The 57,513-nt window shown below is 73.1% G+C and carries 50 protein-coding genes (2 of these 50 only partly in view); 31 read left to right on the top strand and 19 right to left on the bottom strand.

Going from position 1 to position 57,513, the window contains the following annotated elements:
- The 3 genes from MF672_RS46610 to MF672_RS46600 all read right to left on the bottom strand — a co-directional run.
- Positions 1–56, bottom strand: partial view of a GNAT family N-acetyltransferase gene (locus MF672_RS46610; protein WP_242375586.1) — the 5' portion only. The gene continues 775 nt to the left of window position 1, outside the view; 56 of the gene's 831 nt are visible here — the first part of the coding sequence; its start codon is at positions 54–56; its stop codon lies beyond the left edge, outside the window.
- Positions 57–184: 128 nt separating this feature from the next.
- A complete protein-coding gene (locus tag MF672_RS46605) occupies positions 185–532 on the bottom strand; it encodes an STAS domain-containing protein (protein ID WP_242375585.1) in 348 nt (115 codons plus the stop codon).
- Positions 533–566: 34 nt separating this feature from the next.
- The gene (locus MF672_RS46600) at positions 567–2,015 is read right to left on the bottom strand and encodes an LCP family protein (protein ID WP_242375584.1); all 1,449 of its coding nucleotides are present in this window, start codon (positions 2,013–2,015) and stop codon (positions 567–569) included.
- Positions 2,016–2,095: 80 nt separating this feature from the next.
- Here MF672_RS46600 and MF672_RS46595 point away from each other — a divergent pair, with 80 nt between their 5' ends.
- Positions 2,096–3,115, top strand: a complete 1,020-nt coding sequence (locus MF672_RS46595) for a glycosyltransferase family 2 protein (protein WP_242375583.1) — start codon at positions 2,096–2,098, stop codon at positions 3,113–3,115.
- Between the two features lie 8 nt (positions 3,116–3,123).
- On the opposite strand, the gene MF672_RS46590 is transcribed toward MF672_RS46595, so the two are convergent.
- Together MF672_RS46590 and MF672_RS46585 are read right to left on the bottom strand one after the other, a co-directional pair.
- Entirely contained in the window at positions 3,124–4,860 is a 1,737-nt protein-coding gene (locus tag MF672_RS46590) for a CDP-glycerol glycerophosphotransferase family protein (protein WP_242375582.1), read from the bottom strand.
- Positions 4,861–4,943: 83 nt separating this feature from the next.
- Positions 4,944–5,669, bottom strand: a complete 726-nt coding sequence (locus tag MF672_RS46585) for an IspD/TarI family cytidylyltransferase (RefSeq protein ID WP_242375581.1) — start codon at positions 5,667–5,669, stop codon at positions 4,944–4,946.
- Positions 5,670–5,780: 111 nt separating this feature from the next.
- Here MF672_RS46585 and MF672_RS51165 point away from each other — a divergent pair, with 111 nt between their 5' ends.
- The 6 genes from MF672_RS51165 to MF672_RS46560 all read left to right on the top strand — a co-directional run bounded on the left by MF672_RS51165 (position 5,781) and on the right by MF672_RS46560 (position 11,529).
- Positions 5,781–7,199, top strand: coding sequence for a CDP-alcohol phosphatidyltransferase family protein (locus tag MF672_RS51165; protein ID WP_254723830.1), 1,419 nt, complete (start codon positions 5,781–5,783; stop codon positions 7,197–7,199).
- Complete coding sequence (locus MF672_RS51160) at positions 7,196–7,834, top strand: DUF5941 domain-containing protein (protein WP_254723829.1); 639 nt, start codon at positions 7,196–7,198, stop codon at positions 7,832–7,834. Before MF672_RS51165 ends, MF672_RS51160 begins: the two co-directional genes overlap by 4 nt.
- A gap of 78 nt (positions 7,835–7,912) precedes the next feature.
- Positions 7,913–8,647, top strand: coding sequence for a phosphocholine cytidylyltransferase family protein (locus tag MF672_RS46575; protein WP_242375580.1), 735 nt, complete (start codon positions 7,913–7,915; stop codon positions 8,645–8,647).
- Positions 8,648–8,675: 28 nt separating this feature from the next.
- The gene (locus MF672_RS46570; protein ID WP_242375638.1) at positions 8,676–9,716 is read left to right on the top strand and encodes an iron-containing alcohol dehydrogenase family protein; all 1,041 of its coding nucleotides are present in this window, start codon (positions 8,676–8,678) and stop codon (positions 9,714–9,716) included.
- Complete coding sequence (locus tag MF672_RS46565) at positions 9,694–10,461, top strand: CDP-alcohol phosphatidyltransferase family protein (RefSeq protein WP_242375579.1); 768 nt, start codon at positions 9,694–9,696, stop codon at positions 10,459–10,461. Before MF672_RS46570 ends, MF672_RS46565 begins: the two co-directional genes overlap by 23 nt.
- Positions 10,462–10,644: 183 nt before the next feature.
- Entirely contained in the window at positions 10,645–11,529 is an 885-nt protein-coding gene (locus MF672_RS46560; RefSeq protein ID WP_242375578.1) for a glycosyltransferase family 2 protein, read from the top strand.
- Between the two features lie 41 nt (positions 11,530–11,570).
- On the opposite strand, the gene MF672_RS46555 is transcribed toward MF672_RS46560, so the two are convergent.
- From MF672_RS46555 to MF672_RS46535, 5 genes are all read right to left on the bottom strand, one after another.
- The gene (locus tag MF672_RS46555; protein WP_242375577.1) at positions 11,571–12,284 is read right to left on the bottom strand and encodes an acetoacetate decarboxylase family protein; all 714 of its coding nucleotides are present in this window, start codon (positions 12,282–12,284) and stop codon (positions 11,571–11,573) included.
- 61 nt (positions 12,285–12,345) lie between these two features.
- On the bottom strand, positions 12,346–13,311 hold the full coding sequence (locus tag MF672_RS46550; RefSeq protein ID WP_242375576.1) for a glycosyltransferase: 966 nt from the start codon (positions 13,309–13,311) through the stop codon (positions 12,346–12,348).
- A gap of 56 nt (positions 13,312–13,367) precedes the next feature.
- A complete protein-coding gene (locus MF672_RS46545; protein WP_247815792.1) occupies positions 13,368–14,576 on the bottom strand; it encodes an acyltransferase family protein in 1,209 nt (402 codons plus the stop codon).
- Positions 14,577–15,148: 572 nt separating this feature from the next.
- Entirely contained in the window at positions 15,149–16,819 is a 1,671-nt protein-coding gene (locus MF672_RS46540; RefSeq protein ID WP_247815791.1) for an LCP family protein, read from the bottom strand.
- 168 nt (positions 16,820–16,987) lie between these two features.
- A complete protein-coding gene (locus MF672_RS46535; RefSeq protein ID WP_242374899.1) occupies positions 16,988–18,493 on the bottom strand; it encodes a hypothetical protein in 1,506 nt (501 codons plus the stop codon).
- 51 nt (positions 18,494–18,544) lie between these two features.
- On the opposite strand from MF672_RS46535, the gene MF672_RS46530 reads away from it, so the two are divergent.
- Genes MF672_RS46530 through MF672_RS46520 form a run of 3 tightly spaced genes read left to right on the top strand, consistent with a single transcriptional unit; the run spans position 18,545 to position 22,602 of the window.
- Complete coding sequence (locus MF672_RS46530) at positions 18,545–20,551, top strand: glycosyltransferase family 39 protein (RefSeq protein ID WP_242374900.1); 2,007 nt, start codon at positions 18,545–18,547, stop codon at positions 20,549–20,551.
- A gap of 42 nt (positions 20,552–20,593) precedes the next feature.
- Positions 20,594–21,532 carry a glycosyltransferase family 2 protein gene (locus tag MF672_RS46525; protein WP_242374901.1) on the top strand — a complete coding sequence of 313 codons (939 nt, stop codon included), beginning with the start codon at positions 20,594–20,596 and terminating at the stop codon, positions 21,530–21,532.
- 5 nt (positions 21,533–21,537) lie between these two features.
- Positions 21,538–22,602, top strand: coding sequence for a glycosyltransferase family 4 protein (locus MF672_RS46520; RefSeq protein ID WP_242374902.1), 1,065 nt, complete (start codon positions 21,538–21,540; stop codon positions 22,600–22,602).
- Here the strand turns inward: MF672_RS46520 and MF672_RS46515 are convergent.
- Positions 22,500–23,462 carry a lysylphosphatidylglycerol synthase transmembrane domain-containing protein gene (locus tag MF672_RS46515; RefSeq protein WP_242374903.1) on the bottom strand — a complete coding sequence of 321 codons (963 nt, stop codon included), beginning with the start codon at positions 23,460–23,462 and terminating at the stop codon, positions 22,500–22,502. The genes MF672_RS46520 and MF672_RS46515 overlap by 103 nt on opposite strands.
- An 88-nt stretch (positions 23,463–23,550) precedes the next feature.
- Here MF672_RS46515 and MF672_RS46510 point away from each other — a divergent pair, with 88 nt between their 5' ends.
- From MF672_RS46510 to MF672_RS46480, 7 genes are all read left to right on the top strand, one after another.
- Complete coding sequence (locus MF672_RS46510) at positions 23,551–24,378, top strand: class I SAM-dependent methyltransferase (RefSeq protein WP_242374904.1); 828 nt, start codon at positions 23,551–23,553, stop codon at positions 24,376–24,378.
- Positions 24,375–25,322 (top strand): lysylphosphatidylglycerol synthase domain-containing protein, encoded by a 948-nt coding sequence (locus MF672_RS46505; RefSeq protein ID WP_242374905.1) that lies wholly within the window; start codon positions 24,375–24,377, stop codon positions 25,320–25,322. The genes MF672_RS46510 and MF672_RS46505 overlap by 4 nt, the downstream gene beginning before the upstream one ends.
- A gap of 101 nt (positions 25,323–25,423) precedes the next feature.
- The gene (locus MF672_RS46500; RefSeq protein ID WP_242374906.1) at positions 25,424–26,530 is read left to right on the top strand and encodes a glycosyltransferase family 4 protein; all 1,107 of its coding nucleotides are present in this window, start codon (positions 25,424–25,426) and stop codon (positions 26,528–26,530) included.
- Positions 26,531–26,562: 32 nt separating this feature from the next.
- Positions 26,563–27,642, top strand: a complete 1,080-nt coding sequence (manB, locus tag MF672_RS46495) for a mannose-1-phosphate guanylyltransferase (protein ID WP_242374907.1) — start codon at positions 26,563–26,565, stop codon at positions 27,640–27,642.
- A gap of 41 nt (positions 27,643–27,683) precedes the next feature.
- On the top strand, positions 27,684–28,577 hold the full coding sequence (locus MF672_RS46490; RefSeq protein WP_242374959.1) for a DNA-3-methyladenine glycosylase family protein: 894 nt from the start codon (positions 27,684–27,686) through the stop codon (positions 28,575–28,577).
- A 48-nt stretch (positions 28,578–28,625) separates the two neighbouring features.
- Positions 28,626–31,181, top strand: a complete 2,556-nt coding sequence (locus MF672_RS46485) for a bifunctional FO biosynthesis protein CofGH (protein WP_242374908.1) — start codon at positions 28,626–28,628, stop codon at positions 31,179–31,181.
- A gap of 61 nt (positions 31,182–31,242) precedes the next feature.
- Positions 31,243–32,991, top strand: a complete 1,749-nt coding sequence (locus MF672_RS46480) for a substrate-binding and VWA domain-containing protein (RefSeq protein WP_242374909.1) — start codon at positions 31,243–31,245, stop codon at positions 32,989–32,991.
- 368 nt (positions 32,992–33,359) lie between these two features.
- Here MF672_RS46480 and MF672_RS46475 read toward each other — a convergent pair whose 3' ends face one another.
- The 3 genes from MF672_RS46475 to cofD all read right to left on the bottom strand — a co-directional run bounded on the left by MF672_RS46475 (position 33,360) and on the right by cofD (position 36,413).
- Positions 33,360–34,103 carry a lytic polysaccharide monooxygenase gene (locus MF672_RS46475; RefSeq protein ID WP_242374910.1) on the bottom strand — a complete coding sequence of 248 codons (744 nt, stop codon included), beginning with the start codon at positions 34,101–34,103 and terminating at the stop codon, positions 33,360–33,362.
- Positions 34,104–34,194: 91 nt separating this feature from the next.
- Complete coding sequence (locus MF672_RS46470; protein WP_242374911.1) at positions 34,195–35,478, bottom strand: coenzyme F420-0:L-glutamate ligase; 1,284 nt, start codon at positions 35,476–35,478, stop codon at positions 34,195–34,197.
- Complete coding sequence (cofD, locus tag MF672_RS46465) at positions 35,475–36,413, bottom strand: 2-phospho-L-lactate transferase (protein WP_242374912.1); 939 nt, start codon at positions 36,411–36,413, stop codon at positions 35,475–35,477. Before cofD ends, MF672_RS46470 begins: the two co-directional genes overlap by 4 nt.
- 181 nt (positions 36,414–36,594) lie before the next feature.
- Between cofD and MF672_RS46460 the strand changes: the two genes are divergently transcribed.
- The 4 genes from MF672_RS46460 (at position 36,595) to MF672_RS46445 (ending at position 43,468) form a co-directional block, all read left to right on the top strand.
- Complete coding sequence (locus MF672_RS46460; protein ID WP_242374913.1) at positions 36,595–38,652, top strand: hypothetical protein; 2,058 nt, start codon at positions 36,595–36,597, stop codon at positions 38,650–38,652.
- A 318-nt stretch (positions 38,653–38,970) separates the two neighbouring features.
- Positions 38,971–39,231 carry a WhiB family transcriptional regulator gene (locus MF672_RS46455; RefSeq protein WP_020546325.1) on the top strand — a complete coding sequence of 87 codons (261 nt, stop codon included), beginning with the start codon at positions 38,971–38,973 and terminating at the stop codon, positions 39,229–39,231.
- Positions 39,232–39,344: 113 nt separating this feature from the next.
- Complete coding sequence (locus MF672_RS46450) at positions 39,345–42,167, top strand: glycosyltransferase family 2 protein (RefSeq protein ID WP_242374914.1); 2,823 nt, start codon at positions 39,345–39,347, stop codon at positions 42,165–42,167.
- Complete coding sequence (locus MF672_RS46445; RefSeq protein WP_242374915.1) at positions 42,164–43,468, top strand: DUF5719 family protein; 1,305 nt, start codon at positions 42,164–42,166, stop codon at positions 43,466–43,468. The genes MF672_RS46450 and MF672_RS46445 overlap by 4 nt, the downstream gene beginning before the upstream one ends.
- On the opposite strand, the gene MF672_RS46440 is transcribed toward MF672_RS46445, so the two are convergent.
- Both MF672_RS46440 and MF672_RS46435 read right to left on the bottom strand, forming a co-directional pair.
- Complete coding sequence (locus MF672_RS46440) at positions 43,461–43,733, bottom strand: DUF1905 domain-containing protein (protein ID WP_242374916.1); 273 nt, start codon at positions 43,731–43,733, stop codon at positions 43,461–43,463. The genes MF672_RS46445 and MF672_RS46440 overlap by 8 nt on opposite strands.
- 60 nt (positions 43,734–43,793) lie before the next feature.
- Positions 43,794–44,234, bottom strand: a complete 441-nt coding sequence (locus MF672_RS46435; RefSeq protein WP_242374917.1) for a metallopeptidase family protein — start codon at positions 44,232–44,234, stop codon at positions 43,794–43,796.
- 276 nt (positions 44,235–44,510) lie between these two features.
- Between MF672_RS46435 and MF672_RS46430 the strand changes: the two genes are divergently transcribed.
- The 5 genes from MF672_RS46430 to MF672_RS46410 are packed head-to-tail and all read left to right on the top strand — an operon-like array spanning position 44,511 to position 48,517.
- Positions 44,511–44,879 (top strand): DUF3499 domain-containing protein, encoded by a 369-nt coding sequence (locus MF672_RS46430; protein ID WP_242374918.1) that lies wholly within the window; start codon positions 44,511–44,513, stop codon positions 44,877–44,879.
- Between the two features lie 41 nt (positions 44,880–44,920).
- Positions 44,921–46,270, top strand: a complete 1,350-nt coding sequence (locus MF672_RS46425; protein WP_242374919.1) for a phosphomannomutase/phosphoglucomutase — start codon at positions 44,921–44,923, stop codon at positions 46,268–46,270.
- Positions 46,267–46,434 (top strand): Trm112 family protein, encoded by a 168-nt coding sequence (locus MF672_RS46420; protein ID WP_242374920.1) that lies wholly within the window; start codon positions 46,267–46,269, stop codon positions 46,432–46,434. Before MF672_RS46425 ends, MF672_RS46420 begins: the two co-directional genes overlap by 4 nt.
- Positions 46,431–47,537, top strand: coding sequence for an SIS domain-containing protein (locus tag MF672_RS46415; RefSeq protein WP_242374921.1), 1,107 nt, complete (start codon positions 46,431–46,433; stop codon positions 47,535–47,537). Before MF672_RS46420 ends, MF672_RS46415 begins: the two co-directional genes overlap by 4 nt.
- 50 nt (positions 47,538–47,587) lie before the next feature.
- A complete protein-coding gene (locus MF672_RS46410; protein WP_242374922.1) occupies positions 47,588–48,517 on the top strand; it encodes a cation diffusion facilitator family transporter in 930 nt (309 codons plus the stop codon).
- A gap of 33 nt (positions 48,518–48,550) precedes the next feature.
- On the opposite strand, the gene MF672_RS46405 is transcribed toward MF672_RS46410, so the two are convergent.
- Entirely contained in the window at positions 48,551–50,293 is a 1,743-nt protein-coding gene (locus MF672_RS46405; RefSeq protein WP_242374923.1) for a phosphatidylglycerol lysyltransferase domain-containing protein, read from the bottom strand.
- 76 nt (positions 50,294–50,369) lie between these two features.
- On the opposite strand from MF672_RS46405, the gene MF672_RS46400 reads away from it, so the two are divergent.
- Complete coding sequence (locus MF672_RS46400) at positions 50,370–51,455, top strand: alpha/beta hydrolase (RefSeq protein ID WP_242374924.1); 1,086 nt, start codon at positions 50,370–50,372, stop codon at positions 51,453–51,455.
- Here MF672_RS46400 and MF672_RS46395 read toward each other — a convergent pair.
- Positions 51,444–51,791 (bottom strand): MerR family transcriptional regulator, encoded by a 348-nt coding sequence (locus MF672_RS46395; protein ID WP_242374925.1) that lies wholly within the window; start codon positions 51,789–51,791, stop codon positions 51,444–51,446. The genes MF672_RS46400 and MF672_RS46395 overlap by 12 nt on opposite strands.
- A 104-nt stretch (positions 51,792–51,895) precedes the next feature.
- Here MF672_RS46395 and ahcY point away from each other — a divergent pair, with 104 nt between their 5' ends.
- The gene (ahcY, locus tag MF672_RS46390) at positions 51,896–53,323 is read left to right on the top strand and encodes an adenosylhomocysteinase (protein ID WP_242374926.1); all 1,428 of its coding nucleotides are present in this window, start codon (positions 51,896–51,898) and stop codon (positions 53,321–53,323) included.
- Positions 53,324–53,331: 8 nt separating this feature from the next.
- Complete coding sequence (locus MF672_RS46385; protein WP_407654818.1) at positions 53,332–54,558, top strand: adenosylhomocysteinase; 1,227 nt, start codon at positions 53,332–53,334, stop codon at positions 54,556–54,558.
- Positions 54,559–54,610: 52 nt separating this feature from the next.
- Here MF672_RS46385 and MF672_RS46380 read toward each other — a convergent pair whose 3' ends face one another.
- The gene (locus MF672_RS46380; RefSeq protein ID WP_242374927.1) at positions 54,611–55,282 is read right to left on the bottom strand and encodes a DUF305 domain-containing protein; all 672 of its coding nucleotides are present in this window, start codon (positions 55,280–55,282) and stop codon (positions 54,611–54,613) included.
- 180 nt (positions 55,283–55,462) lie between these two features.
- Between MF672_RS46380 and MF672_RS46375 the strand changes: the two genes are divergently transcribed.
- Together MF672_RS46375 and MF672_RS46370 are read left to right on the top strand one after the other, a co-directional pair.
- The gene (locus MF672_RS46375) at positions 55,463–56,821 is read left to right on the top strand and encodes an LVIVD repeat-containing protein (protein WP_407654817.1); all 1,359 of its coding nucleotides are present in this window, start codon (positions 55,463–55,465) and stop codon (positions 56,819–56,821) included.
- A protein-coding gene (locus tag MF672_RS46370) for an LVIVD repeat-containing protein (RefSeq protein WP_407654816.1) crosses the window boundary here: on the top strand, positions 56,821–57,513 show its start. It continues 714 nt past the right edge of the window; the window shows 693 of its 1,407 coding nt (coding positions 1–693); the start codon lies at positions 56,821–56,823; its stop codon lies off the right edge, out of view. The genes MF672_RS46375 and MF672_RS46370 overlap by 1 nt, the downstream gene beginning before the upstream one ends.

Below are 57,513 nucleotides of genomic sequence, written 5' to 3'. Positions count from 1 at the left end.
TCGTCGCGGGCGGCGGCGAGCTGGGACCGTCCGGGTTCGGGGAACCGCTCGAACACCGTGAAGCCTCCACACCTCCGCGGGGGCCGCCCGGCAGGCGCGCCCCGCACGAACATGACGATGTCCATGCAGCGCGCGCCGGAGGCGTTTTATGCCGCGTTCGGTGCCGGCGGGTGGCGCAGTGGTGTCACGCGGCGGCGCCGAGTGCGCTCCTGGCCGCCGTCATCGAGTCCGTGGTCTCGAAGTGCCGGTCGAGGTTAGTGATCGTCAACAGGTGCTTGATCATGCCGGGCGCCAGCACCAGGATCATGCGCCCGCGCATGTGCTGGATCTGGTTGAGCGTGGCCACCAGCACGCCCAGCCCGACGGAATCGCAGAACGGCACCTCCGTCAGATCGAGAACGAGATTAGGGGGGTCCGCCTCGGCGATGGCCTGCTCCAGCTCGGCGCGGAGCCGGGGCGCGGCGGCCACATCGAGATCGCCGACGACGTGCAACACAGTGCAGGGGTCCTCCCGCCAATACCTGACCACCATGGGTGTCACCTGCCCGACATGCAGAGAGATATACCTATTTCTTACATATGTTCTGCATTGCCGTTTTGGTGGTTGGTGTAACGCCGGGTTTCGCAGTTGGAACCGTTGACGACTTCTGTTTCAGGATTTTCGGCTGGTCGCTGCCCACGATGACCTCGACGCCCTTCACGTCCGCCTTCTTCAGCTCCGCGCCCGGGATGGCGGCGGCCACCACGCGGGCGGCGGCCTCCTGGCCCTCGGCGTAGCGGACCAGCGTCTTCTTGTAGTCCTTCTTGGAGGTGTTGCCCGGCTCGTCCGGGACCTTGAAGCCGTAGTCGACCAGCGCCGTCTTCGTGCGGGCGCCGAGGCCGGTGATGAGCGTGCCGTTCTTGACCGTGACCGTGATCGCGCCGGGCGCGAGCGCGGACGGCCTGGCCGACGGCGTGGCGGCGGCGCTGGGCGTCGGCCTGGAGAGGTCCTGGTCGCCGTCGATCCTGGCGAACAGGTCCTTGGCCGCCTGCTTGTCCCACAACACCGCCGACTCGCCCGTGGGCGCGTGGAAGTTGACGTCGGCCAGCGGCACGTCGGCGAAGCTCACGTCCTGCAGCGAGACGTCGCGCATCTGCGTGGCGAGGTCGACCAGGCCGTCGTCCGGGTCGACCTTGACCGTGCTCAGGGTGGAGTTGACGAAGGAGGCCAGCTTGGCCGGGTTGCTCAGTGTGTCGGCGCTCAGCGCCCGGTTGAGCAGGGCCGAGATGACCTGCTGCTGGCGGTCGATGCGGTCGAGGTCGGAGCGGGCCGTCGCGCGGGTGCGGGCGTACATGAGGGCCTGCACGCCGTCGAGCTGGTGGGTGCCGGCCGGCAGGTTGAGCGCGATCTTCGGGTCGTTGATCGGCACCGGCGTGCACACGGTGACGCCGCCCAGGGAGTCGACCACGTCGATGAAGCCGAGGATGTTGACCTCGATGTAGCGGTTGATCCGCAGCCCGGTGGCGGCCTCGACGGTCTGCTTGGCGAGCTTGGGGCCGCCGAACTGGTACGCCGAGTTGATCTTGTGCTCGCCCTTGCCCGGGATCGTCGTCCAGGTGTCGCGCGGCAGGCTCACGACGGTGACCTTGCGGTGGTCCTCCGACAGGTGGATGACCATCATCGTGTCGGTGCGCTGGCCGACCTCGCGGCCCAGCTTGAGCCGGTTCTGCTGCTGGCGGGTGAGGTCGTCGCGCTTGTCGACGCCGACGAGCAGGATGTTCTCGGCGCCGCCGCTCGCCACGGGCTCGGTGACGCCCGCGTCGACCGTGCCGATCTGGCGCGGGGTCGCCCACACCACGCCCGTGGTGACCAGCACGCACGTGGACAGGAACCCGGCGACCAGCACGTTGCGCCGCCGCGCCTTGGCGCTGCGCCTGGGCGGCCGGCGGGCACGGGCCGGCGCGAGCCGGACGCCCCCGTAGGCGTCCCCGCCCACGAGCACTCCGGCGTCCTCCTCCTCGCCCGGGTCGCGCATCCCGTCCCCCTCATGTCACCCCGGGGATCGGGCCTTCGATTGCCCGACTCCCTCGCCGGTACAGTAGCGTGAGCCCCGCCATGAAGCAGTTCCCCGACTCGCCGCACGCGCCGGCGGAGACGCGCGGCTGGCCCCCCATCTCCGTCATCATGCCGGTCCTCAACGAGGAGCGGCACCTCCGCGAGGCCGTCGACATGGTCCTCGCGCAGCACTACCCCGGTGAGATCGAGGTCGTGCTCGCGGTGGGCCCGTCCCACGACCGCACCCAGGAGGTCGCCGACGCCATCGCGGCGGCCGACCGCCGGGTGACCGTCGTGCCCAACCCGACCGGCCGCACCCCCAACGCGCTCAACGCCGCGATCGCCGCCTCCCGCAACGGCATCGTCGCCAGGGTCGACGGGCACGCCATGCTGCCCCCCGACTACCTGCGCATCGCGGTCGAGACGCTCGCCGAGACCGGCGCCGACAACGTCGGCGGGGTCATGGCGGCGGAGGGCGTCAGCCCCTTCGAGCAGGCCGTGGCCTGCGCCATGACCTCCAAGATCGGCGTGGGCGCCGCCGCCTTCCACGTGGGCGGCACGGCGGGCCCCGCCGACACCGTCTACCTCGGCGTCTTCCGCCGCGCCGCGCTCGACCGGGTGGGCGGCTACGACGAGCACTTCCAACGCGCCCAGGACTGGGAGATGAACCACCGCATCCGCCAGAGCGGCGGCCTGGTGTGGTTCCAGCCGCGCATGCGGGTCTCCTACCGGCCGCGGCCCAACGTCAGGGCCCTGGCCAAGCAGTACTTCCACTACGGCCGCTGGCGGCGGGTGGTCGCCCGCACCCACGAGGGCACGATCAACCTGCGCTACCTCGCGCCGCCCGCCGCGGTGCTGGCCATGATCCTGGGGCTGGTCGTCTCGCCGTTCCTCCCCCTGGCGCTGATCGTCCCCGGCGGCTACGCCGTCGCGATCGTCGCCGGCTCGGCGCTGACCGGCAGCCACCTGCCCCTCCCCGCCCGGCTGCGGCTGCCGCTGGTGTACGCCACCATGCACTGCTCCTGGGGCTGGGGCTTCCTCACCAGCCCGCGCAAGCTGGCCCGGCCACCCGGCTCATGACCCCGCGCTCATGACTCCGCGATGACCCGCTCCACGGCCGCGCTGAAGCGGGTCATCGCGTCCGGGTACTCCGGCCCGAGCAGGTAGCTGCGCAGCTTGATCCGCGCCCGGGCCAGGGTGTCCTCCCCGTCCAGGAACTCCGCGAGGCCGGCCAGGTCCTCGCCCAGCAGCACGCCCGCCTCGGTGCTCGGATAGCGCTCGTGGAAGGCGCGCTCGGGCAGCCCCGCGACGTTCGTCACCGCGTACGGCTTCTCGCTGGCCAGGAAGTCGGCGACCACGCTGGAGATGTCGCTGATCAGCAGGTCGCACTGGTTGAAGCACTCGTACAGGTGCGGCTGCGGGCCGGTGACCACCAGGTGCCGCACGCGTGTCCCGCCCGCCTCGGCCCGCGAGGGGTGCCGGGCCTTCGACTCGGCCAGCTCGGCCGCCTCCATCATCGCGACGATCCTGCGGTGCGCCCGCAGGGCGGCCTTGTCGCGGTGCCCGGTCAGCGGGTGCGGCTTGTAGATCACCCGCAGCGGCGGGTCGTGGTCGAGCAGCGCCCGCACCAGCCGCGGGCCCATCGTGATCAGCGAGGTGTGGAACAGGTCGTCGTTCCAGCCCTCCCAGGTGGGGGCGTAGAGCACGGTCCGGTGCGGCAGGCCGGGCCCCTCGGTGGAGATGCCCTGCAACTGCGGGCGGCCGACCTCGTGGATGCACTCGTCGCGCACGCCGACCTTGGCGCGCCGGTAGCGGTCCCGCCCGGCCGGCCCGGCCACCCACACCTCGTCGTAGACCCGCGAGAACGGGTTGAACGACGCCTCCTTGTCGCTGTCGCCGTGGTTGAGGAAGGCGCTGCGCAGCGTCGGGATGCGCAGCATGTGGACGTTGCGGCCGACGTTGGAGACGTACAGGCAGAGCTTGGCGCTGAACAGGGCGCGGAAGCTCATCAGGTCGGCGGCAGACGGGATGCACACCATCGGCAGCGACGACGGCTCCAGGTGCTGGGCCATGCCGCGCTCCCGCAGCACCACGATGGCCCGCCGGTTCAGGCGCTCCAGCACCGGCAGCCACATCCGGGCCTGGTAGGCGGCGGCCGTCGCGCCGGAGAAGTACAGGATGACCTCCGGGCGGTGGGCGGCCACCTGCTCGCCGACGACCTCGATCACCCGCGCCCGGTCGGTGAGGGGGCGGGCGCGGCGCACGTACGGGACGAGCGCGAACGCCCCGGCCAGGCCGGCGGCGAGCGCCACCGCCGCGCCCCAGCAGGCCGCCACCGCGCCCTGCACGGCCGCGAGGACGGGCAGCGCGTCCAGGTAGAGGAAGCGCATGCTGCGCGGGTCGCGCAGCCAGCCCGGCGGCATCCTGGGGATGCGGAGGGCCGACACGTCGAGGTTGCGCGTGGTGATCGGCATGTGGGCGAGCGTCTGCCGCAGCCGCAGCGCCAGCCCGGTGTGCGCGGCCCGCACCCCGTGGACGCCGAACATCGCGACCGCCAGCGCCACGAACCACGCCGAGCCCGCCCCGGCGGTGCGTGCCACCAGCAGCAGCGCCGCCGTCTCGCGGGCCGCGAAGCGCAGCGTGACCCCGAGGTGCACCCGGCCGGGCAGCTCGGCGGCCCGCCTGGCCAGGCGGGGAGCGGCGTACTCGGCGGCGTACGACGCCAGCGCCACCGCCCCGAACACCAGCGGCGCCGGCCACAGCGCCGCGACCAGCAGCGCCGGATAGCAGCCCAGCAGCGCCGCGAGCACGATGAGTCTCCTCATGTGATCGCACGGTAACAAGCGCCGGGTCAAGCGCCGTCCACGCCACCGTCTGTCGTGTGCCCTGATGGCGGCGGATTGGCCCCTTATGCCTCGGCGGCCAGCTTGAACAGCAGCTCGGCGATGCGCAGGTCGGCCGGATGGGTGACCTTGATGTTGCGCTCGCTGCCCGCCACCAGGTGGATCGGCACCTCCGGCAGGTAGCGCAGCACGACCCCGCAGTCGTCGGTGGCCGGGCGGCCGGCGAACTCGGGGTCGGCCAGCGCCCGCTCGTACGCCTCGCGGATCACCGACAGCTTGAAGCACTGCGGCGTCTGGCTGCGCCGCAGCAGCGCCCGGTCCAGCACCTCGCCGACGACCTCGCCGCCCGGCCCGGGCGCGGCCACGAAGACCGTGTCGGAGCTCGGGATCGCCACGTTGACGGCCCGGTGGGTGCGGAGGGCTGCGACGCACTCGGTGATGATCCTGGGCTCCAGGAGGGGCCGTACGGCGTCGTGCAGCAGCACGTCGCACTCCTCGGTGCCGAGCGCCTGCAACGCCCGCCACGTGCTCTCCGTGCGGCTCGCGCCCCCCTCCACGATCTTGCTCACCTTGCGGTAGCCGCCTCGCTCCACGATCTCCCGCGCCCGGGCGGTGTGACCCGGCGTCATCAGCACCACGATCTCGTCGATCTCCGGCGCGCCCTCGAAGACCGCCAGCGAGTGCTCCAGGATCGTCCTCCCCGCCACCTCGACGAGCTGCTTGGGCAGGGCCAGGCCCACCCGCTGCCCCACCCCGCCCGCGAGGAGCACGCCAACCGACCGTGAATCCATACGGCGAGGGTAACGGTCCTGTTCCGTGATATCGCGTTGACCGGTCGCTACGCTGAGGCTACGCACCCCCCAGTCCACGCACTCCCGCCCGACCGGTAGGAGACCTGCGCTTTGCCCGACTCGTTGACCACCCGCGACCCCGCGGCCACGGCGGTCGTCCTGCTCGCCACCACCCCGGCGAGCCGGCTCTCCTGCCCGCACGGCACGCTGCTCGACCGTCTCGGCGGCCAGCTCGACACCCTGCCCGTCGGCGAGGTGCAGGTGCTGACGCCCGGCGGCGGCCTCGGCGCCGACCTCAGGGGCGTCGCCAAGATCGCCAGGACCGCCGTGAGCGCGGTCGCGCTGCTGCCCGCCGACCTCGTGGCCCACACCGAGGCGCTGGCGCTGCTGCTGGAGCACCCCGCGCACGACACCGGCGCGCTGGTCTCGCTGGAGGCCACCCCCGGCCCGCTGCGGCCGCCCGTCCGCGCCGAGGCCGGCACGGTCGTCGCCGCCGGCAGCTCGTTCCACATCGTGCCCGAGGCCAACGCCACCTTCCGCGGCCTGCTCCAGACCGCCCGGCCCGACCTCGGCACGCTCGCCGAGGTCGCCGAGGAGCTGGCCGAGCTCGCCGACGGCGGCAAGCTCGGCCCGGTCACCCCTGTCGAGGCCGTCGACCTGCTGCTGGTCGGCCTGGTGCGCAGCGGCGTGAAGGTCCGCGCGGCCCCGCTCGGCCCGCTGCACGCCGACCGGGTCACCGGCCAGCACGCCGCCGACGTGGCGATCGAGCGGCTGGCCGAGGTGGACGAGGACCGCGTCAGGCTCGACACCTCGGTCAAGGACGACGACGGCTTCTTCGCCACCTTCTTCGTCTCCACCTGGACGCGCTACCTGATCAAGCCCGCCGCCCGGCTCAAGCTCACCCCCAACACGGTCACCGGCGTCTCGATCGGGCTGGCCGCGCTGGCGGCCGTGTGGTTCTCGGCCGGCACCCCGGGCGGCCGGCTGCTCGGCGCGGCGCTGTTCTACCTGTCGTTCGCGCTCGACTGCCTGGACGGCCAGCTCGCCCGCTACACCCGCACGTTCTCCCCGCTCGGGGCCTGGGTGGACGGCATGGCCGACCGGCTGAAGGAGTACGTCGTCTACGCCGGGCTCGCCTTCGGCAGCCCCGACCCCGGCATCTGGCGCCTCGCCGTGGCCGCGATGATCCTCCAGGCCGTCCGGCACGCCCTCGACCACTCCTTCGCCGGCGCCCTGGCCGACGCCGCCGGCGACGGCGTGTCCTGGGCGCGCCCGGCCCGCTCGCTCCGCGAGTCGGCCGACGCCGCCGCGCCGCGCGGCCTGCTCGCGCTCGCCCGGCGGGTCGAGCGGCTGCCGGTGGCGCGCTGGCTGAAGCGCATGATCGTGCTGCCGATCGGCGAGCGGACCGCGCTCGTGTGCGTCACGGCCGCGGGGTGGGGGGCGCGCACCACGTTCACGGCGCTGCTGCTCTGGGGCGGCGTGGCGGCGACGTACCAGCTTCTCGGACGGATGGCGAGGTCCGCGCGATGACGATCCCGGCGGGCAGACCCGTGCACATGGCGCCCGTGCCCGCGAGCGCGGTCGTCGCCTACCGCGACGACGGGCCGCTCTCGCGCGCCATGGGCCTGCTCGTGGCGGGGCAGCTCCCGCCGCTGCCGCCCGTGCTGGCCGGCACGTTCGTCACCGGCGTGCTGCTGCTGCTCGGCGTGGCGGGCACCGACGGGCTCGCGGTGTTCGCGCCCGCCGTCACGCTGCTGCTGGCCGGGCCCGGCAGCACCCACCCGCACGACGGGCGGCTCGACTGGCTGGTGCCGCCGATCCTGCGGGTGATCGAGTACACGTTCGTGGCGGCCGTCGGGTTCGCCCACGGGCTGCACCCGCTGCTGATCCTGGTGCTGCTCGGCGCGCTGGCCTTCCACCACTACGACCTGGTCTACCGGCTGCGGCAGCGCGTCTACCCGCCGTCCTGGCTGGCCACCGCCGGGCTCGGCTGGGACGGCCGGATGATGGTGGTCTCCCTGGTCGCGCTCATGGGGCCGCTGACGATCGGGTACGCGCTGCTCGCCCTCTACCTGTGGGGGCTGTTCGGCTGGGAGAGCGTCACCTGCTGGCTCGCCGCGCCGCGCTCGGGAGTGGATGCGGCCGAGATGGAAACGCAAGACTAACGCCGGATTACCCGCGGAGGGGCCAAAGGCAACTAACCTTTGGCCCACACGTAGTCATGCTCGACTGAGGAGTGCACGTTGCTGGGAATGGTGCTGGCCGCTGGGGCCGGACGACGCCTGCGGCCGTACACCGACACGCTGCCCAAGGCGCTCGTGCCGGTCGACGGCGAGACCACGATCATGGACATCTCGCTGCGCAACCTGGCCGAGGTGGACCTGCGGGAGATCGTGATCGTCGTCGGTTACGCGGCGCAGGCCGTCCACGAGCGCAAGGCCGGATTCGAGAAGAAGTACGGCGTCACGCTCACCCTCGTGCACAACGACAAGGCCGAGGAGTGGAACAACGCCTACTCCCTGTGGTGCGCCCGCGACTACTTCGCGCAGGGCGCGCTGCTGGTCAACGGTGACACCGTGCACCCGGTCTCGGTCGAGAAGACGCTCCTGTCCGCCCCGGAGACCAGCGACATCCTGCTCGCCGTCGACAACGTCAAGAAGCTCGCCGACGAGGAGATGAAGGTCACGCTCGACGCCGGCGGCTCGCTGCGGCGCATCACGAAGCTGATGGACCCGGCCGAGGCGTACGGCGAGTACATCGGCGCCACGCTGATCCGGCCCGGCGCCGCCGCCCGGCTGGCCGACGCGCTGCAGGCCACCTTCGAGCGCGACCCGCAGCTCTACTACGAGGACGGCTACCAGGAGATGGTCGAGCGCGGCGAGACCATCCACGCCGCGCCCATCGGCGAGGTCGACTGGGTCGAGGTGGACAACCACGACGACCTGGCCAAGGCCCGCACCATAGCCGTCCGTTACTGAGGAGGCGGGCATGCCGCTTCTGGCGAGGATGTTGCCGGCGCCGCTGACCATGCAGGTCAGGCGCGGCGCCGTCGCGGAGCTGGGCGCTCTGCTGGCCGACACCCGGGTGGCGACCTCCGGCCGGGTCGCCGTCGCCGTCGGGCCCGGGCAGGGCGACCACATCGAGAGCCTGATCGCTCCGCAGCTCGACGAGGCCGAGGTGTTCCGGGTGTCCGACGGCACGGTCGACGCGGCCGTCTCGCTCGGCGCCGACCTGCGCAAGAGCGCCTACGAGGTCGTCGTCGGCGTCGGGGGCGGCAAGACCATCGACGCCACCAAGTACGCCGCCTCGCTGGCCGGCATCCCCATGGTCGCGGTCGCGACCAACCTCTCCCACGACGGCATCTGCTCGCCCACCGCCTCCCTCGTCTACGAGGGCGGCAAGGGCTCCTTCGGGGTGCCGATGCCGCTGGCCATCCTGGTCGACCTCGACTTCGTGCACGCCGCGCCGCGCACGCTGGTGCGCGCGGGCGTCGGCGACGTGGTCAGCAACCTGTCGGCGATCGAGGACTGGCAGCTCGGCAACGTCGAGCGCGGCGAGCCCATCGACGGCCTGGCCTGCTCGATGGCGCGCACGGCGGCCGAGGCGCTGATCGGGCGCGGCGACGGCATCGAGTCCGACGCGTTCCTGACCGTGCTGGCCGAATCCCTGATCCTGTCGGGCATGTCGATGGTCATCGCCGGTTCCTCGCGGCCCGCGAGCGGCGGCGACCATGAGATCCTTCATGCCGTGGATCAGCTCTTCCCCGGCACCTCCAACCACGGCGAGCTCGCCGGCATCGGCGCCGCCTTCTGCTTCTTCCTCCGCGAGGACGACGCCCGCGTCCGGCAGGTCGTCTCCTGCCTGCGCCGGCACGAGCTGCCCGTCGTGCCGGCCGACATCGGGCTGAGCGAGGAGCAGTTCGCCGAGGCGGTGGCGCTGGCGCCGGCCACCCGGCCCGGCCGCTACACGATCCTGGAGCACCTTCGCATGCAGGACACCGAGATCCGCGATCGGGTGGGGGACTATGTCCGGGCCTTCGGTAGCTGAGCTGCGCCGGGTCGCCCAGCCGCCCGGCCACCTGGAGCGCAGGAACGGCGAGCACTGGGCGGGCGTGCTCTACATGCGCCGCCTGTCCATATACGTCACCTGGCTCATGGCGAAGACCCCCGTCACGCCCAACCAGCTCACCTGGGTGATGACGGTGGCGGGCGTGCTGGCCGGGTTCGTGATCGCGCTGCCCGGCCTCTGGGCGGCCGTGGCCGCCGCCCTGCTGATCCAGGTCTACCTGCTGCTCGACTGCTCCGACGGCGAGCTGGCCCGCTGGACCGGCCGCACCTCGCTGGCCGGGGTCTACCTCGACCGGGTGGGGGCGTACTTCGCCGAGGCGGCGCTGCTGGCCGGGCTCGGCTGGCGGGCCTCGGCCGTGCTGCCCGACTGGTACACCGTGCTCGGGGTCGGCGGGGCGCTCGGCGCGATCCTCATCAAGGCCGAGAGCGACCTGGTGGAGGTGGCCCGCGCCAAGGGCGGGCTGCCGCCGGCCGGCGAGTCGGGCGCGGTACAGTTCCGTTCCGGGCTGCTCGGGCTGGGGCGCCGGATTCTTTCCGCCACCAAGTTCCACCGCATCGTGCAGCCGATCGAGCTGTCGCTGCTGGCCCTCGCGACGGCGGTGATCGACGCGGTCCGCGGCGACCTCGCCGCCACGCGGGTGCTGGTGGTGGCGTGTTTCGTCGCGGCTTGCCTACAGGTCGTCCTGCATTTGGTCAGCATCCTGGCGTCGAGGCGGCTGGCGTGATCCGATGTCGGAACCGGAGGGTCCCCTCGTCCGTCGTATTGATCGGACGTCCGCCGTTCGGTGGGGGTTCACCCCCGGTTCCGATACGCTTAGCTCACCCTAGATTCAGGACAATGCGACCAGACTCGGTGATCATGAAAGAATGCTCCGCCCGTGTTCTCAACGCGTCAGGACAGTGATTCGTTGAAGATCTCGTGCGTCATCCTCACCATGGGCAACCGGGTCGCGGAGCTGAACCGGGCGGTCGAGTCCGCGCTCAACCAGATCGACGGCGACGTCGAAGTGGTGATCGTGGGCAATGGCGCCGACGTGCCCGAGGTGTCGGCGACGCCACCCGAGGGGTCGTCCGCGGTCGTGAAATCGATCCGGCTCGACCGTAACACCGGCATCCCGGCCGGCCGCAACCGCGGGGTGGAGGAGTGCTCCGGCGACGTCGTGCTGTTCCTCGACGACGACGGCTGGTACGCCGACCAGAAGGTCGTCGCGCACGTCCGCGACCGCTTCGCCACCGAGCCCGACCTCGCGGTCATCTCCTTCCGGGTGATGGACCCCGACGGCGGCATCGGCCAGCGGCGGCACGTCCCCCGGCTGCGCGCGGGCGATCCGCAGCGCTCCTCGCCGGTCACCACGTTCCTCGGCGGGGCCTCGGCCATCAGGCGCTCGGCCTTCCTCCAGGTGGGCGGCCTGCCCGAGCGGTTCTTCTACGCCCACGAGGAGACCGACCTCGCCTGGCGGCTGCTCGGCGAGGGCTACCGCATCGAGTACGACGCCGAGACGGTGATGTACCACCCGCAGGTGCCGCCCACCCGGCACGCGGAGTTCTACCGGCTCAACGCCCGCAACCGGGTCTGGCTGGCCCGCCGCAACCTGCCCTGGCCGCTGGCGGTGCTCTACCTGACCAACTGGGTCGTGCTCACCCTCATCAGGGAGCGCCGCTCGCCGCACGCGATCAAGGCGTGGTTCCGCGGCTTCGCCGAGGGGCTGCGCACGCCCGCGGGCGAGCGCCGGCCGATGGCCTGGCGCACGGCGTGGCGCATGGTCAAGCTCGGCCGCCCGCCCATCGTCTGACCGCCTGCCCGCGCGGCCGGCCGCGCGGCGTCTGATCGTCCTCAGGCCGGGGACGCCTCGCCGAAGGTCATCTCGGCCCGCGCGATCGTCGTGCTGAACATCGCCCGCTTGGGCAGGCCCAGCTCGCTCAGCTCCTTGGCGATGGGATGGTTGCCCAGGCGGATCAGCGCGCCGCTGGGCCGCAGCCGCGCCCCGCGGGCCCGTACGGACCAGGGCACCCGGCGGGTGACGCCGTCGCGGTGCGTGTAGGCGTCCATGGGCGCCATCGCGGTCGCGCCCGGCACCGGGACACCCGGTTTGACCAGCATGTCGAGCACCAGCCGGTCGTCCTTGCGCAGCACGCACCGCTTGTACGGCGACCTGAGCCGCAGCTCGATGTCCGCCAGCTCCTTCGGGAACCCCCACAGCGTGCGCCCCGCCTCCAGCGTGAACCCCTGGTCCACCGGCAGCCAGTGCACGAACACCCCGGCCCGCCGCAGGTCGGCCGGCCCAGGGGCGCCCGTCGCGCCGGGCGGCCGCACCAGGAACGCCATGCCGAACTCGTGGTAGGTGTCGAGGTCGCCGTCGCGGTAGTCGACGAACATCAGCACGCAGACGGCCTTGCCGGGCAGCGCCTCGGCCACGTCGAGGCCGGAGTAGGCGATCACCGCCCGCGCGGCGTCGGCACGAACCGGGTAGAAGGCGCTGCAGACCTCAGCGTCCCTCACCCGGACGGGGAACCCGACCGTCCGGCCCTGGATCAGTTGCGATGCCATGGCTCCAGTACATCAACCCCCACGCCGCGCCGCCATTCCCGCCGCGCCCCTCCTGCCTACCTCAGACCGCGAGCGCGTGGGCCGTCGTGCGGCCCGCCCAGGACTCGGCGCGGCGCGCGAACTCGGCCGCGTGGTCCGGCCAGTGGTGGCGGAGGCGCGCCTCGGCGTGGCCCAGCGCGCCGAGCCTGACCCGGCGCGAGGGGTCCTCCTTGAGGTCGAGGACGGCGTTCGTCACGGCGTCCACGTCCAGGGGCACCACGACGCCGCAGCCGGCGCCCTCCACCAGCGCCGCGCCCTGCGGCGTGGTGATGACCGGCAGGCCGCGGCCCATGTAGTCCATGATCTTCGTGGGCCGCCAGGTCACGGTGGCGTCCGCCAGCGACAGCCCGGCCAGCGCGCCCTCGGCCATGCGCAGGGCGTGCCGGAGCGGCACGTAGCCGAACCAGTCGAGCAGGCCCACGCGCTGCGCGTCGCGCAGCAGCGGGCGCACGTCGCGCTCGGCCGGGCCGATGAGGTCGAGCCTGATGCCGTGCGGCACCAGGCGCTCGGCCAGGCCGATCAGCTCCGTCACGCCCCGGTCGGCGGCCAGCCGGCCGATGTGCACGACCCTGGCGTCGCCGGGCGGGGGCGGCTGGGCCGCGACGAACGTGGCCTCGGGGACGATCTCGGGCGTGATCAGCCGGTGCCGGCGCCCGGCGCGGGCGAGGCGGCGGGGGCCGACCTGCTCGCGTACGTCCCAGACGACCGGAGGACGCCGGTAGGGCAGCGCCTGCAGCAGCCGGTGGTCGTGGGTGATCAGCAGGTCCGCGTCCTTCAGGCCGCGCCTGAGGGCCGCGCGGGCCTTGCCGTAGGAGGCCCGGCGGGGCACGTCCACGGCGGTGACGCCCATGGCGGGGGTCACGTTGTAGTAGGTGAACGGCGCGACGTAGGTCACCTCGTGGCCCGCGTCGAGCAGCGCCCGGATCTGCCGGTGCATGATCCGGGCGTCCTCGGGATGGTGGACGGTCGTGGCGACACATGCGCGCATGTGTCGATGCTCCGCGCCTCCCAGGTCAAAGGCGTTAATGCGGGTGGAACGATCGCTTAACTTCCAGAAGGCCGGCGATAGAGCCAGGTCAGGCGGGGCTCCAGCACCCACTTGAAGACGGTCCTGGTCTGCGGCAGGCACAGGACGATCGCCAGCGCGAAGCAGCTGCACGCGATGGCCGCCACGCCCAGCGGCCCGTACAGCCACGGGAACTCCAGCCAGCCCAGCTCCTTGGCGATCAGCACCGGGATGCCGTGCAGCAGGTAGCAGTAGAGCGTGCGGGTGCCGAGGTCGGAGAACCACGTCTCGCCCCTCGGCACCAGCGCCAGCACCGCGAAGCACATCGCGAGCGCGCAGATCAGCAGCGCCGTGCGCAGGCCGAGGCCCATGTACCAGGACAGGTCGAGGTCCTGGTAGCTGTTCTTGTAGTAGAACGGGCCGAGCTTGGCGCGGGAGGCGACGAGGATCGACACCGCCGCCGCGCCGAGGACCGTCAGGACCGACAGGATCTTGATCCAGCGCCGGTTGAGCATCTCGAAGTGCTCGGGCTGCATCACCAGGCCGATCACGAAGAACGGCATGAGGCCGAAGAAGCGGTCCATGCTGAAGTCGCCCGAGATCTGGGAGAACCCGGCGAACAGGTAGATCGCGATCGCGACCGGCACCGGGTACTTCATCCGCTTCCACACCGGTGTGGACAGCCGCCAGAACAGCAGGGCCAGCAGGTACCAGTTGAGCCAGGCCGGGTCGATGATCGTCAGGCTCCACTTGTGGCCGAGCGCCGTGCGGAGGGCGGCGTAGCCGACCTCGACGATCACGTACGGGACCAGGAACGTGTCGACCAGCTTGTTGGTCTTGGCGTTGGAGTTCCAGAAGTTCCTGGACAGGTAGCCGCTGATCAGCACGAACAGCGGCATGTGGAAGGTGTAGATGAAGATGTAGAGGGCGCGCGAGCTGTCGGCGTCGAGGGTGGGCACCAGGGAGTGGCCGACCACGACGAGCGCGATCAGGACGAACTTGACGTTGTCGAGGAACGGGTCGCGGCGGCGTCGCGGCGGCTCGGGCTCCGCCTGCGGCTGCCCCTCGCCCTCCGGCCGCTCGCCGGCGGCCGTCGCGGGCCCGGCGGGCGGGGTCGCTCCGGCCGTTCCCGCCCCGGGTCGCCCGGCCGGCCCGCCGGGGCCGCCCGGTGTCCCGGGTGCCGCGGGGTAGGCGGCGGGGGGGCCCGAGTAGGCGGCGGGACCGGGCGGGGCCGCGTGCGCGCCCACCGCCGGGAACGCCGGGACGACGTGCCCACCGGCACCCGGACCACTCGGGACGGGACCACTCGGGACGGGACCGCCCGCAACCGGGCCGCCCGCAACCGGGCCACTCGGGACCGGGCCTGGGGGAGCCGGGGGCGCAGCGTGCGCGCCGGGCCCCTGGGGCGGCGAGGGGGCCGCGTGGGGGCCGGCGGGCTGGGGGCGTGGGGGGCCGGGGGGTGCGGGCTGGGGTGGCGGGGGCGCCGCGTGGGCGCCGGTGCCGTGGGGGTCGGTGCGCTCGCTCCAGAACGCCTCCTCCGGCAGGGGCCACCGCGCACCCGTCTGCGCCGGGCCCCCTTCCTCTCCCGGAGCCGGCTGGCCCCCGGAGGTCGTGACCGGTGGGGAGAATCTGGTGTCAGACACGAGGAAGTCGCTCAGCTTCGCTAGGGGCCGGGGAACACGACGCCAACGAGACGTGAAAACCTGGTAACGGTCCGGTGTCGCGCTGCGTCGCCGACCCGCAACAGACTAACGCGCCCGTGCCGTTCCTGTCTCCGGCAGCCGTCCAGAATGCCCGGTTACACAGGGAACTTGGAGCCTCAGGTGCACACGTTCTTCTGCTCCGACGCCGTGATGGTGCTGTTCTTGACGCTGTCCGGCAGCTTGGTCACCTTGACCGAGTCGAAGTCCTCGCCCACCACGAGCTGGATCACCGGCGCGTTCTTGGGCGCGGCGGCGGCCCCGGCCGCGGCGGTGGCCGCCGTGTACGCCTGGGGGTTGGTCGCCTTGACCCGCCCGGCGGTCGCGGCCGGCTTGGGCAGCACCGAGCCGGCCAGCGTGGCGGCGTAGTCAGGGGCGGTCTCGGCGGTCTTGGCGTAGTGGACCTCGGTCTTGGCCAGGCCGGTGCCGCCCGGCGCCTCGTAGTTGCCCACGCCGACCACGGAGAAGCCCTGCTCGGCGAGCTGGTCGGCGACCTCGCGGGCCTTGCCGACGGTCTTGGTGCCGTTGAGCACCTGGACCTTCACCTGCTCCGGCTTGACGGTCGCGGACGGCTTGGCCCCGGTGCCGGCGCTGGCCGACGGCGACGGGGTGGCGACCTCGGTGTCGGTCTTGATCGAGGTGAACAGCTTGGTGGCGTCCGGCTCCTTCCAGACCACGCGGTTCTTGTCCTGCGGGTCGGGCCCCCACGGGATCGTGGTGAACTGCACGCCGCCCGCAGTGAGCTGCTTGGCGCTCATCGCGATCTCGATGAGCTGCTCGGGGTCGTTGGCCAGCTCGGGGTCCATGGTGACCGAGCCGGCCGCGGCGGAGATGAAGTCCTTGAGCTTGCCGACGTCGGTGAGCAGCTCGCTGCTGGTGGCCTTGGCGACGACCTTGCTGAGGAAGATCTGCTGGCGGCGGATGCGCTGGATGTCGCTGCCGTCGCCGTAGTGGCGGAGGCGCACGTAGCCGAGCGCCTTCTCGCCGTTGAGCAGGCTCTTGCCGGCCGGCAGCACCAGCTTGCTGGCCCTGTCGTTGACGCCGCTCTTCAGGCAGATCTCGATGCCGCCGAGAGCGTCCACGATGTTCTTGAAGCCGCTGAAGTCGACCTCGACGAAGTGGTTGATGCGGATGCCGGTGAGGGTCTCGATCGTGGACATCGTGCAGGCGATGCCGCCCGAGTTGTACGCCGAGTTGATCATGTCGCGGCGGGGCGGCATCTCCTGCTTGGTGCTCTCGTTCTTGCACTTGGGGATCTGCACCATGGAGTCGCGCGGGAAGCTGATCAGCCGGGCCTTGTCGCGGTTGGGCGAGATGTGCATCAGGATGATCGTGTCCGTGCGCTTGCCGCCCGCGTCGGCCTCCCTGGCGAGCTGCTGGCCGTATTTGGCGTTGCCGGCGCCGGCCCGGGTGTCGGAGCCGACGAGCAGCACGTTGAGCGCTCCGGTGTCCGGGGGACGGGGGTTGATGATGTCCTCTTTGACGCTCTTCTGGTTGATGTTGCCGAAGGCGTCGCGGTACATGGTGTACGCGGTCAGCGAGCCCGCGACCATCACCGTCGTCAGGCCGACGCTGATGTAGGCGAGCACCCGCATCTTGTTCTGGCCGCCCCCGCCGGCGCGGCGGCCGCCGGGCGGCCGGTCCCCGGGCGGGGGAGGCGGCGCGGCGGCGCCCCCGGCGCCCGCGGCGGCCGCGGCCCTGCGGGCCATCCTGCTGCCGGGCTGGGTGGGGGCCGTTCGATATCCCTGCTGCGCAGTGTCGACTACCGGCACGACCCTGTAGTCACTCATACGCCCCCTAGCCTCGTTCCTCGCGCCCGTGCGCCGGCTTGGTCGTTCCGCGCCACGAGACTAGGTCACGTTCCGAGTGTCCGGTGCTACGACCGCCGGAAACGACCGTGACCCGGGCGTGATGTTTCCGCGGGCAAGCATACTCAGACCCGGACATTAGGTGGAATATCATCGCGGAAATCTTGAGCTTTCTCGCAGGTCAGGACGGACGCTCAGAGCCGCGGCGAGACACGCCAGCGGCACGGCCGGCAACACGTAACGGTAGTCGAACTCCGCCGCCGCGGCCGGTGTGATCAGCAGCACAACGGCCGCGGCCCAGGGCACCGCCCAGTACGCGGCCCCCGCCCGCCGCCCGCCCGCGCGCCTCCGCCGCAGCGCCGCCACGGGAGGCACCAGAAGGGCCGCCAGCAGCACCGGGCCGGGCAGCCGCGCCATGTTCTGGTAGGCCCGCAGCCAGCCGGCGTAGGGCTCGACGACCTCCGTGCCGATCGCGCCGCCCTCGTAGCGCCTGGCGTACTCCGCGCCGACCTGCGCCGGATAGCGCCCCGGCGGGCCGGGGGAGGTGACCGGGAACTCGTAGTAGCCGTAGATCTCGTGGTCGGGGTAGACCGGCCGGTCCCAGCGGAACGTGCGGCCCAGCTCGGCCAGGATCGAGGCGGCGTAGTCGAGCGGCTGGCTCAGCACGGCCCGCGTCGCGAAGCGGGCCGCGAGGTCGTCGGTCTCCTTGGTGAAGGTGATGCCGGGGAGCTGGACGATCGGGGCGTCCTTGGCCCAGATGTACTCCTGCGAGGGCGGCCGCCGCTCCGGCGGGCGCGGGTCGCACAGGACCCTGAGGTCGGGCGGCGGGTCCATCTTCGCGCAGTCGGCGAACGACATCGTCCGCGCGTACAGGAAGACCCCGTTCGCGCCGACCAGCCCGACCCGCTGGTACGTCGCGTAGAACCAGGCCCCGTAGCCGAGCACCGGCACCAGGGCCGCCGCGAGCAGCACGGCGGTGTGCCGGAAGCGCCTGCGCAGCAGGAACCAGGCCGCGAGCAGCGCGATGAGCGGCTGCCCGACGGTCCTGGTGAGGGTGGCGGCGGCGAGCAGCAGGCCGACGGCGGCGACCACGCCGGTGCGCCGGGTCCGGCACAGCGCGACCGCCGACACCACCAGGAACATGAACAACGTGTCCGACACCAGCAGGTGCTCCAGCTCGACCTGGTAGGCGTCGAGCAGCACCGGCACCGTCGCGAGGGTCGCCGCCCAGCGCGGCGCGCCCCTGGCCACCCGGTAGATCAGCACGCCCGCGGCCAGGCCCATGAGGTGCTGGACGGCCGCCACCGCGGCGAAGGAGTGCAGCGGCTCCAGCAGCTTGAGGAAGATCGAGTACCCGGCCGGGCGCACCAGGTCGGGGCGCGGCCGGAAGACGGTGACGACGTAGGTGTAGGTGTCGGGGAACCACAGGGCCGGCCGGTAGCCGAGCATCGCGAGCACGCGCAGCAGCGTGCCGAGCGCGAGCACCGCGAGGAACCAGCGGTGCCGCCGGAGCCGTGGCCCGAGGTCGCGCGGCAGCCGCCGCCGGAGCCGTGACCCCAAGTCGCGCGGCAGCCGCCGCCGGGCCCCTTCCCTCGTCGCGGGCCCGGTGGTGCGGACCTCCTCCGTCACAGGCGCGCTCTCCCGCTTCTCCGGCACGTGCGTACGGTACCGGTTCCGCGCCGCGCGACCGGATACGCTCGCTGCTCGATGGAACGTCTCCTCCCTGGCCGGACGCTCGCGGCGCTCTCGGCCGCGCCCGCGCTCGCCGTGGCGGGCTGGCTGCTGGCGGGGCTGCCGCTGCTGCTGCTCGGCCGGTACGCGCCGCTGCCCGCGCTGCTGCTCGGCCTGCCCGCCGCCGCCCTGCTGTGCTGGGCCGGGACCCGGCGCGGCCCGGCGGTCGAGGCCGCCTGGTGGCAGGTCGCGGCGGTGGCGGGGGTGGCCGTCGCGTCGGGCGTGTTCAACGCCGTCCTGCACAGCGAGCAGCTCGCCGTGCGGCGCGATCCGGCGACCTACGCCCAGTACACCGCCTGGATCGCCCGGCACGGCGCGCTGCCGATCGGCGTGCGCCCTGAGGCGTTCGGCGGGGCCGATCCCGCGCTGCTGTTCGACAGCGTCGGGTTCTACCCGGCGGGCGCGGGGGCGGTCACGCCGCAGTTCATGCCGGGCGCCCCGATGCTGTTCGCGGTCGGCGACTGGCTGGGGGCGCCGTTCGCGGTGCCGGCCGTGCTGGGGGCGCTGGCGGTGCTGACCGTGGCCGGGGTGACGGCGCGGCTGGCGGGGGCGCGGTGGGCGGTGGTCGCGGCGGTGGCGTTCGCGGTCAGCCTGCCGGTCCTCTACACCTCGCGCACGACGTTCAGCGAGATCCCGTCGCTGGTGCTGCTGTTCGGCGGGCTGGCGCTGGCGCACGACGCGCTGGAGCGGCCGGGGTGGGGGCGCGGGCTACTGGCCGGGCTGGTGTTCGGGCTGTCGGTGCTGGTCAGGATCGACGGGCTGCGGGACGTGCTGCCGGTGCTCGGCTACGCGGGGCTGCTGATCGCGGCGCGGCGGCGCGACCGGGCACGGGGCGCGCGCGGGACGGCGGGCTCGCTGGGGCCGCCGTTGCTGGCCGGGCTGGCGGCGGGGGCGGGGACCGGGCTGCTGGCGGCGTACCTGCTGGCCCGGTCGTACCTCGACTACCTGTCCGGGTCGGTGCGGCCGCTGCTGCTGATCTGCGGGGCGGTGCTCGTGGCCACCGCGGCGGGCACGGCCGCCGCGCCGCTCCTGGCCCGCCTCCGGCCGCCGAGGTGGCTGCCGGCGACGGGCGCGGGGCTGGTGGTGCTGGTCATGGCCGCCCTGTACGCCCGCCCGTGGTTCCAGACCGTCACCCGCGTCCCGGTCACGGCGGACGACCGGCGCACGTACGAGATGATCGAGACCATCCAGCGGGCCAACCGCCTCCCGGTGGACGGCACCCGCCTGTACTTCGAGAACTCCCTGCACTGGGTCGCCTGGTACGTCGGCCTCCCCGTGATCGTGCTGGCCACGCTCGCCGCGGCGCTGCTCGTGCGGCGGCTGCTGCGCGACGGCACGCCGTTCGCCTGGCTGCTGCCGCTCGCGGTGATCGGCTGGACCACGGTGACCACGCTGGTGCGGCCCGAGATCACCCCCGACCACCCGTGGGCCGCCCGCCGCCTGGTGCCGGTCGTGATCCCCGGGCTGGTGGTGCTGGCCGCGTACGGGCTGGAGCGGCTGCGCGCGCGCACCGGCGGCCGGCGCTGGGTGAGCGCCCTCGCGGTGCTGGCCGTGCTGGTGCCGCCCGCGGTGACCTCGATCGGCACCGCGTTCACCCCGGTCGAGCGGGGGGAGGCGGCGGCCGTGGCGGCGATGTGCGCCAAGCTGCCCGCGAACGCGTCCGTGCTGATCGTCGAGCGGGTCACCGGCGACCGGTTCACGCAGGTCGTGCGCGGGATGTGCGACCGGCCGGCGGCGCGGGTGCGGCGGGCGGCCGGCGTGGACGTGGCGCGCGACGACGAGACGTGGCGGCTCGCCGGGCGGATCAGGGCGGCCGGGCGGGTGCCGGTCGTGCTGGCCGCCGACGCCGACCAGGTGGCCCGCTACGGCGCGCCCGTGCACGTCCTGTCGCTCAGGACCCGCCAGGACGAACGCTCGCTCGCCGGCCCGCCCGACGGCACCTACTCGCTCACCATGAACGTGTGGATGGCCGTCGCGGCCTAGGGTGAATGTGCACCCGGCTCCCAGGCGGGCACAGTAACCTCGATGCCTGTGAGCACGCTAGAGACCCCCAAGAGTGGACCTGCCGTGGAAGACGCGCCGCCGTACGTCACCATCGTCCTGCCCTGCTACAACGAGCAGGACCACGTCATCGACGAGGTCGAGCGCATCACGCGGGCCATGGACTCCAGCGGCTACACCTACGAGCTGGTCGCCATCGACGACTGCTCGACCGACCACACGCTGACCCGGCTGCAGGAGGCCGCGGCCGACTACCCGCACCTGCGCATCCGCGCCTTCCATCGCAACGGCGGCTCCGGCACCGTGCGGCGCATCGGCACGCAGGAGGCGAGGGGCGAGATCGTCGTCTGGACCGACGCCGACATGTCCTACGCCAACGAGCGCATCCCCGAGCTGGTGCAGCTGCTCGACAAGGACCCGACCATCGACCAGGTGGTGGGCGCGCGCACCAGCGAGGAGGGCTCGCACAAGCTGCTGCGGGTGCCGGCCAAGTTCGTCATCCGCAAGATCGCCGAGATGCTGGCCGGGCAGAAGATCCCCGACCTCAACTCGGGGCTGCGCGCCTTCCGCAAATCGGTGGCCAAGCCGTACCTGCGGCTGCTGCCCCCGGGGTTCTCCTGCGTCACGACGATCACGCTGTCGTTCCTGATGAACCAGCACGACATCTACTACCTGCCCACCGAGTACGCCAAGCGGGCCGGCAAGTCGAAGTTCAGCTTCGTCTCCGACGCCTACCGCTACATCTTGCAGGTGCTGCGGATGATCATGTACTTCAACCCGCTCAAGGTGCTCATGCCGCCCGCGCTGTGGCTGGTCGTGATCGGGTTCGTCAAGGGCGTCTGGGACATGGTCCAGCACCCCTTCTACTTCCCGGCCAACACCGTCATGATCTTCCTGTCCGGGATGCTCATCGGGTCCGTGGCGCTGCTGGCCGACCTGATCGTGCGCTCGCGGGGGGAGTAGGCGGCGTGCGCATCGCGATCGTCGGGCCGACGTACCCGTACAAGGGGGGCGGGGCGCAGCACACCACCGAGCTGGCGCACCGGCTGGCCGCGCTGGGGCACGACGTGGTGATCGAGTCGTGGCGGGCGCAGTACCCGTCGTTCCTCTACCCGGGGCAGCAGACCATCTCCGAGCCCGAGGGCACGCCCTACCCGCGCACCGCGCGGCGGCTCGACTGGCGGCGGCCCGACGGGTGGGTGACGGCCGGGCGGCGGCTGCGCGGCGCCGACCTGGTGGTGCTGGCCGTGCTGAGCCCGGTGCAGGTCCCCGCCTACCTGGGCATCCTGGCCGGCCTCGGGCGGCGGGCCCGCACGGTGGCCCTCTGCCACAACGTGCTGCCGCACGAGCGCAAGCCCTACGACCGGCCGCTGATGAAGGCGCTGCTGAAGCGGGTGGACGCGGTGCTCGCCCACTCCGGCGAGCAGGCGGGGCTGGCCCGCGAGCTGGCCCGCACGCCGGTCCGGGTGGCCGGCCTGCCGCCGCACCTGCCGGTGACCGGGGCCGGGCCGTCCGCCGGGGTGCGCCGGCGGCTGCTGTTCTTCGGCATGGTGCGCCCGTACAAGGGGCTTGACCTGCTGCTGCGGGCGTTGCCCGAGGGCGTCGCGCTGACCGTCGCCGGCGAGTTCTGGAGCGGGCTGGAGGAGACGAAGGCGCTGATCCGCGAGCTGGGCCTCGGCGACCGGGTGGAGCTGCGGCCCGGCTACGTGCCCGCCGCCGAGGTGCCGGAGCTGTTCGGCGCGGCCGACGCGCTCGTGCTGCCCTACCGCAGCGCCACCGCCAGCCAGAACGTGTGGCTCGCGCACGAGCACGGCGTGCCGGTGATCGCCACGCGGGTGGGCGCGCTCGCCGACCACGTCACCGACGGCGTGGACGGCCTGCTCGTGGAGCCGGGCGACGTGGGGGCGCTGCGCGCCGCCATCGAGCGCTTCTACGCCTCCGGCGAGCCGGAGAGGTTGCGCTCGGGGGTCAAGGCCGTCGATCCCGAGCCGTTCTGGTCGGCGTACGCGGGGGCGCTGCTCGCCGCGACCTGACGGCCGAGCAGCAGGAACAGCCCGGCGAGCGCGGCGTCGGCGAGCGTGAACGCCAGCCGCGACACGATCGCCACCGCCAGCGCCGGCGCGGTGCCGATCACCGGCCCGAGCACCAGCACCAGCGCGCCCTCCCTGATGCCGACCCCGGCCGGCACCACGACGGTGAGGATGCCGGTCGCCCAGGCGAACGCGTACGCGCCCGTGCCGACCAGGTAGAGGTCGGCGCGGCCGGTCAGCAGCCAGATGTGCACGCCGTAGACGAACCAGCCGAGCGTCGTCCAGGCCACCGCGACGACCACGGTGCGGCCGGGCAGCACGCTCTCCAGCGGCTCGCGGCGGGCCAGGCGCAGCGCCAGGTTGAGCCCCCAGGTCAGCACCTTCGGGTGCAGGCACACGATGATCACCGGCACCAGCAGCACGAGGTACCAGGCCTGGCGGACCGCCTCCAGCGAGCCCAGCGTGGCCGCGGCGACCGAGATCGCCACCCCGAGGTTGATCACGAGGCCGAGCGAGATCGTGGCGAACGTGCGCCGCGGCGGGCTGCCGTGGTCGCGGCCGAGGTCCATCATCGCCGCGTACGCCCACACCGCGCCCGGGATGTACTTGCCGAGCTGGCCCACGAACATGATCCGTCCCGACACCCGCAGCGGCACCCGCGTGCCCAGCCCCGCCATGATCTCCCGCCAGGCCACCAGCATGAGGAACTGGCCGAGCATCACCGCGAGGAACGAGCCGAGCACCGCCCACGGCGACAGCGCGGCCAGCGCCGCCGTGGTGTCGTCCCAGTTCTGGGCCAGGCCGTAGCCGAGGAAGGCGAGGGCGACCAGGGCGAGCACGATGCGCAGCAGCCGGCGGAGCATTGGCTCAGGCTACGCGGCTCCCGCCCGGTAAGGCCAGACGACGGCGTTCGACGTCATGCCCGTCCGAAGGTGGGTACTGTGGGGCCCCGTGGGGAAGCAACGCGTCGCGCAGCTCGAATACTCGGAGTTCCAGTCCGCCATGCTCGACGAGGGCAAGCGGCGGCGCAAGGCCGCGAAGATCATCGCGGTGCTGGAGCACTTCCGCGGGCCGCTCGGCGGGCTGAGCGTGGCCGACGTCGGCTGCTCGGCCGGGTTCATCGCCGACGAGCTGGCCCAGGCCGGCGCCAAGCACACGCTGGGCGTCGACATCGACGTGCCGGGGCTGCGCAGGGCGGCCGACCGGTTCGGCGCGCGGGTGGCGTTCGTGTGCGGCGACGGCACCGCGCTGCCCTTCCCCGACGGCTCGATCGACGTGCTGGTGTTCAACCACATCTACGAGCACGTGGTCGACCCCGACGCCGTGGTCGCCGAGATGCACCGCGTGCTGTCCGACGACGGCGTGCTCTACCTGGGGCTGGGCAACCGGCTCGGGGTGATGGAGCCGCACTACAAGCTGCCGTTCCTGTCGTACCTGCCGCCCGCGCTGGCCGACCGCTACGTGCGCGCCGCCGGCCGGGCCGACCACTACTACGAGCGGTTCCGCACCCGGCGCGGGCTGCGGCGGATGATGCGCGCCTTCCACGTCTGGGACTACACGCTGCCGGTGCTGGCCACGCCCGCGAAGTTCGCCGGCGGCGAGCTGTTCCCCGGCGTGCTCGGGCGGCTCGTCAGGGCCGTCCTGTCGGCCACGCCGCGGGCGGTGCTGCGGCTGCTGCTGCCGGTGGTGCCGACGTACCTGTGGGTGGCCACCAAGCGGCCGACGCGGCCCGTGGGCGCGGTGCTGCCGCAGCCGCCCGAGCGGGTCCGCCCGCTGTGACCGCCAAGGAGAGCGCCGCGGCCGAGGGTGCGGCCGAAGGAGCGGCCGAGGGCGCGGCTGAGGGGGTGACGCGGCGCCCGCGCGGCGGGCGCAGGCTGGTGCGGGTCGCCTTCCTGCTGGTCGCGCTGGCGTTCGGGGTGTGGGCGGTGGCCCGGCAGTGGGACGACGTGGTGGCCGGGTTCGCCCGGCTGTCGCCGCCCGCGCTGGCCGGGTCGCTGGCGGCCGTGGTCGCCGCGCTGCTCGGGGCCATGCTCACCTGGCGCACGCTGCTGGCCGACCTGGGCTCGCCGCTGCCGCTGCGGCCGGCGGCCAAGGTGTTCTTCGTGGGGCAGCTCGGCAAGTACATCCCGGGCGCGCTCTGGCCGGTGCTGGCCCAGATGGAGATGGGCCGCGACCTCGGGGTGCCGCGCTCGCGCAGCGCGGCGGCGTTCTTCCTGATGATGCCGATCCAGCTCGCCACCGGCCTGGTGGTCACGCTCGGCACGCTGGGCTGGGACCGTTACGGCTGGCTGCTGCTGGCCCTGCCGGTGCTGCTGGTGCTGCTGGAGCCCAAGGTCATCAACGCGGTGATCGCGTTCGGGCTGCGCAGGCTGAAGCGGGAGCCGCTGGAGCGGCCGCTCACCCGCCGCGGCATGCTGGCCGCGCTCGGCTGGGCGCTGGCCGGGTGGATCGCCTACGGGGTGCACCTCTACCTCATCGCGCCGCAGGGCGGGCCGCTGTTCGCGGTCGGGGCGTTCGCGCTGTCGTGGTGCCTCGGCATCCTGACCTTCGTCGTGCCGGCGGGCGCGGGGGTGCGGGAGGTGGCGATGGTGGCCGTGCTGGCGCCGCACGTCGCCGGAGGCGCCGCGATCGCGGTGGCCCTTTCGTCCCGCATTGTCATCATTCTGGGGGATCTGATCTGCGCGGGGCTCGCCGGATTTGCGGCAAGGCGCTCCTCGGTGTGATTTGGCCCACGATTGGGGGGACGTTGGTCATAGGCTGAACTTCAGAGGGGGACGCCCGGTCCCACGTTGATCTTGAGGGGAGAAGATCTACGTTGCCTCGTGTGCTCGTCGATGCGGCGGCCGTCCCCGCGGACCGCGGCGCGTTGACCCGATACGTGGACGGGCTGGTCGCGGCCCTCCACCGGGCGGGCGCCGACGTCGCCGTCGCCTGCCAGCGCGCCGACGCGGAGCGCTACCGGCGCCTCGCGCCCACCGCGACCGTCATCCCAGGGCCCGTCTCGATCACCAACAGGGCGGCCCGGCTCGCCTGGGAGCAGAGCGGCCTGCCGCTGCTGGCCCGGCAGGCCGGGGTGGACGTCATCCACGCCCCCTACTACTCCATCCCGCTCGGCTCCGGTGTGCCGACCGTCGTGACGGTGCACGACGCCACCTGGTTCACCGAGCCCGACCAGCACAGCCCGCGGGCGTCGTTCTTCCGCTCGGCCACCCGCACCGCCGTGCGGCACGCCAAGCGCGTGATCGTGCCGTCCAAGGCGACCAGGGACGAGCTGGTCCGGGTGCTGTCCGCCGACCCCACCAGCATCGACGTCGCCTACCACGGCGTCGACCTCTCGCTGTTCCACCCGCCGAGCGAGGACGAGATCCGGCGGGCCGCGCTGCGGCTCGGGCTGCACGGCCAGCCGTACGTCGCCTTCCTCGGCAACCTCGACCCCCGCAAGAACGTGCCCAACCTGATCCGCGGCTTCGCCTCGGCGGTGCAGACGCTGGACAAACCGCCCGCGCTGGTGATCGGCGGCGGCGTGCACGAGCACGACGTCGACGCGGCCTGCCGCGAGGTGGAGGCCACCGTCAAGGTCATCAGGCCCGGCTACCTGCACGGCCCCGACCTGCCCGGCTTCCTCGGCGGCGCGCTCGTGGTGGCCTTCCCCTCGCGGGGCGAGGGCTTCGGGCTGCCGGTGCTGGAGGCCATGGCCTGCGGCGCGCCCGTGCTCACCACTCACCGCTCCTCGCTGCCCGAGGTCGGCGGCGACGCGGTGGCCTACACTGAGCCCGACGCAGACAGCATCGCCACGGCGCTCGGCCAGCTCCTCGCCTCCGCCGAGCGGAGGAAGCAGCTCCAGGAGGCCGGTCTGGCGAGAGCCCGCGAGTTCACGTGGGACGCCTCGGCGGAGGCGCACCTCAGCTCCTATCAACGCGCGATCGAATAGTTCGGTAACCTCACGGAGTGATGGAGAGCTCTTTGCCAGACCTCGAGGCGATCCTCCTGGTCGGGGGGCAGGGCACGCGCCTGCGTCCGCTGACACTGGGCACGCCCAAACCGCTGCTGCCGACGGCCGGCGTGCCGTTCCTCGCCCACCAGCTCGCCCGGGCGCGATCGTTCGGCGTGCGCCGGATCGTCTTCGCGACCTCGTACAAGGCGGCCATGTTCGAGCCCGCCTTCGGCGACGGGGCGGCCTTCGGGCTCTCGCTGGAGTACATGACGGAGGAGACGCCCCTCGGCACCGGCGGAGCCATCCGCAACGCCGCCGAGGCGCTCGGCGCGGGCCCGTCCGACCCCGTGCTCATCCTCAACGGCGACATCCTGTCCGGGCACGACATCGGCGAGCAGGTGCGCCTGCACCGCGAGCGCGGCGCCGCTGTAACGCTCCATCTGACCGAGGTCGACGATCCGTCGCGCTTCGGCTGCGTGCCGACCGACGACGCCGGCCGGGTCACGGCCTTCCTGGAGAAGACCCCCGACCCGGTCACCAACCGCATCAACGCCGGCTGCTACGTCTTCACCCGCTCGGTCATCGACACGATCCCGAAGGACGAGGTCGTGTCGGTGGAGCGGGAGACGTTCCCCGGGCTCATCGAGGCGGGCGAGCTGGTGCTCGGCTACGCCACCCGCACCTACTGGCTCGACGTCGGCACCCCGGCGGCGTACGTGCAGGGCTCGCGCGACCTCGTGCTCGGCCGGCTGCGATCCCCGGCGGTGCCCGGGCCGACCGGCGAGCACCTGGCGCTGCCCGGCGCCAGCGTGTCGCCGTCGGCCAAGGTCGAGGGCGGCACCGCGGTCGGCGCGCGGGCGGTGGTCGAGGCCGGGGCCGCGGTCATCGGCTCGGTGCTGAGCGACGACTGCGTGGTCGAGGCGGGCGCGCTGGTCGCCGACTCGGTGGTGGGCAAGGGCGCCCGCGTCTGCGCGGGCACGGTGGTGCGCGACGCGGTGATCGGCGACGGCGCCGTGGTCGGGCCGCACAACGAGCTGCAGAACGGCGTGCGCGTCTGGCCCGGGGTCGAGCTGCCCGAACGGGCGGTGCGCTACTCCAGCGACGTCTGACGACCCGCCCACCGGCCGGGGCGCGGCACACTGGACGGGTGATGGAGCGCAGGTGGGCGCCGCAGGGGCCGCTCGACGTCGGTCTGGCGTTGCAGCCGCATCGGCGCGGCAGCGGCGACCCCGCCTGGCGCCGCACCCCCGACGGGGCGGTGTGGCGCACCTCCAGAACGCCCGCCGGCCCCTGCACGCTGCGCGTCCGCGTCGCCGGCGGCGAGGTGCACGGCCAGGCGTGGGGTCCCGGCGCGGACTGGGCGCTCGACACCCTGCCCGCGCTGCTCGGGGCCGAGGACGACCCGTCCGGGTTCACCGTGCGGCACGAGGTGCTGGCCGACGTCGTCCGGCGGCATCCCGGGCTGCGCATCGGCCGCACCGGCCGGGTCATGGAGGCCCTGGTGCCGGCCGTGCTGGAGCAGAAGGTGGTGGGCCGGGAGGCGTGGCGGGCCTGGCGGTGGCTGCTCGCGCGCTACGGCGAGCCCGCCCCCGGCCCGGCTCCCGAGGGCATGCGGGTGATCCCCGAGCCGGCGGTGTGGCGGCAGATCCCGATCTGGCACTGGCACCGCTCCGGAGCCGAGGCGGTGCGCGCCCGGACGATCGCCACCGCCGCCTGGCACGCCGACAAGCTGGAGGCCGCCCGCACCACGGAGGAGCTCGACCGGCTGCTGCGCGCGCTGCCCGGCGTCGGGGTGTGGACCTCCGCCGAGGTGCGGCAGCGGGCGCTCGGCGACCCCGACGCGGTCAGCGTGGGGGACTTCCACCTGGCCAAGCTGGTCGGCTACGCGCTGACGGGGGAGAAGACCGACGATCCGGGCATGTTGCGGCTGCTGGAGCCGTACCAGGGGCATCGGCACCGGGCGACGGTGCTGGTGTGGTTGTCGGGGCTGCGGCCGCCGGCGCGCGGGCCCCGGATGCCGGTTCGCGACTATCGGGCGTTTTGACCGGCCCTGGGTGCGTGTGTCGAACTCAGCGCGCCGTACTGTGCCTGTATGGATCTGGTCAACGATTCCGCGCTCCGCCGTGCTCTCGCCCGCGCCCGCGACGGCAAGACCCTCGACGTCACCGAGGCGAGTGTGCTGCTGCACGCGCGGGACGAGCACCTCGACGCCCTCCTCGACCACGCCACCCGGGTGCGTGACGCCGGCCTCGCCGCCGCCGGCCGCCCCGGGGTCATCACCTACAGCAGAAAGGTCTTCATCCCGCTGACCAGGTTGTGCCGGGACCGGTGCGGCTACTGCACGTTCGCCACCGCGCCGCACAAGCTGGAGGCGCCGTTCCTCAGCCCGGACGAGGTGCTGGACATCGCCCGGCAGGGGGCGGCGATGGGCTGCAAGGAGGCGTTGTTCACGCTGGGGGACCGGCCGGAGGACCGCTGGCACCAGGCCCGCGAGTGGCTGGACGCCCACGGCTACGACGACACGCTGTCGTACGTGCGGGCCATGGCGATCCGCGTGCTGGAGGAGACCGGCCTGCTGCCGCACCTCAACCCGGGGGTGATGGGCTGGCGGGACCTCCAGCGGCTCAAGCCCGTCGCGCCGTCCATGGGAATGATGCTGGAGACGACGTCGCGGCGGCTGTTCGAGGAGAAGGGGCAGCCCCACTACGGCTCGCCGGACAAGGACCCGGCGGTGCGGCTGCGGGTGCTGGAGGACGCCGGGCGCAGCAACGTGCCGTTCACCACGGGCATCCTCATCGGCATCGGCGAGACCGTGCGGGACCGCGCCGAGTCGATCTTCGCGATCCGCCGGGTGGCCCGCGAGTACGGCGGCATCCAGGAGGTGATCGTGCAGAACTTCCGCGCCAAGCCGGACACGGCGATGCGCGGCATGCCGGACGCCGACCTCCAGGAGCTGGCCGCCACCATCGCCGTGACCCGCCTGCTGCTCGGCCCGAAGGTCCGGGTGCAGGCCCCGCCGAACCTGGTGGACGCCGAGTACGAGCTGATGATCCGGGCCGGCATCGACGACTGGGGCGGCGTCTCCCCGCTCACCCCCGACCACGTCAACCCCGAGCGGCCCTGGCCGCAGATCGACGACCTGGCCGCCCGCACCGCCGCCGCCGGGTTCGCGCTGCGCGAGCGGCTGACCATCTACCCCGAGTACGTGCTGGCCGGCGAGCCCTGGCTGGACCCGCGCCTGTCCGCGCACGTGGCCGCGCTCGCCGACCCGGCGACCGGGCTGGCCCGCGAGGACGCCGTGCCGGAGGGCCGCCCGTGGCAGGAGCCCGACGGCGGCTTCGTCCCGGCCGGCCGCGTGGACCTGCACGTCGAGGTGGACACCGACGGGCGCACGCACGACCGGCGGGAGGACTTCGACCACGTCTACGGCGACTGGGAGGCGCTGAAGGACCGCCTCGGCGCGGCCGTCCCGACGACGCCGGGCGACCTCCGGCAGGCGCTGCGCCGGGCCGCGAGCGACCCGGCCGGGCTCACCGACGACGAGGCCGTGACGCTGCTCGGCGCGGACGGCGAGGCCCTGGAGGAGCTGGCCGCCATCGCCGACGACCTGCGGCGGCAGGCGGCCGGCGACGACGTGACGTACGTGGTCAACCGGAACATCAACTTCACCAACGTCTGCTACACCGGCTGCCGGTTCTGCGCGTTCGCGCAGCGCCGCACGGACGCCGACGCGTACACGCTGAGCCTGGAGCAGGTGGCCGACCGGGCGCAGGAGGCGTGGGAGGCCGGCGCGACCGAGGTGTGCATGCAGGGCGGCATCCACCCCGACCTGCCGGGCGCCGCGTACTTCGACATCGCGAAGGCGGTCAAGGAGCGCACGCCGGACATGCACGTGCACGCCTTCTCCCCGATGGAGGTCATCAACGGCGCGAGCCGGACGAACCTGTCGATCCGCGCGTGGCTGGAGGCCGCCAAGGAGGCCGGGGTCGACTCGCTGCCCGGCACGGCGGCCGAGATCCTCGACGACGACGTGCGCTGGGTGCTCACCAAGGGCAAGCTGCCGACCAAGGAGTGGATCGAGGTGATCACCACCGCCCACCGGGTCGGCATCCCGACGACGTCCACGATGATGTACGGGCACGTGGACGACCACCTCCACTGGGTGCGGCACATCAAGCTGATCAGGCGGCTGCAGGAGGAGACCGGCGGGTTCTCGGAGTTCGTGCTGCTGCCGTTCGTGCACACCAGCGCCCCGATCTACCTGGCCGGCATCGCCCGCCCCGGGCCCACCGCGCGCGAGAACCGCGCCGTGCACGCCCTGGCCAGGATCCTGCTGCACGGCGCGATCGGCAACATCCAGTGCTCGTGGGTCAAGCTCCAGGACGACCTGTGCCGGCAGGTGCTCCAGGGCGGCGTGAACGACCTCGGCGGCACGCTCATGGAGGAGACCATCAGCCGCATGGCGGGCTCGGAGAACGGCTCGTACAAGACGATCAGCGAGCTGCGGGCGATGGCCGAGGTCACCGGGCGGCCGGTGCGGCAGCGCACCACCGGGTACGGCGTGCCCTCGGCCGAGCGGCTGGCGGCCTCGGCGGCCAGCGACGGCGTGTGCGGGAGCGTGCGGCGGGTGCTGCCGATCGTCCAGTAGTTGTAACAGGTTCTAACGACGGGTTGCGTGCGGCCCGCCCCAGCCTGGGAGAATCGTCCTCGTGCGGTTGGGTCGGCATCGCGCCGCGCTGTCCCCCGAGCAGCGGCGCAGTAGGGCGCTGCGCAGGGGCATGCTGGCCGGGCTGGCGGCGGTGGCCATCGTGGCCGCCGCGCTGACCGTGGTGCTCGGCGGCGCCGGAGCGTTGTGCTCCACGCGGGAGCCAGTCCTGGTGAGCGTCGCGGCGGCGGTCGACGTCGCCCCGGCGGTCATGGAGGCGGCCGGGCGCTTCAACGACACCAAGACGTCCACGGGCGGCCGGTGCGTGCTGGTCCAGGTGACCGAGCAGCCGCCGGCCACCGTCCTCCGCACCCTCATCGGCGACCGGGCGGGCGTGCTGCGCGAACGTCCTGACGGCTGGATCGCCGACTCCTCGGCCTGGATCCGGCTCGCCCGCCAGCAGGGGGCCAGCTCGCTGCCGGCCGGGGAGAGCGTGGTCGCCACGTCGCCGCTGGTGTTCGCCACGCGGGCGTCGCTGGCGCAGCGCTTCTCCGTCGGCCGGACGGAGATGAACTGGCGGATGGTGTTCCCGTCCACGGTGCGTGGGCGGCTCACGCCCACGGCCGACGAGCCCGACGTCGTCCGCGTCCCCGACCCCTCGCTGGCCGGGGCGGGCATCGCGACCGTGGCCGCCGCCCGGGACGTCGTCGGCACCGGGCCCGAGGCCGACAAGGCCCTGACCGCGTTCGTGCGCTGGGCGCAGGCCGGCTCGGCGCCCGACTACCGCAGCATGCTGGCCGCCGTGGACGACCGCACGTTCTGGCGGCGGCCCGTCGTCATCGTGCCCGAGCAGTCGGTGCGGAACCACAACCTGCGGCCCTCCGCCGACCCGGTCGTGGCGCTGCACCCGCGCGAGGGCACGATCGAGCTCGACTACCCGTACGTCGTCACCGCCACCGACCCGGTCGTGGCGGAGGCGTCCACCCTGTTCGCCGACTGGCTGAAGGGGCCGCAGGCGCAGGAGATCGTGCGGCGGGCCGGCTTCAGGTCGGGCGACGGCAAGCAGGGGCCGATCTCGCCGGGGCCGCAGATCCCGGCCGCCGAGCCCAGGGTGCGCACGTCCGTCACGCCGCAGGACATCGACGAGGCGCTGCTCGCCTGGAGCCGGCTCGCCCCGCCCACCAATATCCTCGTGCTCGCCGACACCAGCAAGCACATGGCCGAGCCGCTCAAGGGCAGCACCCGGGTGCAGGTGGCGCTGGAGGCCGCCAAGATCGGGCTGCGGCTCTTCCCCGAGTCCACCCACATGGGGCTGTGGGAGTTCGCGGACGGGCTCGGCCAGGTCAAGGGCTACCGGGAGCTGGTCGGGCTCGGCCCCATCAACGAGCCCGAGACCGGCCAGGTCATCCGGCGCAGCCGCCTCGACGAGGCCACCTCCACCCTCACCGCCCATCCGAAACGCGACAGCTCGCTCTACGACGCCGTCCTCAGCGGCTTCCGGCGGATGACCGGCGAGTACCGGGAGGAGATGAACAACTCGCTGCTGGTGATCACGGCGGGCAAGGACGACGGCAAGGGCGTCGACCTGACGCGGCTCGTCGACACCCTGCGCCGCGAATGGCGGCCGGACCGGCCGGTGCAGATCGTCGTCATCGCCTTCGGCAACGGGGTGGACCGGGGGGCGCTCGGGCAGATCGCGGCCGTCACCAACGGGTCGCTGCACGAGGCGCAGCGGCCGGACGAGATCATCGACGTCTTCCTCGCCGCCCTCGCCCGCCGCCTCTGCCACCCCACCTGCAAACCCACCCCGTAAGCCACCCCCGCCCTGGCTCTCCCGCAGCGGGCCGGCGCTCTGCCGTCGCCGGACTCCTGCCCCGCAGGGCCCTTCGCCAGAGGCGTCCCTCTGGGATCCTCTTCGCGCGGACTTCCGTCCGAAGGCCCGCTCCGAGACGGCCTCCGCCGCGAAGGGGCCCGCGCCGTTGGGACGGTCCTGCATCCGACGGCGGGCTCTCGCTCGAAGCGCCTCTCGTCTCCCTCCGCCGGGCGGGGTGCCGCTCCGTGGACGGTGTGTCTCGTCCGGAGGGCCCCTCGCCTGGGACGGCCGTCCGTCCAGCGGCGGGCCGGCGCGGACCCGCTCGGGGGCAGGGGGCGCCTGGGTGGGGCGTCCCCTTCCCGGGAGGGTCAGACGCGCTGCCAGAGGGCCGGGACGTTGGGCGGCTCCCAGCCGGCCAGGGAGGTGTGGGCCTGGATGCAGCGGTAGGTCACCCCGTTGTAGGTGACGGTGTTCCCGACCGCGTAGGCGACGCCGGCGCGCCACGTGCCGGACGGGCTGGTGGTGGGCGTGGCGGTCGGGGTGGGGGTGGGCGTGCGGGTCGGGGTCACGGTCGGGGTGGGCGTCGGGCTGGGGTTGCCGCCGCCGCCGACCTGGAGGTCGATGCAGGAGTAGAAGGCGTTGGTGGTGTCGGAGATGTTCCAGATCGCGAGGACCTTCTGGCGGCCGGTGAAGCCGGACAGGTTGACCGTGTGCGAGACCGTCGCGGGCGGTTGCTGCCCGCCTCCGTCGAACACGGCGACCCGGGTGTTGCCGATGTAGTACTCGTAGTTGGCCGTGGCGTGCCGGGCGGTGAACGTCCAGGTGAAGGTGACCGTGGTGCCCACCGAGGCGACCGGCCACGGCTTGCTGTCGTCGTTGAGCTGGGCGAACTGCGACAGGTTGGCGTTGCAGGTGCGCAGCCCCTTCGGGCCCTCGACGCTCTGCGGCTCGTAGATGATGTTGCCGCAGTCGGGCACCTTGCCGGCCGCGCAGTTGGCCTGGCGGCTGGGCGGCGCGTTGACGTACCCGTGGGCCAGGGCGGGGCCGGTGTTGAAGACCGTGGCGGCGACGGCGATCACCGCCACGGCGACTAACGTGAGCATCCTTCGCATGGAAGCGGCTCCTTTACATGGGGGGATGCTCCAAATGTAAAGGAAAGTTTCCTAACGGTAAATGGTCCCTGACCCGGCCGCACTCCCCGGGTCAGCGCGTCAGGACGAAGTCGGCAGGGTCGCGCGGGGCCCGGTCGCGCGGCGGCGCGGCCGGGTGCCCGACCGCCACGCAGCCCATCGGGTCCCACGCCGGCGGCAGGTCGAGCACCGCGCGCACCACCGGGCGGCAGAACATCGTGGACGACACCCACGCCGACCCCAGGCCCTCGACGGCGAGCTGGATGAGGAAGTTCTCCACCCCGGCCCCGGTCGCCACCACGAACATCTCGCGCTCGGCGGCGTTGCGCCGGTCGTCGCGGTAGGTGTGGGAGCCCTCCATCACCAGGCACGGCACGACCAGGTAGGGCGCGTTGCGCAGCACGTCGCCGCGCCGCACCCGCTTGGCGATCGACTGCTCGCCGAACCCGTCGCCCCGCAGGTCCTCGATCCAGGCCTCGCGCATGGCGTCGAGCAGCTTGACGCGCGTCTCGGGCGACTCGACCAGCACGAACCGCCAGGGCGTGGTGTGGTGCGGCGCGGGCGCGGCGATGCCCGCCGCCACCGCCCGGCGCACGGCCTGCGGGTCGACCGGCCGGTCGGCGAACTCCCTGATCGTCCGCCGGGCGAAGACGACGTCGCGCGACCCGTGCCGGAACAGGTCCTCGTCGGCCGGGCGGACCAGCGGCGCGGCACCCGGGCCGTCCTCGTCGGTGACCAGGTGGGCCAGGCCGCGCACGATCGCCACCGGCACGCCCGCGAGCTTGCCCTTGACCAGCTCGGCCGCCGCCGCGATCTCGTCGGCGAGCGCCGTCACGGTGACGTTCAGCTCGTTGCCGTAGGCGTCGGAGCGGCCACGGAAGTCGTCGAGCGGCCGCACCCCGGCCGCGCCGATCGCCACGTCGGTCAGCCCGTTGCGCCACGGCCGCCCGAAGGTGTCGGAGACGATCACGCCCGCCCGCACGCCGAGCCCCGCCCGGATGCGCCGGGCCGAGGCGTCCGGGTCCTCCGGCAGGAGCAGGACGGTGCCGGGATCGGTGTTGGAGGCGTCGACCCCGGCGGCGGCCATGACGAAGCCGTGCCGGGTCTGGGCGATCACGGTGTCGCCGCGCCGGGCGACCACCCGCTCGGTCTCGTCCTCGATGGCCTGGCGGCGGTCGGGCGCGCGGCGGACGCGGCCCTCGGCCTTGCTCACGATCTTGGAGGTGACGACGACGATGTCGCCGTCGCGCAGGCCGGCGCCGGACAGCAGGGCCGCGACGTCGTCGCCGGCCCGCACCTCGCCGATGCCCTCGACGGGGATCACCTCAAGGGTGGCGGGCTGCGGGGAATCGCTCATCGGGACAGCTCCAGGGCCAGGTCGAGGGCGGTACGGGCGATGCCGGCGGCGGCCTCGGCGTCATGCATGAGGATCGGGCGGGACACGACCCGCACGCCGTCGAGCGCGACGCCGGAGTCCTCCTCGGCCACGAGCCAGCCGTCGACGAGGTCGGCGCCGTACAGCTCCAGCACCGCCTGCGCGGTGGTCTCCACGCCGATGGCCGTCAGGCAGGCGTCGGCCATGCCGCGCACCGGCGCCCCGCCGATGATCGGCGACACGCCGACGACGGTCTTGGGCAGCAGCGCCTCGCGGATGCCCGGGACCTGGAGGATCGTCCCGATGCTGACCACCGGGTTGGACGGCGGCAGGATGACGACGTCGGCCTGCCTGATCGCGTCGAGCACGCCCGGCGCGGGCTTGGCGGTGTCGACCCCCACCAGCGCGAACGACCGCGCCGGCACCGAGGCGCGCAGCCGCACCCACCACTCCTGGAAGTGCACCGCGCGCCTGCCGCGCTCGTCCTCGATCACCACGTGCGTCTCGCAGCGGTCGTCGGTCATCGGCAGCAGGCGCACGCCGGGCTGCCAGCGCGCGCACAGCGCCTGGGTGATCTGCGACAGGGGATAGCCGGCCTCCAGCATCTGCGAGCGCACGATGTGGGTGGCGAAGTCGCGGTCGCCGAGCCCGAACCACTGCGGCTCCACGCCGTACGCGGCCAGCTCCTCCTTGACCACGTGGGACTCCTTGGCCCGGCCCCAGCCCTGCTCCTCGTCGATGCCGCCGCCCAGGGTGTACATGACGGTGTCGAGGTCGGGGCAGACCCGCAGCCCGAACAGCGTGATGTCGTCGCCCGTGTTGCCGATCACGGTGATGGTGGCGTCCGGCTCGGTGGCGCGCAGGCCGCGCAGGAAACGGGCGCCGCCGATGCCGCCGGCGAGTGACACGATGTGCATGGGCCTCAGTCTTTCACCGGGCTCCGACAAGCCCGGGCGGGGGAGTTGGTTTTCACCGGCTGCAACCGCGTACTTGCAGGTATAGGCCGAATTGAGATGTAAGGGGTTGGTGGGACGCCCGACGCCTGACTTGACGATGTGGCAAACTCCCTTCGGGCCAAAGGGTCCGATGGGGGTACTTGTGAGCAAACTTGACGTTGCGCGGCTGCGGGAGCCGGCCGCCTGGATCATGCTCGTGGCCGGGCTCGTGAGCGTGGTGCTGACGATCGGCCATCTCCTGATCGGCTCGTCCTCCGGCTCGTCCTTCACCGGCCGGGCCGCCTCGAACTTCTTCGGCCTCACCGACCCGGTCGTCACGGCGCTGCTGCTCGGCGCGGTGCTGCTGGTCACGAAGGTCGGCACGCCGTCGGACAAGGCCAAGCCGATCACGTACGGGGCGGCCGTCGGGCTGCTGCTCGCCGCCGTGTTCGGGATGCTGTCGCTGCTGCTCGGGCTGTTCGCCGGGGACGGGGCGCGCTCGACCGTGGAGTTCGTGCTGCTGGGCGCGCCCCGGCTGGCGCTGACGGCGGTCGCGCTCGTGTACCTCCTGCCGCAGGTGCTGCCCGCCCGGCCGGTCGCGCAGGTCTACCACCACCCGCAGTTCGGGCAGCCGCAGTTCGGGCAGCCGCAGCCCGGTTTCGGCGGACAGCCCGAGCAGGCGTTCGGCCAGCCGCAGCCGGGCCCCGGCCACGGGCAGCAGCCGCCGATGGGCCAGCAGGCGCCGTCCGGCCAGCAGCAGCCCGGTTACGGCCCCCAGGACGCGCCCGTCCCCGGCTTCGGCCCCCAGGACCAGCCCGCGCCCGCCGCCGGCTACGGCCAGCAGCCGCCCTCGGGGCAGCACCCGATGCCCCAGCAGCCGCCGATGCCCGGCGGCCCGGTCCAGCACGGGCCCGGCGGGTACGGGCAGCAGCCGCCGTCCGGGCAGCACGCCGCGCCCGCCCAGCCCCAGCCCATGGCGGCCCAGCCCCTGTCGGGCCAGCACGCCGCCCCCGGCCCGTACGCCCCGCCCGCCGACCCGCAGCAGCCCGCCTACGCCCCCCAGCCGCAGCAGGCCGCCGAGCAGCCGCACCCCCAGGTCAGGGGCGCGCTCCCGGCCGCGCCGCAGGACCAGCAGCAGGGCTTCGGCCGGCCCGACTCGCCGTACGCGCCCCCGCAGGGCCCCGGCGGCGGCCAGGACGCCGGCTACGGCGCCAACCCCGGCCAGGACGCCGGCTACGGCACGAACCCCGGCTTCGCCGCCGGCCAGGACCAGCAGCCGTTCGGGCAGCACGCCTACGCGCCCGCCGACACGGCGCCCACCGTGGACCGCCCGGCCCCCGCCCACGCCCACGCCCTCCCCGACTACGCGACCCCGGCCCCTGACTACGCGACCCCGGCCCCATCCACCGACTACGCGACCCCGGCCCCGGACTACGCCACCCCGGCCCCGTCCCTCGACTACGCCACCCCCGCGCCGTCCCTCGACTACGCCACCCCGCCGCCGGCCACGGACTACGCGACGCCCGCGCCGCAGGAGTACAACACCCCGCCCGCCCAGGAGTACCAGCCCGCCCCGTACGTCCCTGCGGACAGCCAGCCGAGCCTCTACGGCCACCCGAGCCCGAACCCGTACGCACCCCCGGACTCCTTCGCCACCCCCAGCGATCAGTCCTACCCGACGGGCGACACCGCCCCGAGCGTCCCGTTCCAGCCGCCGGCGCAGCAGCCGCAGCAGCCGTACTACGGGCAGAGCGCGTTCGACCAGCCCCAGCAGGGCGGCACCCCGTTCACCGGGTACTCGGGCGCCGAGTACGCGGGAGGCGCCGGCCAGGCCCCGTCGTACCAGGAGCCGGACCCGCCCGTGGACCCGCGCTCCCAGCAGCTCCTCGACGCCTACCAGCAGGCGGAGACGTACCAGTCGTCCGCCGGCACCACCCCTGACCTGCGCGTCCCCGACTACACGTTCGGTCACCCGCAGTCCCAGGCCCCGTACGAGCCCCAGCAGGGCGGCTACGAGCCGCGCCCGTACCAGCCGGCCCACCAGGCCCCGGCCGCGCCCGCGACCCCCGGCTGGCCGGGCGGCGAGGCGCAGGGCGAGTCGACGGTGCGCCTGGACCCCTCGGCGATGCGGGGCGACGCCCTCGACGGCGACCAGCGCCGTCCGGGCGACGACCCGATCAACCCCACTGCCATATACACCCCCAACGAGCCCCGCAGGTAACGGACCGGCAAGGAACGGCTAGAGAGAAGGTGGGCCACGGGCGGGCCTCTATACCGCCCTGGTACGGTTCGGACCGCTGACAGGTTGCGCGACCCCAGGTCGAGCCCCCGAAAGGGCGGGTTCGTCCGGGCGAGAACATCACATGCCAAGCACACCGGGGCGAGATCTGGTCTTTCCCCGGATACCTGCATGCCGCTTGACGCCGGACAGCGCACGCGCGTGTAATTACAACCATGTTGTTACGCCTTCCCGTGGGTGGGTAATAAGGAAGGCGTCCATGGGGGGCTCCATTGCGGGCGGGCGGCAGGGAGGTGTGCAGTGACCGATCCGGTCATCGCACAGGATCAGCTTGACGCTGAAGAACTTGGCTGGCAGGAACGCGCGTTGTGCGCGCAGACGGATCCGGAGGCGTTCTTCCCGGAGAAGGGCGGCTCGACCCGAGAGGCCAAGAAGGTCTGCCGATCGTGCGAGGTCCGTGCGGAGTGCCTGGAGTACGCACTCGAGCACGATGAGCGGTTCGGCATCTGGGGTGGGCTGTCGGAGCGGGAGCGCAGGAGGATCAAGCGCCAGGCCGTTTGACATAGAGGCGGAAGGGTCACGTGGGACGACCACGTGACCCTTTTGCGCATCTTCTGACAGCTCTGACATGTATGGTGGGCCCGCCTGACCATCCCCCCAGGAGTCACCTGCACATGTCCCGTCCCTACGTCACCGTGGTCGTCGTCGCGCACGACGGCGGACGCTGGCTGGGGGAGACGCTGCGGGCGCTGGTGAGCCAGAGCCGCAGGCCCGACCGCGTGATCGGCGTCGACAACGGCAGCAGGGACGGCTCGGCCGACCTGCTCGCCCAGGCGCTCGGCCGCGGCAACGTGATCTCCCTGCCCCGCTCGACGGCCTTCGCCGAGTCCGTCGCCGACGCGCTCGGCCGCCTGCCGTCCGCCGGCCCCGACGAGTGGGTCTGGCTGCTCCACGACGACTGCGCCCCCGACCGGTGGGCGCTGGAGGCCCTGCTCGGCGCGGTCGCGCACGACCCGAAGGCCGCCGTCGTCGGCCCCAAGCTGCGCGACTGGCTGGACCGCCGCCGCCTGCTGGAGGCGGGCGTCACGGTGGGCCGCACCGGGCGCAGGGACACCGGGCTCGAGCCGCACGAGTTCGACCAGGGCCAGCACGACGGCGTCCGCGAGGTGATGTCGGTCTCCACGGCCGGCATGCTGGTCCGGCGCGACGTGTGGGAGGCCGTGGGCGGGCTCGACCCGTTCCTCCCGCTGTTCCGCGACGACCTCGACCTGTGCTGGCGGGTCCGCAACGCCGGCCACAAGGTGCTGGTCGCGACCGCCGCCGTGGCCTGGCACGCCGAGGCGGCGGCCCGCCGCCGGCGGCGGATCACGGTGAGCGGCGACCATCCGCGCCGGCTCGACCGGCGCAACGCGATCTTCGTGGTCATGGCGAACCTGCCCTTCCGCGCGATGCTCTGGGCGCTGCTGCGCAACGTGCTGGGCTCGTTCTTCCGGGCGCTGCTGTTCGTCCTGGGCAAGCAGCCGGCGAACGCGCTGGACGAGCTGGTCGCCATGGGGTCGGTGCTGGTGCACCCGCTGCGGCTGGCCCGGGCGCGGCGCGCCCGCCGCCACGGCCGCAAGAGGGGATATATCCGCATAAAGCGGTTGATGACCCCTCCGGGCGCGGCCTACCGGCGGCTGGCCGACATGGTGCAGAGCTTCCTCGCCGGCGAGACCCCCGTCGAGGCCGCCGGCCGCCACCACCACGCCCCGGCCGCCACCGAGGACGACGACGAGCACGCGCTCGTCCCGGCCGACAGCGGGGCCGTCAAGCGCTTCCTGTCGCGGCCCGGAGTCGTGCTCATGCTCGCCCTGGCCGCCGTCTCGCTGGTGGCCGAGCGCTCCCTGCTGTTCGGCGACCGGCTCGGCGGAGGCGCGCTGGTGCCGGTGTCCGGGAGCGCGGGCGAGCTGTGGGCGTTCTACACCGAAGGCTTCCACGACGGCGTCGGCCTCGGCTCGGACGCCTGGGCGCCGCCCTACGTCGCGGTCGTCGCCGCCCTGTCCACGCTGGCGCTCGGCAAGACCTGGCTCGCCGTGACGGTGCTGCTGCTCGGCTCGGTGCCGCTCGCCGGGGCCACCGCGTACCTGGCCACCCGGCACGTCATCCCGGCGGTGCCCGCGCGGGCCTGGGCGGCCGGCACGTACGCGCTGCTGCCCGTCGCGACCGGCGCGATCGCGGCCGGGCGGCTCGGCACGGCGGTGGTGTTCGTGCTGGTGCCGGTCTACGCCTCGCTCGCGACGAGCGTGCTGTCCGCCGAGCCGCGCCGCGCCCGCCGCGCCGCCTGGGCGCTCGGGCTGCTGCTGGCCGTGGGGACGGCGTTCGTGCCGCTGACGTACCCGATGGTCGCGCTGCTCGCCGGGGCCGCGCTCGCGGTGTGGCGGCGGCCGGGGGTGGTGACGTCCGTGGCCGTCGCGCTGCTGGTGCCGGTGGCGCTGCTGTTCCCCTGGCTGGCCACGCTCGTCGCCGCCCCGGGCCGGCTGCTGCTGGAGGCCGGGCTGCACGACCCCGCCCTGGCGGACGCCTCGCTCGCGCCCGAGGCGCTGCTCACGCTCAGCCCGGGCGGGCCCGGCCTGCCGCCGTTCTGGGTGACCGCGGGCCTGCTCGCGACGGCGCTGGCCGCGCTGCTCATGCGCCGCCAGCGGATGATCGTCGCCCTCGGGTGGGGAGTCGCCCTGTACGGGGTGCTGACCGCGATCCTGGTCAGCCGGATCCCGGTCGGCGGGACGCGGGGCTGGCCGGGAGTGCCGCTGGCGTTCGCCGGCACCGGGCTCGTGGTGCTCGTCGCCCTGACCGCGCACCGCCTGGCCGGGCTGCGCGCCGGGGGCGGGCTGCGGCGGCTCGGCGCGACGGCGGCGGTGGCGCTGGCCTTCAGCACGCCGCTGCTGGCCGCCGGCTGGTGGGTCTACACCGGCGTACGCGGCCCGCTGACCGGCGACGCCCCCGACGTGCTGCCCGCCCTCGCGGCCGCCCGGAGCACGCACGGCGAGCGGACCCTCGTGGTCAGGGGGGCGGCGTTCACCGTGCTGCACCGCCGTACGCCGCTGCTCGGCGAGGCCGAGCTGCCCGTCCCCGCCGAGGCCGCCGCCCGGGTGACCGCCGCCGCGCAGGGGCTCGTCGGCGGGCGCGGCGGCGACGCCGCCACGCTGGCCCAGCACGGCATCGCGATGATCGCGGTGGCCCCGCCCGTCTCCGCCCGGCTCGCCAGGACGCTCGACTCGCAGCCTTCGCTGGAACGCCTCAGCCTGTCGGAGTCGGGCGGCCTGTGGCGGCTGGCCGAGCCGGTGACCCGGGTGCCGGCGCAGCCGGAGAGCGTCCTGCACAAGCCGTGGTTGTGGGCGCAGGGCGCGATGGTGCTGGTCATGCTGGTCCTGGCCGCCCCCGGACGGCGGGAGAGCCCGCAGGACGCCCCGGCCGAGCCCGCGCCGGCCGCGCCCCTCCTCGCGGCGAGGGCGTCGTGAGGGCCTTCGTCGAGAACAGGTTCGGCCTCCTCGCGGTGGTGACCGCCGTCCTGGCCGCCCTGTACGGGATCGCCTGGATCACCCGCCCCGCCCCGGCCGCCCCCGCCTCCGCCGCTCCGCGCAAGGTCCCGGTGGAGGCGGTCACCGCCGTCTGCCCCGGCACGAAGGGCGAGCGGGTCGGCGTCTACCTGCCCGGCGCGCTGTCCCACGAGACGATGGAGAGCGGCGAGCCGTACGTGACCAACGGCCCCGGCGCGCTGGAGGCCGGCTACACCAGCCGCGTCACGCGCGGCGCCGCCCGCGGCCTGGCCGGCGTCCGCTGCACCGAGCCCGCGCCCGCCACCTGGCTGCTCGGCCCCGGCCCGGCGGACGCCTCGGTGGTCCTGCACCTGGTCAACGCCGACAAGGCGCCCGCCCTGGTGGACGTCCAGGTGCACGCCCCCGAGGGGCCGGTCTCCGGCGACAAGGGCGTGGGGCTGGAGATCGCGCCCGGCGGGAGCCGCGCCATCGACCTGCGCACGCTCGCGCCGTCGGCCGACATCGTCGCCGTCAGCGTCACCACCGTCTTCGGCCGGGTGGCGGTCTCCGCCCGCGCCGTCCTGGAGAGCGGCGGTGTGGACTGGATCCCCGCGGCCGCCGCGCCCGCCACCCGCGTGGTCGTCCCCGGCATCCCGGGCGGCGGCGGGGGCCGCGAGCTCGTCGTCGCCGCGCCCGGCGAGACGGACGCTACGGTGCGGGTGCGGGCCGTCAGCGAGGACGCCGAGTACGCGATGCGCGGGCGGGAGTCGCTGGACGTCCCGGCCGGGGGCGTCGTCGCGGCGGACGTCACCACCGGCCTCGCCGCCTCCTCCGCGGCCCTCGTGCTCACCTCGGACGTGCCGATCGTGGCCGGGTTCGTCATGACCGGCACCGGCGAGCACCAGGACGTCGCCTTCACCGCCGGCACGCCGTCCCTGGAGCTGGGCAGCGCGGTGGCCGCCAACGGCGCGGGCTCCCGCCTGGTGCTCACGGCCGTGGGGACGGCCCCGGGCAAGGTCCGGGTCCAGGTGGTGCCCGGCAAGGGCGCCGCCGGGCCCGCCCTCGACGTGGACGTCCCGGCGAACCGGACCCGCAGCGTCCGGCTCACCGCCCGCGGCGACTTCGCGGTGGTCGTCACGCCGGTCGCCGGCGAGGTCTACGGGGGCCGGGTGCTGGAGGAGCGGCGGAAGGACGGCCTCCTGCTCACCGCCCAGCCGCTGGCCCCGGCCCGCGTGTGGACCCTGCTGCCGCCGCTCGCGGACACCCCGCTCGTGGTCAGGTGACCCGCTCCAGCAGGTGCACGCTCACCGCCTCGCCCGCCTCCTTGCCGAGCAGCCCGCGCAGCCCGGCCTTCACCGGCAGCTTGTGGGTGCCGTCGCCGAGCGCCATGAACGAGGCGCGGAACGGATGCCCGTCGATGGTGCCGCGCACCCTGACCAGCCCGCGCGTCCCGAAGAACTCGGCCGATCCGGGCATCACGACGTACGTCCACCCGCCCTTGCCCTCGCTGCGCACCAACGTCGCGGTGAACCTCTCGTCCAGCTCCATGGCTCCTCCTCGTCCGGCTGTCGTGAAGGAGGGACCGGGGGGCGGGCGGGAACTCATCGGTCAGCGGCGGTCGTCGTAGCCGGGGTCGACGGTTTCGGGGGAGAGGCCGAGGAGGGTGGCGACCTGCTCGACGACCGTGTCGTGGACCATCGCGCCGAGCGTGTCGCGGTCGCGGGCGCGCGCCTCCAGCGGGCGCCGGTAGACCACCACCGCGGCCGGGCTCTGGCCGTCGGCGGCGTCGGCGCGGCCGAAGGGGATCGGGTCGGAGGTCAGGCGCGGGCCGTCGCCCAGCTCGCTCAGCGGCGGCACGTCCTCGACCGCGAACTCCACCGCCGAGAGCTGGCGCTCCCAGCGCGGCCGGAGCCGGTCGACGGCGTCGAGGACGAGGTCGTCGAAGCGTTCGCTGCGCGACTTGGCCATGGGGACGTGGGAGGGGGCGAGCGGGCCGCGCAGGCCACGACCGTGGCGGTCGCGCCGTCTGGGACCGCGCTTTGGTGTCACACGGTAAGTGTAAGGGGACGCACCGCCGGGGCCCGGGGCGGCGGGGCCGGTTCCGTGAGTGATCCTCGTGGCCGCGCGGGGCGGGGGGTAGCCATGTGGTGATCCTTTTGTGCACCCTCCGGGCGGGCCGTCCGGCGATCCCGGCAGGTTGTGCGGGGTGGCGTCATCGGGGCATGTGGGTGGAAAGGCTGCGACAGGTGTCCGAATTGTGGCGACACGCTCGTTAAGAGCGCTCAGATAGTGGCGCCTCGCACTCTTACCAGATACGGTCCCTCCGTGAGCCCCGTCCGCCGCTGTTCCCGCACCGCTTGCAGCCAGCCTGCCGTCTTCACGCTCACGTACGTATACGCCGACTCGACCGCTGTTCTCGGCCCCCTGGCGACGTACGCGGAGCCACACTGTTACGACCTGTGCGCCGAACACGCCGAGCGGCTGACCGCCCCCCGCGGCTGGGAAGTGGTGCGCCTGCCCACCGACGGCGCCTCGCCCAGCTCCGACGACCTCGAAGCGCTGGCCAACGCCGTCAGGGAGGCCGCGCGGCCGGCCCCGTCCGGCGGCGGCGAGCCGGTCGGCCAGGGCGTCGAGGTGGGGCGGCGCGGGCACCTGCGCGTTCTGCGGTCGGCTCAGCAGCACCGCGACCGGTAGGCTCGTCGTACACGGAGGAACGACCTGAGGGCGGAGCTGCAGTGGGCGACCTCGCCAAGATCTTCAAAGCGTACGACGTTCGCGGGGTGGTGCCCGACGAGTTCGACGAGCCGATCGCCGAGGCCGTGGGAGCGGCCTTCGTCGAGCTGACCGGCGCCGACTCCGTCGTGGTGGCGCACGACATGCGCGAGTCGTCGGCGCCGCTGTCGCAGGCGTTCGTCCGCGGGGCCCGCGCGCGCGGCGCCGACGTCGTCCACGCCGGGCTCGGCTCGACCGACCTGCTCTACTACGCCAGCGGCAGCCTCGGCCTGCCCGGCGCGATGTTCACCGCCAGCCACAACCCCGCCCAGTACAACGGCATGAAGCTGTGCCGCGCGGGCGCGGTGCCGATCGGCAGCGACACGGGGCTGGCCGAGATCCGCGACCGCGCCGCCGAGCTGGTCGGCGGCGTCGGGGCCGCGTCCGGGTCGCTGATCGAGAAGGACCTGCTCACCGGCTACGCGGGCCACCTGCGCACGCTGGTCGACCTGTCCGCGGTCCGGCCGCTCAAGGTGGTCGTCGACGCGGGCAACGGCATGGCCGGGCACACCGTGCCGGCCGTGTTCGAGGGCCTGCCGGTCGAGCTGACGCCGCTCTACTTCGAGCTCGACGGCACCTTCCCGCACCACGACGCCAACCCGCTGGAGCCGCAGAACCTCGTCGACCTGCAGCGCGCGGTGCGCGACAGCGGGGCCGACCTCGGGCTCGCCTTCGACGGCGACGCCGACCGGTGCTGGGTGGTCGACGAGCGGGGCGAGTCGGTCTCGCCGTCGGCGATCACGGCGCTGGTGGCGGTGCGCGAGCTGGCCAAGCATCCCGGCGCGACGGTCATCCACAACCTGATCACCTCGCGCGGGGTGCCCGAGATCGTCCGCGAGCACGGCGGCGTCCCGGTGCGCACGCGCGTGGGCCACTCGTTCATCAAGGCCGAGATGGCGCGCACGGGCGCGGTGTTCGGCGGCGAGCACTCGGCCCACTACTACTTCCGCGACTTCTGGTTCGCCGACTCCGGCATGCTGGCGGCGATGCACGTGCTCGCCGCGCTGGGCGGCCAGGACCGGCCGCTGTCGGAGGTCGTGGCGGCCTACTCGCGCTACCACGCCTCGGGCGAGCTCAACAGCGCCGTCTCCGACCAGGGGGAGGCGCTGCGGCTGGTGCGCGAGGGCTTCGCGGGCCGGGGCGAGGTCGACGAACTCGACGGGCTCACCGTGTCCGCGCCCGACTGGTGGTTCAATCTGCGGGCGTCCAACACCGAGCCGCTGCTCAGGCTCAACGCCGAGGCGGCCGACGAGAGCAAGATGACGGCGATCAAGGACGAGGTCCTCGCCATCGTGGGAAGGGTGTCAGTGTGAAGATCGACGACTGGCTGCTGGAGATCCTGGCCTGCCCGGCGTGCAAGGCGCCCCTGCGCGCCGAGGCCGAGGCCGAGGAGCTGGCCTGCACGGGCTGCGGCCTGGTCTACCCCGTCCGGGATGACATCCCCGTCCTGCTCGTCGACGAGGCCAGGAAGCCGTGACCTGGGAGCCGGACCGGCTCGACGACCAGGCTCATCTGAGCGAGGCCGACCCCTCCGGCATGTTGCCGGCGGTGGCCGCGTCCGCGGCCCACGTCCGCACCGGCCACCGGGTGGCCGCCGAGGCCCCGCTCGACCGGCTGGCCGCCCACGGGCGGCCCAGGGCGATCGTGGTGGCGGGCATGGGCGGCTCGGGCATCGCGGGCGACATGCTCGCGGCGGTGGCCGGCTCCGGCGTGCCGCTGCCGATCGTGACGCTGCGCTCCTACCAGCTCCCCGGCTGGGTGGGCGCGACCGATCTGGTCATCGCCGTGTCCGGCTCCGGCGACACCGAGGAGACGGTGTCGGTCGCCACGCAGGCCGTGCGGCGCGGCTGCACGCTGCTCGGCGTGGGCCCCGCGGGCTCGCCGCTGGAGGCGATCGCCGTGCAGGCGTCGGCGCTCTACGTCGCGGTGCCGGCGCGCGGGCAGTCGCGGGCCAACCTGTGGCTGCTGGCGATCCCGCCGATCGTGGCCGCGGCGGCGCTGCGGCTGGTGCCGGTCGAGGACGACCTGTTCGAACGGGTGGCGCGCTCGCTGGAGGACCTGGCGCACCGGTGCCGCCCGTCCAGCGACTCCTTCATCAACCCCGGCAAGGCTCTCGCGCTGGACCTCGCCGAGAGCGTGCCGGTGATCTGGGGCACCTCGGCGGCCACCCGCGCGGCGGCGATCCGGCTGGCCGGCCAGCTCAACGCGAACGCGAAATATCCGGCGATCTACGGCGAGCTGCCCGAGGCGGGGCACAACCAGGTGGCCGCCTTCGACGGGCCGCTGGCCGAGCGCGACATCTTCGCCGACACCTCCTCCCGCACGCTCCGGCTCGTCCTGCTGCGCGACGTCGAGGAGCACCCGCAGGTGACGCGGCAGCGCGAGGTGACGCTCCGGCTGGCCCGCGACCGTGACGTGCCGGTCACCGAGCTGACCGCCGAGGGCACGCACCCGCTGGAGCGGATGGCCTCGCTCATCGGGCTCGGCGACTACGCCAGCGCCTATCTGGCGCTGGGTTACGGCATCGATCCGACCCCTGTGTCAGCGATCACTGAGCTCAAGGCAAGAATCTCCCAATAGGATCCCCTTCCGAGCCTTAAGTATGTGATCTCTATGAGTGGAGAAGACCGGTGAGCGCGAGCGGCGGAACAAAAGCGATCATTGCGGCATTGTCCGCGAACCTGGCCATCGCCGTGTCCAAGTTCGTGGCGGCGGCGTTCACCGGGTCGTCGTCGATGCTGGCGGAGGGCATTCACTCCGTCGCCGACTCGGGCAACCAGGTGCTGCTGCTGATCGGCGGCAAGCGGGCGGCGCGGGCCAGCACGAAGGAGCATCCGTTCGGCTACGGGCGCGAGCGTTATTTCTACGCTTTCGTGGTGGCCGTCGTGCTGTTCACGATCGGCGCCGCGTTCTCGATCTACGAAGGCGTTCACAAGATCGCCGATCCGCACCAGGTGGAGGCGCCGATCTGGGCGTTCGCGGTGCTGATCTTCGCGATCATCGCGGAGGGCTTCTCGTTCCGCACCGCCATCAAGGAGTCGAACGGGGTGCGCGGCGACCAGTCCTGGGTGTCGTTCGTCCGCCGGGCCAAGGCCCCCGAGCTGCCCGTCATCCTGCTGGAGGACCTGGGCGCGCTGCTCGGCCTGATCTTCGCGCTGTTCGGCGTCACGATGGCGGTCATCACCGGCGACGGCGTCTGGGACGGCATCGGCACCCTGATGATCGGCGTGCTGCTCGCCGTCATCGCGGTCGTGCTGGCCATGGAGACCAAGTCGCTGCTGGTCGGCGAGGGCGCCTCCACCGAGGACGAGGCCCGCATCCGCACCGCGCTGGAGAGCGCCCCCGAGGTGGCGCGCATCATCCACATGCGCACCCTGCACCTCGGCCCCGAGGAGCTGCTGGTCGCCGCCAAGATCGCGGTGGAGCGCGACGACACGGCGGCCGACGTGGCGCGCGGCATCGACGAGGCCGAGCGGCGCATCCGCGAGGCGGTGCCGATCGCCCGGGTCATCTACCTGGAGCCCGACCTCGACCGGCTGCGCACCCCCGCCTCGAACTGACCGCGCCCCCGTCACGCCCTCGTCCCGTCCCCGTCAGGCCGAGCGCCTGCGGGTCAGGCCGCTGATCGGCAGGGCGAGCGGCCCCGGCCACCGCAGCCGGTGCGCCGCCCGCCGCTCGCCCCGCCGCCGGCCGAGCGTGATGAACGCCTCGGCCTGCAACGCCGCGACCCCGATCCGCGGCAGGTCGCGGGCGTTGGGGTAGACCACGAAGCGCGGCTCCCAGATCGGCCGGAACTTGGCGTTGAACCGGTAGAGCGACTCGATCTGGAACCAGTGCGACAGGAAGACCAGCAGCGCGCGCCAGGCCCGCAGCACCGGCCCGGCCCCGAGGCGTTCGCCCCGCGCCAGCGCGGCCCGGAACATGGCGAAGTTCAGCGACACCTGCGTGAGCCCCAGCCCCGGCGCCGCCTGGAGGGTCCTGACGATCAGCAGCTCGTTGAGCCCGGGGTCGGCGGCCCGGTCGCGGCGCATGAGGTCCAGCGAGACGCCGTGCGGCCCCCACGGGACGAAGTGCAGCACCGCCTTCAGCTCGCCGTCCCGGTGCGCGGTGGTCACCAGGCAGTCGGCGTCGGCGGGGTCGCCGAAGCGGCCGAGCGCCATGGAGTAGCCGCGCTCGGTCTGGGTGCCGCGCCAGGCGTCGGCCGCCTGCTTGATCCGGTCGCGCTCGTCGCCGGGCAGGTCGGCGGCGCGGCTCACCCGGCAGGTGTAGCCGAGCCGTTCGACCCGGTTGACCATCTGCCGGACGTTGCGCATGGCCCGGCCCTCCAGCGTGAAGTCGGCCACCTCGACGACGGCCTCGTCGCCGATCTCCAGGGCGGACATGCCGGCCGTGCGGGTCCACACCTCGCCCGCCGTCTCGCCGCAGCCGATCACGGCGGGCACCCAGGCGTGCCGCCGCGCCTCGGTCATGAACGCCCGGATCGCCGCCGGCCACGCCTCCCGGTCGCCGATGGGGTCGCCGCTGGCCAGCATCACCCCGGACACCACCCGGTAGGCGACCGCGGCCTTGCCGGACGGAGAGAACAGCACGCTCTTGTCCCGCCGCAGCGCGAAGTAGCCGAGCGAGTCGCGTTCGCCGTGCCGGGCCAGCAGCGCGCGCAGCCGCGCCTCGTCCTGCTCGCTCAGCTCGGCCACCGGCCGGGACGGCCGGAGCGCCAGGTAGAGCGTGCTGACGGCGGTGAGCGTGCCGAGCGCCAGCAGCGAGAAGTACACCAGGTCGGACACCCGCGAGGAGACGAACGTGACCGGCCCCTCCATCCCGGCCAGCCCGAGCACCACGTGCTCCAGCCGGTCGAGCGTGCCGGGATGCCCGGCGAGCGCCCGCGGCCGGGCGCTGACGATGAGGTAGCCGAGCCCCACGTCGAGGGTCCCGAGCGCGAGCAGGTTGCCGAGGGCGTGCCAGCGCGAGCGCGGGTCGGGCAGCGCGGAGAACTCGCGGCGGCCGGCCACCAGCCCGGCCAGCAGCGCCAGCGAGACCGCCGCGGCGCCGGGACGCAGGTGGACGGCGCTCATGGCGGCGCTGACCGGCAGCAGCACCACGACCGCCCGCCAGGCGCGCACCTTCCCGCGCCGCAGCGCGTGCGCGATCATGACCAGTAAGATCCCGACGACCAGCGACGACGCCCGGACCACGGTGGTGACGATGCCGGGCAGCAGGTCGGACCACTCGCCCATCCGGCTCCGCTCGAAGTGCGGGAAGACGGCCTTGCCGATGTCGAGCAGCCCGATGGCCGCGCTCGCGTACCCCGCCGCGGCGGGAACCCAGGAACGCCTCACACGGTTCAGTGAACCCCGGAACGGTTAATCGGTGCGTTAACTCACGGCTTACTGACGGACAGGTATGCCGGTCTCCATGGAACTCACCTCGGGGGGACTGATGGTGACCGTCGCGGGGCTCGCGCTGGCGGCCCTGGCGGCGACGGTGTGGCTGTGGCCGCGGCTCGGCGCCGCGGGCTGGCGGGCCGTCACGGGCCGCGTGGGCGCGCTGGTGGTGTGCCAGGCGCTTACGCTGTTCGCGCTCGGCCTGGCCGTGAACGCGTACTTCGACTTCTACGGCTCCTGGAGCGACCTGCTGGGGACGGACACCTCGACCGCGCCGATCACGCCGGCCGGCGCCGGGCTGCAGGTGCTCGGCACCCGGGACGTGCCGGGCGGGCGCGTCGAGCAGGTCGTCATGCCCGGCCCCAGCACCCGCCTGAGCGAGGAGGCCTACGTCTTCCTGCCGGCGGCGTTCTTCAAGGACCGGGCCCGGCGCTTCCCCGCGATCATCTCGCTGACCGGCTACCCGGGCGACCCCCGCAACCTCATGACCCGTCTCGACCTGCCGGGCCGGCTGGCGCTCGCGATCGGCCAGGGCCAGGTCAAGCCCACGATCCTGGTCATGATGCGGCCCAGCGTGGTGCTGCCGCGCGACACCGAGTGCGTGAACGTGCCGCGCGGGCCGCAGGTGCAGGAGTACTTCGCCAGGGACGTCCGCCGGCAGATGATCGACCACTTCCGGGTCGCGCCGGGGCGTGACTCCTGGGGCATCCTGGGCGGCTCGACCGGCGGCTACTGCGCGCTGAAGATCGCGATGAGCCATCCTGACGCGTTCAGCGCGGCCGTCTCGCTGTCCGGCTACTACAGGACGATTCTCGACGGCACCACGGGCGACCTCTTCCGCGGCGACAGGCGGCTCGCCGACCGCAACGACCTCATGTGGCGCCTCGCGCACCTGCCCGCGCCGCCGATCAGCGTGCTGGTGACCACCAGCAGGCGCGGCGAGGCGGACTACAGGTCCACGGAGCGCTTCCTCGCCGCGGTGCGTCCGCCGATGCGCGCCTCGTCGCTGATCCTGCCGAGCGGGGGTCACAACTTCAACACGTGGAACAGGGAGCTGCCGCAGGCGCTGCCGTGGCTGGCCCAGCAGCTCACCGTGGAAGCGCCGTCACCGACCTGACGGGCCGGCCGGGCGCAGCAGCCGCAGGGCCTTCTCCTTCTCGAAGTCGAGGGCCCGGCGCGGCGCCGGGATGCGCCCGATCCGCACCCCGAGGTCGCGGACGGCCGCCGCCACCGCGGGCTCGCTCAGCACCCGCAGCGCGAACGCCAGCTCGGCCGGGGAGACGTCGAAGCGCTTCTCCAGCTCGACCCCCTGCGCGACCGCGGCCAGCTCCTCCGGCCCGAACCGCCGGTGCGCCCCCTGCTCGCGCACGGGGGGCAGCAGCCCCAGGGCCTCCCGGTACCGGAGCATTCGCGGGGACATGCCGAGCCGCCTGGCCGCTTCCGTGATGCGCATCCTTACATTCTTACGTCAGTTTCGGCGTCCTGCGGATGCGACCGCCGTCCGGGGCGGCCTAGACTTCTCAGGACACATCATCCGGCAGCGCGAGGGGAAACCCCATGGACTTCAAGGTCGCAGACCTTTCACTTGCCGACTTCGGCCGTAAGGAGATCCGGCTCGCCGAGCACGAGATGCCCGGCCTGATGGCGGTCCGCAAGGAGTACGCGGCCTCCCAGCCCCTTCGCGGCGCGAAGATCATGGGCTCCCTGCACATGACGATCCAGACCGCCGTCCTCATCGAGACGCTGGTCGCCCTGGGCGCCGAGGTGCGCTGGGTGAGCTGCAACATCTTCTCCACGCAAGACCACGCCGCCGCCGCGGTGGTCGTCGGCCCCGACGGCACCCCGGACGACCCGCAGGGCGTGCCGGTCTTCGCCTGGAAGGGCGAGACGCTGGAGGAGTACTGGTGGTGCACCGAGCAGGCGCTCACCTGGCCGGGCGGCGACGCCCCCAACATGATCCTCGACGACGGCGGCGACGCCACGCTCCTCGTCCACAAGGGCGCCGAGTACGAGAAGGCCGGCGCCGTGCCGCCCGCCACGGCCGACGACCCTGAGGAGTGGCACGTCATCGTCGACCTGCTCACCCGCACGGTCGGCGCCGACAAGCGGTGGACGCGCATCGCCGAGAGCATCAAGGGCGTCACCGAGGAGACCACCACCGGCGTGCACCGCCTGTACGAGATGCACAAGAACGGCCAGCTCCTCTTCCCGGCCATCAACGTCAACGACTCGGTCACCAAGTCGAAGTTCGACAACAAGTACGGCTGCCGCCACTCCGTCATCGACGGCCTCAACCGCGCCACCGACGTGCTCATCGGCGGCAAGGTCGCGGTGGTCTGCGGCTACGGCGACGTCGGCAAGGGCTGCGCCGACGCGCTGCGCGGCCAGGGCGCCCGGGTGATCGTCACCGAGATCGACCCGATCTGCGCCCTCCAGGCGGCCATGGACGGCTTCCAGGTCACCACGCTCGACGAGGTCGTCGGCATCGCCGACATCTTCGTCACCGCCACCGGCAACTTCAACATCATCACCGCCGAGCACATGGCGCGGATGAAGCACCAGGCGATCGTCTCCAACATCGGCCACTTCGACAACGAGATCGACATGGCCGGCCTCGCCAAGCTGCCCGGCATCGTGAAGAACAACATCAAGCCGCAGGTCGACGAGTGGGTCTTCGAGGACGGCCACTCGATCATCGTGCTCGCCGAGGGCCGGCTGATGAACCTGGGCTGCGCCACCGGCCACCCCAGCTTCGTCATGTCCAACTCGTTCACCAACCAGGTGATCGCGCAGATCGAGCTGTTCACCAAGACCGCCGAGTACCCGATCGGCGTCTACACCCTGCCCAAGCACCTCGACGAGAAGGTCGCCCGGCTGCACCTCGACGCCCTCGGCGTCAAGCTGACCGAGCTGACCAAGGAGCAGGCCGCCTACATCGGCGTGCACGTCGAGGGCCCGTACAAGTCCGACCACTACCGCTACTGATCACGACCGTGGACAGCGGTGAGCGGCAGATCTCGTGGGCCGCGCGCTCGATGCCGGTGCTGACGGCGATCGGCGAGCGGTTCGCGCTCGAACGGCCGCTCGACGGGCTGAGAGTCGCGGCCTGCCTGCACGTCACCGCCGAGACGGCCGTGCTCATGGGGGCCCTGCAGGCGGGCGGGGCGGAGATCGCCCTGGCCGCCTCCAACCCCCTGAGCACGCAGGACGACGTGGCCGAGGCGCTGCGGGCGTACGGGATCGGCGTGCACGCCCGCGCCGGGGTCGACCGGGCCGCCTACTACCGGCACATCCACCAGGCCCTCGACCTCGGGCCCGACCTCGTGCTGGACGACGGCTGCGACCTGGTCAACATCCTGCACACCGAGCGCACCGACCTGCTGGAGCGGGTGAGCGGCGGCTGTGAGGAGACCACGACCGGCATCATCCGGCTGCGCCAGATGGCCGCCGAGGGCGCGCTGCGCTTCCCGGTCGTGGCGGTGAACGACACGCGCACCAAGCGCATGTTCGACAACCGCTACGGCACCGGCCAGTCCACCCTCGACGGCATCATGCGGGCCACCAACACCCTGCTGGCGGGCCGCACGGTGGTCGTGGCCGGGTTCGGCTACTGCGGGCGCGGCGTGGCCGAGCGGGCCAAGGGCTTCGGCGCGCGGGTGATCGTGTGCGAGATCGACGCGGTCAAGGCGCTCGACGCCACCCTCCAGGGCTACGAGGTGCGGCCGATGGCGCAGGCCGCGCTGCTCGGCGACCTGTTCGTGACGGTCACCGGCAACCGCGACGTGATCAGGGCCGAGCACCTGTCGGTCATGAAGGACGGCGCGATCCTGGCCAACGCCGGCCACTTCGACGTCGAGATCGACGTCCGGGCGCTCGACGAGCTGGCCGCCGAGGTGCAGCGCGGCGTGCGCCCCAACACCGACCAGTACGTCATGCCCGACGGCCGCCGCCTGCTGCTGCTGGCCGAGGGCCGGCTGGTCAACCTGACCGCGGCCGAGGGCCACCCGGCGGCGGTGATGGACATGTCGTTCTCCGCGCAGGCCCTCGCCGTGGAGTGGCTGGCCGCCGAGCGGTCCGGCATGGAGCCCGGCGTGTACGACGTGCCGGAGGAGATCGACCATGAGGTGGCCAGGCTCAAGCTGGCCGCCGCCGGCATCGGCATCGACCGGCTGACCGGCGAGCAGGAGGACTACCTGCACTCCTGGCGGGTGGGCTCCTGACCCGGCGGCGGCTCGCCCGGGCTGCCGGCCGGGCGGCTCCTCGCCCGGGCGGCTAGCCCGGCGGCAGCTCGCCGCCGATCTGCTGCATGCGGCGGATCTCGGCGCTCTGCTCGACGCTGACCTCGCTGGCCAGCTCCTCGATGCGCTGGTGCGAGCCGGTGCTCAGCACCTGCTCGCACATCTTGATCGCGCCCAGGTGGTGATTGATCATGAGCTGCAGGAACAGCCGGTCGAAGGCCGTGCCCGTGGCCGCCTTCAGCGACTCGAGCTGCTCGGGCGTGGCCATGCCGGGCATGCCGTCGTGGGCGGCGTGGTGGTCGGGCTCCTTCTGGCCCTGCTCGCGCAGCCAGCCCGTCATGAACTGGATCTCCGGGCCCTGGGCGGCCTTGATGCGCTCGGCCATGCTCTTGACCTTGGCCGAGCGGGCCCGGTTGGGGGCCAGCAGCGCCATGTCGAGGGCCTGGCGGTGGTGCACGATCATGTCCTGGACGTAGGTGACGTCGGCGGCGTTCGGGGTGGAGGAGGGCACGGCGGTGGCCGCCTCGGAGGGGGCGAGCGTCCTCGCCTGCTCGCCGGGCCGCCCGGGGGCGAGCACGGGCGCGGTCGCGTCGGCGCGCGGGGCCGGCGGTGGGCCGGAGGAACAGCCGGAGAGGACGATCAGTGTGACTGCGATGACGTTGAGCGCCGAGCGCACCCAGCCTCCCTGACTGATGTTGTCGAGCATGCGCACTCTAGGTCATCAACACGGGGATTGAAAGAGGGCAAACAGGAACAAAAATTGACAGGTTGGACGCTGGCTCCCGGAGGCCCTGACGGGCGAAGATGACGGCAATTTACGCTCCCTTTATAGGAGGATTGACCGTTGTTAAGCCCCCGCAGGGCCCTCATCCTGTTTGCGGCGGTTGTGGCCCTGGCGGGCACCGCCCTGCCCGCCCAGGCCGCGGACATCCCGGCTCCCGGCGAGATCGTGATGAGCCCGAACATCAAGCACGTGCTCAACGTGCCGAAGCCCGAAGCGCTCGCCGACATCCACACGGACATGGCCTTCCAGGGCGACTACGCCTACGTCGGCAACTACTACGGCTTCTCGATCTACGACATCAGGAACCCGAAGAAGACCTCCCTGGTCAGCTCCGTGGTCTGCCCCGGCGGCCAGATGGACGTCAGCGTGTACGGGAACCTGCTGTTCGGCTCCGTGGACTCCTCGCGCAACAACGACTCGTGCGCCAGCACCTCGCAGCCCGCCTCCGTCAAGGAGTCGTGGGAGGGCATGCGCATCTTCGACATCTCCGACAAGTCCGCCCCGAAGTACATCAAGTCCGTCGAGACCAACTGCGGCTCCCACACCCACACGCTGGTGCCCGACCGCAGGGGCGAGAACGTCTACATCTACGTCTCCTCCTACAGCCCGAGCGCCGCGTTCCCGGACTGCCAGCCGCCGCACGACCTGATCTCGATCATCAAGGTCCCGCTGCGCGACCCGACGGCCGCGACCGTGGTGGCCACGCCGAACCTGTTCCCCGACGGCGGCTTCGGCGGCGTCCCCGGCACCTACCCCGACAGCAAGTCGGCCACGACCGGCTGCCACGACATCACCGCCTACCCGGAGAAGGGCATCGCCGCGGGCGCCTGCATGGGTGACGGCATCCTGCTCGACATCCGCGACCCCGAGCGGCCCCGGGTGACCGCCCAGGTGCGCGACGAGACCAACTTCGCCTTCTGGCACTCGGCCACGTTCAACAACGACGGCACGAAGGTGATCTTCACCGACGAGCTCGGCGGCGGCACCCGCGCCACCTGCAACGAGGCCATCGGCCCGAACCGGGGCGCCAACGCGTACTACGACATCGTGCGCGGGCAGCTCGTCTTCAAGAGCTACTTCAAGATCTCCCGCCACCAGGCCGACACCGAGAACTGCGTCGCCCACAACGGCTCGCTCATCCCGGTCAAGGGCCGCGACATCATGGTGCAGGCGTGGTACCAGGGCGGCATCTCGGTGGTCGACTTCACCGACTCGGCCCACCCGCAGGAGATCGCCTACTTCGAGCGCGGCCCGGACAACACCGCCCCGGCCCTCAGCGGCGGCTTCTGGTCGGCGTACTACTACAACGGCTACATCTACGGCTCCGACTTCAACCTCGGCCTCGACGTCCTGAAGATCAACGACCCGCGGACCAACCAGGCCGGCAGCGTCAGGACCGACCGGCTCAACGTGCAGTCGCAGGCGTCCTACCCCGGCCACGGCCACGGGCACGGCCACTGATGCCCGAGCAAGGAGGCTCCCGAGTGACGATCCCGCGCCGCGCCCTCGTGGCGGTCGCGGCGGCCTTCGCCTTATCGCTGAGCGCGACCCCCGCGACGGCCGCCGACATCCCGCCCGCCGACACCGTGGTCACCAGCCCGAACGTGACCCACGTGCTCAACATCCCCAAGCCGGCCCCGCTGGCCACCACCATCAACACCGACATCGCCTTCCAGGACGGCTACGCCTACGTCGGCAACTACGGCGGCTTCTCCATCTACGACGTCCGCGACCCGAAGAAGGCCACGCCGGTCAGCTCCGTCGTCTGCCCGGGCTCGCAGATGGACGTCAGCGTGTACGGCGACCTGCTGTTCACGGCCGTCGACTCCTCGCGCAGCGACGACTCCTGCAACAGCACGGCGCTGACCGCCGACCACAAGGAGGCGTGGGAGGGCGTCCGCATCTTCGACGTCTCCGACAAGTCCGCCCCGAAGTACATCAAGTCGGTCGAGACCAACTGCGGCTCCCACACCCTGACCCTGGTGCCGGGCAAGGGCCGTGACCGGACGAAGAACGTCTACGTCTACGTGTCGTCGTACAACCCGAGCAGCACCTTCCCCGACTGCCAGCCGCCGCACGACAAGATCTCGATCATCAAGGTGCCGCTGCGCGACCCCGCCGAGGCGGCCGTCGCGGCCACCCCGGTCGTCTTC

It is taken from the genome of Actinomadura luzonensis, from assembly GCF_022664455.2.
Lineage (GTDB): Bacteria > Actinomycetota > Actinomycetes > Streptosporangiales > Streptosporangiaceae > Nonomuraea > Nonomuraea luzonensis.
This window is presented reverse-complemented; position numbering and strand designations above follow the sequence as displayed.

Coding starts and splice junctions, on each gene's coding strand:
- MF672_RS46605 (WP_242375585.1), bottom strand. CDS start 532: ATGGTGGTCAGGTATTGGCGGGAGGACCCCTGCACTGTGTTGCACGTC.
- MF672_RS46600 (WP_242375584.1), bottom strand. CDS start 2,015: ATGCGCGACCCGGGCGAGGAGGAGGACGCCGGAGTGCTCGTGGGCGGG.
- MF672_RS46595 (WP_242375583.1), top strand. CDS start 2,096: ATGAAGCAGTTCCCCGACTCGCCGCACGCGCCGGCGGAGACGCGCGGC.
- MF672_RS46590 (WP_242375582.1), bottom strand. CDS start 4,860: ATGAGGAGACTCATCGTGCTCGCGGCGCTGCTGGGCTGCTATCCGGCG.
- MF672_RS46585 (WP_242375581.1), bottom strand. CDS start 5,669: ATGGATTCACGGTCGGTTGGCGTGCTCCTCGCGGGCGGGGTGGGGCAG.
- MF672_RS51160 (WP_254723829.1), top strand. CDS start 7,196: ATGACGATCCCGGCGGGCAGACCCGTGCACATGGCGCCCGTGCCCGCG.
- MF672_RS46570 (WP_242375638.1), top strand. CDS start 8,676: ATGTTGCCGGCGCCGCTGACCATGCAGGTCAGGCGCGGCGCCGTCGCG.
- MF672_RS46565 (WP_242375579.1), top strand. CDS start 9,694: ATGTCCGGGCCTTCGGTAGCTGAGCTGCGCCGGGTCGCCCAGCCGCCC.
- MF672_RS46555 (WP_242375577.1), bottom strand. CDS start 12,284: ATGGCATCGCAACTGATCCAGGGCCGGACGGTCGGGTTCCCCGTCCGG.
- MF672_RS46550 (WP_242375576.1), bottom strand. CDS start 13,311: ATGCGCGCATGTGTCGCCACGACCGTCCACCATCCCGAGGACGCCCGG.
- MF672_RS46540 (WP_247815791.1), bottom strand. CDS start 16,819: ATGAGTGACTACAGGGTCGTGCCGGTAGTCGACACTGCGCAGCAGGGA.
- MF672_RS46530 (WP_242374900.1), top strand. CDS start 18,545: ATGGAACGTCTCCTCCCTGGCCGGACGCTCGCGGCGCTCTCGGCCGCG.
- MF672_RS46525 (WP_242374901.1), top strand. CDS start 20,594: ATGCCTGTGAGCACGCTAGAGACCCCCAAGAGTGGACCTGCCGTGGAA.
- MF672_RS46515 (WP_242374903.1), bottom strand. CDS start 23,462: ATGCTCCGCCGGCTGCTGCGCATCGTGCTCGCCCTGGTCGCCCTCGCC.
- MF672_RS46490 (WP_242374959.1), top strand. CDS start 27,684: ATGGAGCGCAGGTGGGCGCCGCAGGGGCCGCTCGACGTCGGTCTGGCG.
- MF672_RS46485 (WP_242374908.1), top strand. CDS start 28,626: ATGGATCTGGTCAACGATTCCGCGCTCCGCCGTGCTCTCGCCCGCGCC.
- MF672_RS46475 (WP_242374910.1), bottom strand. CDS start 34,103: ATGCGAAGGATGCTCACGTTAGTCGCCGTGGCGGTGATCGCCGTCGCC.
- MF672_RS46470 (WP_242374911.1), bottom strand. CDS start 35,478: ATGAGCGATTCCCCGCAGCCCGCCACCCTTGAGGTGATCCCCGTCGAG.
- cofD (WP_242374912.1), bottom strand. CDS start 36,413: ATGCACATCGTGTCACTCGCCGGCGGCATCGGCGGCGCCCGTTTCCTG.
- MF672_RS46450 (WP_242374914.1), top strand. CDS start 39,345: ATGTCCCGTCCCTACGTCACCGTGGTCGTCGTCGCGCACGACGGCGGA.
- MF672_RS46440 (WP_242374916.1), bottom strand. CDS start 43,733: ATGGAGCTGGACGAGAGGTTCACCGCGACGTTGGTGCGCAGCGAGGGC.
- MF672_RS46400 (WP_242374924.1), top strand. CDS start 50,370: ATGGAACTCACCTCGGGGGGACTGATGGTGACCGTCGCGGGGCTCGCG.
- MF672_RS46395 (WP_242374925.1), bottom strand. CDS start 51,791: ATGCGCATCACGGAAGCGGCCAGGCGGCTCGGCATGTCCCCGCGAATG.
- ahcY (WP_242374926.1), top strand. CDS start 51,896: ATGGACTTCAAGGTCGCAGACCTTTCACTTGCCGACTTCGGCCGTAAG.
- MF672_RS46380 (WP_242374927.1), bottom strand. CDS start 55,282: ATGCTCGACAACATCAGTCAGGGAGGCTGGGTGCGCTCGGCGCTCAAC.